Below are 57,349 nucleotides of genomic sequence, written 5' to 3' on the forward strand. Positions count from 1 at the left end.
AAAGCCCGTACTTGCGTACGAGCTCTTCTTAAAATATGGCGGTGAGGGGGGGATTCGAACCCCCGATACGTTGCCGTATACACACTTTCCAGGCGTGCTCCTTCAGCCACTCGGACACCTCACCATATTGTTTTGCTGCTCACCTTAGGTGGGCAACGGGGCGCTACTATAGGGAGTTGCGCTAAAACGGTCAAGCAGTATTTACTCTTTCTTTACCGTTCGGTCAAGCAATGAACACTACCCCGCCGACGGGCGGCAGGGCAGGCATTTTAACGCTGTGAATCAAGCCGTTCGTTGTTTTTCACCACGTCCTGCGCTTTGGCGTAGCTCTCGATCAGTAACTGGTATGCCGGGAAGATTTTGGTATAAACCTCAGCCCACTCTGCGGCATCCGGGCGATTCCAGGTACGCTGTAGCTCGGAAGCGACTGCGGCGGTATCCATTGGCACCACGCCTGCCTGAACCACGCGGGCGAGGGTGATTTCCTGCGCCATTTTGCTGTAGGTACCGGAAGCGTCAATCACGGCGAAGACCTTATAACCATCGGCAACGGCGGCAATGGACGGGAACGCCATGCAGACGCTGGTAATCGTACCGGCAATAATCAGCGTCTTACGTCCGGTTGCTTTTACTGCGTCTACAAATTCCGGGTTATCCCAGGCGTTGATCTCGCCCTTACGCGCAATATATTTCGCGTGCGGTGCGTTCTGGTGAATCTCCGGGATCAGTGGGCCGTTTGGCCCCTGCGGGACTGATGCCGTGGTGATCACCGGGATCCCTGCTAATGACGCCATTTTTGCCAACGCAGCGGCGCGGGCGCGCAGCTCCGGCATCGGCATGTCGCCGACGGTTTGAAACAGGCCGCTCTGATGGTCAATCAACAACATGGCGGTATCATTCACGTCAATCACCGGACGAGAACCGTTAAAGTTAGCTGGAGTCGACATACTATTCACCTCTGTAATATTAGATTTGGCCGAAGCGGCCGCTGTTAAAATCACGAACGGCTTCCGCGATTTGCGCTTTGGTATTCATCACAAATGGGCCGTAACCGACAATTGGTTCCTGTAGTGGCTCGCCGGCCATCAGCAGGACTTTTGCGTTGGAACTCACCTCAAGGTGGAGTGATTCCCCTTTCTGGCTGAGCACCACCAGTTGGCCTTCACGAGCGCTTCCCTCTCCGTTCACCTTAACTTCACCTTCCAGCACGACCAGTGCGGTGCTCCAGCCATCGGGCTGATGCAGCGTTATGTCCTGACCCTGATTAAGCTGCAGGTCCCAGACATTGAGCGGCGAAAAGGTATGCGCCGGTCCGACAACATCGCCGTAGCGGCCCGCAATGACCCGCATACGACCCGCGTTATCCGCCAGAGCAACGTCAGGGATCGCATCAGCGGTGATGCTCTGATATCCCGGATTCGTCATCTTGTCTTTGGCCGGAAGGTTGACCCAGAGCTGAATCATTTTCAGCTCGCCGCCGGTTCGGGTGAAATTCGCCGAGTGGAACTCTTCGTGCAGTATTCCGGCACCTGCCGTCATCCACTGCACATCACCGGGGCCAATAACGCCGCCCCGACCGGTAGAATCTCGGTGCTCTACTTCCCCTGAATAAACGACGGTGACGGTTTCAAATCCGCGATGCGGATGCTCACCAACGCCGCGTTTCTCTGTCCCAGCCGGGAAGTGGTGCGGGCCAGCATAGTCAAGCAGCAGGAAGGGGCTTAGCTGTTCGCCGTGAGTCTGATAAGAGAACATCGAACGAACCGGGAAACCGTCGCCTACCCAGTGCTGCGAGGGGGCGGTATAGATGCCAGTAATCTGTTTCATGGTGGTCTCCTGCATGTCTGTTTCTGATGTGAATAAGCATATATTCAGTTCTAATTGCCCGGTAGATAGTGAAAATGGCCTATACTGTTCTAAAAATGGAACGATGGAGGAAGGATGCAGGATCTCAACGATTTAGCCTGGTTTGTCCAGGTGGTCGATCACGGTGGCTTTGCTGCGGCAGGAAGAGCGCTCGATCAGCCTAAATCAAAATTAAGCCGCCGGATTGCTCAGCTTGAAGAACGTCTCGGGGTGCGTCTGATTCAGCGTACTACCCGGCAGTTTGCGGTGACCGAGGTCGGACAAACCTTTTATCAACACTGCAAAGCGATGTTGATAGAGGCGGAGGCGGCTGAACAGGCGGTGGAAACGCTGCGTTCAGAGCCGTGCGGCAGCGTGAGGCTGACCTGCCCGGTGACGCTTTTGCATGTGCACATCGGCCCGATGCTGGCGAGGTTTATGCAGCGTCATCCGGGGGTAACGCTATTATTGGAAGCGACGAACCGACGGGTTGATGTAGTGGGGGAAGGCGTCGATGTGGCTATTCGCGTGCGGCCAAGGCCTATAGAAGATAGCGATCTGGTGATGCGCGTATTGGCCGACCGTGGACATCGGCTGGTGGCGAGTCCAACATTAGTTGAGCGGCTGGGCGTGCCCCAGGCACCGTCTGAACTCAGCGAATGGCCGGGGTTAAGTATCGGTGCAGGAAAACATCAACATCACTGGCAACTAACCGGTCCCGAGGGCGCGCAGGCGGAGGTCTATTTCACTCCCCGGATGGTAACAACGGATATGCTGGCGCTGCGAGAAGCGGCGGTTGCCGGAGTTGGTGTGGTGCAGCTTCCTTTATTAATGGTGCGCGATCAGCTGGCGGCAGGGGAGCTGGTGGTTGTGCTTGATGAGTGGCAACCGCGCAGGGAGGTGATCCATGCGGTTTTTGCCTCTCGTCGTGGACTGCTGCCGTCGGTCAGGGCGCTGGTTGATTTCCTGAGCGAAGAGTATCAGCGGATGGAGGAGGATTAGGATTTGATAAAATCCGTAAGGAGCAGCGCTATCGGAGATAGTCTGAAGCCGCAGAAGAGTGGCTGTTCCCGGAGGCGGCGCGATGCGCCTGTCCGGGCTACCGGATGGTGGGGTGCAACATGCGAAAAAAAAGCCCGTACTTGCGTACGAGCTCTTCTTAAAATATGGCGGTGAGGGGGGGATTGACTCGCTTCGCTCGCCCTGCGGGCAGCTTCCTCGCAGGCTCGTCATCTGTCCAACTGGCTGCGCCAGTTGTCGAACCCCGGTCGGGGCTTCTCATCCCCCCGGTGGGGTGCAACATACGAAAAAAAAGCCCGTACTTGCGTACGAGCTCTTCTTAAAATATGGCGGTGAGGGGGGGATTCGAACCCCCGATACGTTGCCGTATACACACTTTCCAGGCGTGCTCCTTCAGCCACTCGGACACCTCACCATATTGTCATTCCCGTTGCTGCCGGGAACGGGCGCTAATTTAGGGAAATACGTAAGTCTCGTCAATCAACTTTTTTAAAAAACCGTGCGTTTAGCCAAACTTCAAGCAACTTGCCTTCTAAATGCGCGAGAATCGTTTTTTTTGTCACCATTTCTTTTTTAACACGATAGCCAGACGAAATTTGCTATGCTGACAAACCAATAGAAAACAATGAATAAAACACGACGCTAACGTAACCTGCCTAAGTCGTCGGCTATCAGGAGCCATCATGGAGATTATTTTTTACCACCCGACGTTTGACACTTCGTACTGGATTACGGAGTTGGAGAAGCAACTGCCCGGTTCGCGAGTGCGCGAGTGGAAACCGGGTGATAACCAATCCGCCGACTATGCGTTGGTCTGGCATCCTCCGGTAGAAATGTTGCAAGGGCGTGACTTAAAGGCGGTCTTTGCCCTTGGCGCTGGCGTCGATTCAATCCTTAGCAAGCTGCGGGAACATCCGGAAATGCTGCCGCTGTCGATTCCGTTATTCCGTCTGGAAGACACCGGCATGGGCTTGCAGATGCAAGAATATGCTGTGAGCCAGGTTCTGCACTGGTTCCGTCGTTTTGATGATTACCTGGCATTAAAGCAGGAAGCCCGCTGGCAGCCCCTGGATGAGTATCCTCGCGAGGAGTTTACTATCGGGATTATGGGCGCGGGCGTGCTAGGCGCTAAAGTGGCAGAAGGGCTGCAAGCGTGGGGCTTTCCGCTGCGCAGTTGGAGCCGTAGCCGTAAGTTCTGGCCGCAGGTGACGAGTTTTGCTGGAGCAGAAGAACTGGGCGAATTTCTGAGCAGCACTCGCGTGCTGATTAACCTGTTGCCTAACACTGCGGAAACTGTTGGCATTATTGATAAAACGCTGTTGGCGCAGCTTCCGGATAATAGCTATGTGCTGAATCTGGCGCGTGGAGTTCATGTGGTTGAAGACGATCTGCTGGCGGCGCTGGATAGCGGTAAGCTTAAAGGAGCTATGCTTGATGTGTTCAGCCGCGAACCATTACCGAAAGAGAGCCCGCTTTGGGCGCATCCACGGGTTGCGATGACGCCTCATGTTGCAGCTGTCACTCGGCCTCAGGAAGCCATTGCTTATATTGCAGGAACTATCGGCCAACTGGAACGAGGCGAAACGGTAAGCGGGCAGGTCGATCGCCAGCGAGGATACTAAGAGATAACCCCGCTGCGGCGGGGTTTTTGCTGATCATGAGCGCATATTCCTGCTATTCTTGCCACAAACAGAGAAGGAGAATGTGATGTATCCTGTTGACCTGCACATGCATACCATTGCCAGCACCCACGCTTACAGTACCCTGCACGATTATATTGCCGAAGCAAAGCGCAAGGGGATCAAACTCTTTGCCATTACCGACCATGGCCCTGATATGGCTGATGCGCCACATTACTGGCATTTCATCAACATGCGCATCTGGCCGCGGCTGGTGGATGGTATTGGCATTCTGCGCGGCATCGAAGCCAACATCAAAAACACACAGGGCGAAATAGACTGTACCGGTCCAATGCTCACCTCTCTGGACCTGATTATTGCAGGTTTCCACGAGCCGGTGTTCCCGCCTCAGGATAAAGCGACCCATACGGAGGCGATGATCGCCACCATGGCCAGCGGCGCAGTGCATATTATTAGCCATCCCGGTAATCCCAAATTCCCCGTTGATATCCCGGCCATTGCTGCTGCGGCGGCGAAATACCATGTTGCGCTGGAGATCAATAACTCATCTTTTGTCTCATCGCGCATTGGAAGTGAAGATAATTGCCGTGCCGTCGCGCAGGCCGTGCGTGATGCCGGAGGCTGGGTTGCGCTGGGGTCGGATTCCCATACCGCATTCACGCTGGGCGAATTTACCGAATGCCGTAAGATCCTTGATGCCGTTGATTTCCCGGAGGATCGCATTCTTAACGTGACACCTCGGCGTATGCTTGATTTCCTTGAATCACGAGGAATGGCGGCGATCCCTGAATTTGCTGAACTTTAATTTGAATAACTGGAAGAAATGAATGAACGAGTTTTCTATCCTCTGCCGCGTGCTGGGTTCACTGTACAACCGTCAGCCGCAGGACCCGCTGCTGGTCCCGCTGTTTACCCTTATTCGTGAAGGGAAGCTGGCGGCGAGCTGGCCGCTGGAGCAGGATGAGCTGCTGGAGCGTCTGCAAAAGAGTTGTGATATGCAGTCGCTGGCCGCTGAATATAATGCCCTGTTTGTTGGTAAAGAGTGCAGCGTTGCGCCTTACCGTAGCGCATGGGTGGAAGGGGCGACAGAAGCTGAAGTTCGTGGTTTTCTGAGTGCACATGGGATCCCAACCGGAGAAAGCGCAACGGATCATATCGGATCGCTGCTGCTGTCTGCCTCATGGCTGGAAGATCATGTCACTGAGGATGAAAGCGAGACTCTGGAAACGTTGTTTGCCGACTATATTCTGCCGTGGTGTGGGGCCTTCCTTGGTAAAGTTGAAGCGCATGCGACTACGCCATTCTGGCGTACTATGGCACCGCTGACCCGCGAAGCTCTCTCTGCAATGTGGGATGAGCTGCAGGAAGAAAATGAATAATAATTTGTGATTAAAGTCACAAATTTAATGCAACGAAAAATCACATATCTTACATAATGTGTTCTATGTCGCATTTGCCAGGTGCGTATCTGCTATGATGCGCACTATGAACATACTCTTCGCAATCGCATTAACGACTGGCATTCTCTCCGGAATTTGGGGATGGGTGGCTGTCGCGCTTGGCCTGCTGAGCTGGGCGGGTTTCCTCGGCTGCACCGCTTACTTTGCTTGTCCGCAAGGTGGGCTGAAAGGGCTGCTCATTTCCGCCTGTACGGTCATGAGCGGCGTGATATGGGCGCTGGTGATTATTTATGGCAGCGCGCTGGCGCCACAGTTGGAAATCCTGAGCTATGTTATGACAGGTATCGTGGCGTTTCTGATGTGCATACAAGCGCGTCAGCTGCTGCTCTCCTTCGTACCCGGTACGTTTATTGGTGCATGCGCGACGTTTGCGACCAACGGCGACTGGCGTTTGGCGGTACCTTCGCTGGCATTGGGCCTGGTCTTTGGCTACGCCATGAAAAATAGCGGGCTGTGGCTGGCGGCGCGAGCCGCGAAAAATAAATCACTGGCTAACGAAAACAGCTAATCGCGTATAAATCACACGTTTACCTTAAAACAGGGCTTCAGGCCCTGTTTTTTTGTGCCCGGTATTCCTTTCATTAAACCTCCCTCCCGTCTACACGTTCTTGAGCCACTGTACCGTCAGTCAGTGAATCGATTTTGTTAACAAAATTGATGTAAATTGAATAAATTTGTTTTTGTTTTGTTAATATAAATGTGTCTTTGTAAATAAAAATGACCCAATGCACTCATGGATGGCTTGTGCTTTTTGATAGCTATGCAGAAATGCAGAGGAGTTTTATCATGAAAAAATACAAATGCGCGTTAGTTGCCGCTTTGTGTGTTTTACCCACGTTATTTAGCCCGGCCATGGCGGAGCAGGTGCAGGCTGGCGTCATCCATTTCTACGGGCAGGTTGTAGAAGCACCTTGCCAACTTAATGCAACAGGCAATCGAGTTGTTATGGATTGCCCCAGGGCGAAGACGGTACGGATCTCGGCTCAGCAGCTTGAAAATGGAAATATTCATAACGAAAACATCCGCTCGGCGAAGTTAAGATACATTAACCCGCAACACACCCTTGCAATTCTCGACGTTGATTATCGGTAACAGTCTGCCCCCAGGCTTTCGTCCTGGGGGCTATCATGCCATATTATCCTCAAGTATTTATCTTTAGACGTATGCCGGCAGGAGGGGAAATGGCTGTTCAACCTGAGGTTATTCTCGGCGACATTACAACGCTTGCGGTCGATGTTATCGTCAACGCCGCAAATCCTTCATTGCTTGGCGGCGGTGGGGTAGACGGCGCGATTCATCGCGCTGCCGGCCCTGAACTGCTGGCCGCCTGTAAAATCGTGCTTCAACAGCAGGGAGAATGCCCTCCAGGTCATGCAGTCATTACCGTCGCAGGAAATCTACCTGCCAGCGCGGTCATTCACACCGTAGGGCCAGTTTGGCGCGGCGGCGACAGGCAGGAGGCAGAGTTGCTGGCAGACGCTTATAAAAATAGCCTGCTGCTGGCTTCAGCAAATAACTATCGCTCAATTGCATTTCCCGCTATCAGCACTGGCGTTTATGGATATCCTAAAGACGCTGCGGCAGAAATTGCCGTACGCACGGTAAATGCGTTTCTCACTCGCTACAACCCTCTGGAACGCGTCATTTTTGTCTGTTTCGATGCTGAAACGGCTGGCATTTATACCCGATTGCTTCAGACGCAGTAGTTCGTTATACAGATCCGTTGCAGGAATAAGATATGATAGTTTCCCGCATTCGCAGGAAATTATCATCACTGGAGATTTACGCGTGGCTGAAGGGAAAGTACTGCATAAACAACAGATTCGCCGTGCGGAAATTGTGGCTGCAGCACAGAAATGTTTGGCGGAAAAGGGACTGCATGGTGCCTCCGTCGCGGACATTGCGCGTCAGGCAGGTCTGAGCGTAGGGCAGTTGTATCGCATCTTTGCCAGCAAAGAAGAGATCGTTGAAGCGATCGTCAGTGAAATCGTCAATGCCAGGGTTGGCGAGATGGTGGCCGGAAACCATGATTTGGTCCGGATGGCCTCAGTTTTAGCTGGCGTGATCCCAGCGACCGATGACACAAAAACCGATAATTATCTGTTGATGGAAATTAACGCGGAAGCATCCAGAAATCCCCGCCTGCGTGAAATTATGCATCAAGCCGATCGTCGTCTGAAAGAAGAGGGTGGGCGACTGACCCGACACTATCATCCTGAAATGAGCGCAGAACAAATTAATGTCGCCTGTGAATTTATCGCGATCTTAACTGAAGGCGCAGCCTATCGGTGTGAACTGGCAACGACCTCGACAGTTGATAAGACGGCGATGGAGGCGCTTTACCGCAACGTATTTCATCTGTTGTTCATGAAAGAGTAGAGCTGCCGGACGCAAAATAGACGGCAGCTTTTGACTTTATCAACCCACTGAAATCTGTGGTTTAGCTGTTTTTTGTTGGAACTTTCCGGAGAAAAGGAAGCGCAGGAGCGGTATTCGCAGATGGATTTCATACAGAATCAGCGCAATCCCAACAACAAAGACCAGCCCGGTAATAAACCCTAAGGTGTTCGATTTAATCACCGGGGTTATCCATGCGCCATAGAGTAAGGTCAGTGGATGGTGGACCAAATAGATAAAGAGTGAAGCGTTGACGAAATAGGTGACTCGCGTGGACTGGAAGTTTAGCAACCGGTGGCCAAGGGAAAAGACGACGTTGACCATCCAAAGGCCAAGAACCATGGTGATGACGTATTCTGTTTCATACATCCAGCCATCGCCAGACCCATACTGCTGATTCAGGCGATAGGCGATAAAGCCCAGCAGCGCCCCAACAAAGCACCAGGGTGATGAGGTGGTAAACATCGCTTTCAGGCGAGAGTTAATAAACGTCTGGGCGCCAAGAATAAAGAAAGGCAGATAGAAAAGCGTCTGCATAACAATAAAGTTGAACAGGCCATTACTAAGAACAGGCGGGTAAACCATAAACAGGGTGCGACGAATCACCGCATAAAGTACGCCGAGCGCCAGAAAAATCATCGATAGCTGGCCCATTGTGACGGTGTCACCAAAGGATGGCGCAGCGGTAGAACGTCGACGCGTCAACCACTTAAACATCACCACGCCGAGCGTCGTCAGAACCACCAGCACTAACAAAAACCACAGGTGTGAAATTAGTTCCCAGGCCAGGGTGTTAAACTTGTCATATCCCGAGAGGGTATGCCAGTTTCCAGCCTTGCCGTTGACGTACTGCAGCATAATAAACTGCGGCAAGGTCAGCAGTGGAATGGCGGTTAGCATAGGAATGCCTACGCGCTCAACGCGCACTTTCCACCATTTCTTGAGCGGATAGCGCAGAAAAAGCATGTAGGAAAAATAACCGGAAATCACAAAGAAGACCTGCATCCGAAAAGCATGGATGAAATCGTTAAACAACGTCAACCACCATGAGGGCTCTACGCTGTTTACATGCCAGCTGTGGCTGGAGTAAATGAGCGAGATATGAAAAGGTATCCCCAACAGCATCAGCCACGCGCGGATGCTATCGAAAAAATATTCACGCTGTACCGGAGTATTATTCATACAATATCACTACATTCTCAGACAATTCGTCTTATCACTCAACGTGATAACCTTTAAATTCTCTGCAACCCTACATGAACTCTGGTTATCTGTCTCCAGGATAAGCACGCAAAGTGCAGTCGGGGCAGTGAACTGTTTATTCCCTGTGCCGCCAGGCCGAACAATGCAGGGATTATGTTGTCGGAATGCCTGAGTTTCCATTAAAATAGATCGGATCGATTTAAGCACACAAAGGGGGAAGTGCTTACTTATATGAAACATAAACCACAGATGATGAAAATGCGTTGGTTAAGCGCAGCCGTAATGTTGTCCCTGTGTACTTCATCTGCATGGGCATTCAGCATTGATGACGTTGCAAAAGAGGCTCAAACGTTAGCTGGCAAAGGCTATGAAGCGCCGAAAAGTAACCTGCCCTCTGCTTTCCGCGATATGAAGTATGCGGATTATCAGCAAATTCAGTTTAATCACGATAAAGCCTATTGGAATAATCTTAAAAGCCCGTTCAAGCTTGAGTTTTACCACCAGGGGATGTATTTCGACACGCCGGTCACCATTAATGAAGTGACTGCCACCAGCGTGCGTAAAATTAAATATAACCCGGATTATTTCAATTTTGGTAATGTTCAGCACGACAAAGACACGGTTAAAGACCTGGGCTTTGCTGGCTTTAAAGTCCTGTATCCGATCAATAGCAAAGATAAGAACGACGAAATTGTCAGCATGCTCGGAGCAAGCTACTTCCGCGTACTGGGTCAGGGCCAGGTATATGGGCTTTCTGCCCGTGGACTTGCTATCGATACTGCGCTGCCTTCTGGCGAAGAATTCCCGCGTTTTCGTGAGTTCTGGATTGAACGTCCGAAAGCTACGGATAAACGCCTGACGATTTATGCGCTGCTGGATTCTCCCCGCGCAACCGGAGCCTATCGCTTTGTGGTGATGCCGGGCCGCGACACTGTTGTTGACGTGCAATCGAAGGTCTACCTGCGCGACAAAGTAGGCAAGCTGGGTGTTGCTCCACTGACCAGCATGTTCCTGTTTGGGCCGCACCAGCCGTCTCCGACGACCAACTATCGCCCGGCGCTGCATGATTCCAACGGTCTCTCAATCCTCGCCGGAAATGGTGAATGGATCTGGCGTCCGCTGAATAATCCAAAACATCTGGCCGTCAGTAGCTATGCGATGGAAAACCCGCAAGGCTTCGGGCTGCTGCAGCGTGGCCGCCAATTCTCTCGTTTCGAGGATCTTGACGATCGCTACGACCTGCGTCCAAGCGCGTGGATCACGCCAAAAGGCGACTGGGGTAAAGGTAAAATCGAACTGGTTGAAATTCCGACCAATGACGAGACCAACGATAATATCGTCACCTACTGGACGCCGGACCAATTGCCGGAGCCAGGCAAAGAGATGAACTTCAAATACACCATCACCTTCAGTCGCGATGAAGACAAACTGCATGCGCCAGATAACGCGTATGTGATGCAGACTCGTCGTTCCACTGGTGACGTGAAGCAATCGAATCTGATTCGCCAGCCGGATGGTACCATCGCCTTTATCGTCGATTTTACCGGCACTGAGATGAAAAAACTGCCCGCTGACACCGCGATAACCGCTCAGGCAAGTATCGGCGATAACGCTGAAATCGTTGAAAATACGGTGCGCTATAATCCGGTAACTAAAGGCTGGCGTATGATCCTTCGCGTGAAAGTAAAAGATCCGAAGAAAACGACGGAAATGCGTGCTGCGCTGGTCAATGCCGATCAGACGCTGAGTGAAACCTGGAGCTATCAGCTGCCTGCTAATGAATAAGATAACGAAGTACATCGACGCATTGCCGCTGTCGGATGCAGAAAAAGCCGCGTTGCCTGACGCCAGTCTGCAGGCCGTACATGAAGCACTGGACGCTGAACATCATGTCTATAAGCGTGAAGATGACTCGCCGCTAGGGTCAGTAAAATCACGACTGGAACACAGCTGGCCGGATTCACTGGCTGGTGACCAGTTGATGAAGGATGACGAAGGGCGTACTCAGTTGAATGCGATGCCGAAGGCAAAACGTTCCTCTATGTTCCCGGACCCCTGGCGTACTAACCCGGTCGGGCGCTTCTGGGACCGGCTGCGTGGGCGTGACGTCACCCCACGCTATCTTTCTCGTCTGACGAAAGAAGAGCAGGAGAGCGAGCAGAAATGGCGTACCGTCGGCTCGATTCGTCGCTACATCCTGCTGTTGTTGACGCTGGCGCAGACCGTCGTGGCGACCTGGTACATGAAAACTATTCTGCCTTATCAGGGCTGGGCGCTGATCAACCCGGCAGATATGGTAGGGCAGAACCTGTGGGTCTCCTTTATGCAACTGCTGCCGTATGTGCTGCAGTCGGGGATTCTGATTCTGTTCGCCGTGCTTTTCTGCTGGGTTTCCGCTGGGTTCTGGACGGCGCTGATGGGCTTCCTGCAACTGCTAATTGGGCGTGATAAATACAGTATCTCTGCTTCGACGGTGGGTGATGAGGCGCTGAATCCGGAGCATCGTACTGCGCTCATTATGCCTATCTGCAACGAAGACGTTGATCGTGTTTTCGCTGGTCTGCGCGCAACCTGGGAATCGGTAAAAGCTTCCGGGAATGCTGAGCACTTTGACGTCTATATTCTCAGCGATAGCTACAACCCGGATATTTGCGTGGCTGAGCAAAAAGCGTGGATGGAGCTGATTGCTGAAGTGCAGGGGGAAGGGCAGATATTCTATCGCCGCCGCCGCCGCCGCGTGAAACGTAAAAGCGGCAACATCGATGATTTCTGCCGCCGCTGGGGTAGTCAGTATAGCTATATGGTCGTGCTGGATGCCGACTCCGTGATGAGCGGTGAATGCCTGAGCGGTCTGGTGCGCTTGATGGAAGCGAATCCGAATGCCGGTATTATCCAGTCATCGCCGCGCGCATCCGGTATGGATACGCTCTACGCTCGCTGCCAGCAGTTTGCCACCCGCGTTTATGGCCCGTTGTTCACCGCTGGCCTGCACTTCTGGCAGTTAGGTGAATCGCACTACTGGGGCCATAACGCTATCATTCGCGTAAAACCGTTTATCGAGCACTGTGCCCTGGCACCGTTGCCTGGTGAGGGTAACTTCGCAGGTTCGATTCTGTCGCACGACTTCGTTGAAGCTGCATTGATGCGTCGTGCCGGGTGGGGGGTATGGATTGCCTACGATCTTCCAGGCTCTTATGAAGAGCTGCCGCCAAACCTGCTGGACGAACTGAAGCGCGATCGTCGCTGGTGTCAGGGAAACCTGATGAACTTCCGCCTGTTCCTGGTTAAGGGGATGCACCCGGTTCACCGCGCGGTATTTCTGACTGGCGTCATGTCCTATCTGTCGGCACCGCTGTGGTTTATGTTCCTTGCGCTCTCAACCGCCTTACAGGTGGTGCATGCATTGACCGAACCGCAATACTTCCTGCAGCCGCGACAGCTGTTCCCGGTCTGGCCGCAGTGGCGTCCGGAGCTGGCTATCGCGCTTTTTGCGTCAACGATGGTGTTGTTGTTCCTGCCGAAGTTGCTGAGTATCATTCTGGTATGGTGCAAAGGCTCGAAAGAGTACGGTGGATTCCTCCGCGTCACTCTTTCGCTGCTGTTGGAAGTGCTCTTCTCAGTACTGCTGGCGCCGGTGCGTATGCTGTTCCACACCGTGTTTGTGGTCAGTGCGTTTCTTGGTTGGGAAGTGGTCTGGAACTCACCGCAGCGCGATGATGACTCGACTCCGTGGGGCGAGGCGTTTATGCGCCATGGTTCACAGATGCTGCTGGGCCTGGTCTGGGCGGTCGGTATGGCGTGGTTGGATCTGCGTTTCCTGTTCTGGCTGGCGCCGATCGTGGTTTCGCTGATTCTGTCGCCGTTCGTGTCGGCCCTCTCCAGCCGTGCCACGCTAGGTCTGCGCAGTAAGCGCTGTAAGCTATTCCTGATCCCGGAAGAGTATTCGCCACCGCAGGTGCTGAAAGATACCGATGCGTACCTGACGCTGAATCGTCAGCGTTCTCTGGACGATGGTTTTATGCATGCCGTGTTTAATCCATCATTCAACGCATTGGCAACGGCAATGGCAACTGCGCGTCACCGCCATGGTCATATTCTGGATATCGCCCGTGAACGTCATGTCGAACAGGCATTGAACGAGACGCCGGATAAACTCAATCGCGATCGTCGTCTGGTGTTGCTGAGCGATCCGGTTACAATGTCGCGTTTGCACTATCGCGTGTGGGCCGCGCCGGAGAAATACTCTTCGTGGGTGGATACCTACCAGCAATTGACGTTGAATCCGTTGGCGTTGAAAGTGAAGTAAGCCGTACGTAAAGGAAAATACCGGCAAAAATGCCGGTATTTTTTTACCTGAAAATAGAGGTTATAGATGAGAGTTTTACTGGTTATCGCCATGACGCTGGTTCTCAGCGGCTGCGGTAGCATTATCAGTCGCACGGTGCCGGGGCAGGGACATGGAAACCAGTATTATCCCGGCGTACAGTGGGATGTGCGTGATTCCTCATGGCGCTATATCACGATTCTCGATCTGCCCTTTTCGCTGGTGTTTGATACGCTACTGTTGCCGCTGGACGCCAGCCATGGTCCCTACAATTAATTAGCGTTCATCCCATTCATCGGCAGCGGCCTGGCCCTCTTCGGTGTCAAGAGAGGGTTCGAGCTGAAATTCACCTTCGTCCCACTCATGCAGCGTATTTTCTTCCAGCCACTCCTGACGAAGCTCAATCTCATCATAGTCACCATCAAAAACACTTTGTGCTGCCTGGCCGCTAAGTATTGGCAGACATTCGCCTTGCTCATCTTCATCGGCAAAAAACTCTGCTTGCCAGGCGATATCCCCATCCTGCAGCACGTATTTTTGAATATTTAATTGCTCGACGTTGGCGCTCTCTTCGTCGCTATCCGGATTATTAACAAGAAACTCTTCACGGGCCGCATCGATAGCTTCTTCGAGCGTGGCATAGAACATCGAATCCTTTGGCATGGCTAACCCCCTAAGAAGAATAGAAATGAACACGATTCAATCTATAGAAGGCAGTTGGCAAAGCGTCAAGGGAGGTAACCCCCCTCGCGTTATTAATTTACAGAATGACTGCCGGAACTTGCGTCGTCCGGGGGTGGAACACGGCGCGGACGATGCAGAGTGAGGGTAGAGTAAACCGCGTTGAACAGAACTACGCAGGCAGTGACGAAAAAAACCGCGCGAAAACCGTAATTGGCGGAAACCGATGCGCCAATCAATGGACCCGTCACGTTGCCAATATCGCGGAACGATTGGTTATAGCTGAAGATTCGTCCGGCAATTTGGCTGGTGGAGTTATATACCAGCAGCGTCTGTACGGCGGGCAGTAGCGCACCGTCGGCGGCACCCAACAGGAAACGCAGAATCCCAAGCTGCAATGGTGTCTGGACGAACGACATCGGTATCAGCAGTAGAACCGACATCACCAGGGCGACAATCAGGATTTTTTCCGGACCAATTCGGTCGCCCAGCTTTCCTAGTCTGGGGGCGCTGAGCAGTGCGGCAATACCGGGTACCGAGGCAATCATGCCGCTGATGAACGCAATATTGCTGACATTACCGGCCAGATCGCGCACATATAGCGTCAGAATTGGCGCAATTGAGCCAGTGGCAACCTGGATGATTAATGAGGTCACAAACAGGCTTAGGACCAGTTTGGGATTTTTCAGCGAAGAGAAAACATCTTTCGCACTGAGCATCTCTTTTTTGCTGACCGCGACGAAATTCTCGCGAATGAGAGACAGGGTAAACAAGAAGCAGATAAACAGAACAGCCGCAGTCATAAAAAAGACGGTACGCAATCCCCAGTGATCGGCCAGGAAACCGCCAGCCAGAGGCCCAAGCAGCGCGCCGCTAACTGCGCCCGTCGACAGCGTACCCAGCGCCCAACCGCTTTTATGTCGGGGGATTTGGGTCGCTATCAGGGCATTGGCATTGGGAATAAACCCACCCAACAGGCCCAACAGCGCGCGCAAGATCAGAAATTGCCAGATATTTTGCGCCAGCCCCATCAGCAACATGACAATAGCCATACCGAGCGCAGAACGCAGCAGCATAATTTTTCGCCCTTTACGATCAGCAAGGCCACCCCAGAACGGTGAGGCAATTGCAGAGAATAAAAAGGTGATACTGAAGACGATCCCCGACCACATATTGAGGGCGCTATGACCGGTTACGCCGAGCTGTTCAACGTAGAGAGGAAGAAAAGGCATCACCAGACTAAACGCGGCACCGGTTAAAAAGCAACCGAGCCAGGTTACGGTGAGATTGCGTTTCCAGTTAATCGGGGTATCAGCAGAGGGCATAGGATTCCACTGACCTGCGATGCAGGTCAAACAATTGAAAATATGAGCTTGCTAATTATGCGCCTGAGAAATGATCGTCGCAATGGACGACCGCTTTTAAAGCTAAAACAGGTCCAGAGTCTGCTCGCCAATCCCTACATCTGCGCTCAGATGCGGGATAGGGGCATTTGCCGGATCAATAACGAGAAGGGACGCCAGGTGGACGAGTTTTGAAGCGACGGTGCATCCACATGTATTGCTCTGGGGCCATCAGAATGCATTTCTCGACGATTTTGTTCATCCAGATAGCGGTTGTCTCAGCGTCATCCAGGGGCGGATCGCATTCCGGCGGCAGCATAATCAGCTCATAACCTTTACCGTTAGGTTTGCGACGAGGCACGAACGGGACGATGCAGGCTTTCGACATTTTTGCCAGCATCCAGGTTCCTGAAGTCGTGGCAGCCCGATCGACCGCGAAAAAGGGAGCAAACACGCTGGCTGCCGGGCCGTAATCGTGATCCGGTGCGTACCAGATCACATCACCTCTCTTCAGAGCGCGGATCATGCCTTTGAGATCCTTGCGGTCAATCATATCTTTGTTGGAACGTAATCGCCCCCACGTCTGCAGCCAGTCGATAAGCGGATTGTCGTTTGGGCGGTAGACGCCGATACCAGGCTCATTCATACCGAACATGCGTGCACCCATCTCCAGCGTCAGGAAGTGGATGCCAATAAGCAGAATACCGCGATTCTGTGCCTGTACGGCCCGAATATGTTCAACGCCAATGGAATCGGTCCAGCGCGCGATACGTCTGGCTGGCCAGAACCAGGCCATGCCGGTCTCCATCAAACCCATACCGACAGATTCAAAGTTGGCAACCACCATCCGGCGGCGTTCTTGCTCGCTCATTTCGGGAAAACAGAGTTCCAGATTGCGAGAGGCTATTTTAGCCCGGCGACGCATCAGGCGTCTGGCCAGGTGGCCCAATCCGGTACCAAGGCGGTAAATCACCGGATAAGGAAGCTGTACGACCAACCAAAGCAGGCCAACGCCAAACCAAAGTAACCAATAACGTGGATGCAGCAACGCTGCAGAAAATTTAGGTAAATGGGTCATCTCATACCTGTTCTATTAAGCAACGTGTTCCATTATCGCATTTTTTTATACATCAGCCAAAATGACAGTCTCTGAAGGCATTTATTGTTAATAGTTATAAATGTGGATGAGGGAAATGTAGCTCAAAATGTGGGGATGTAAATTGTTGGTGTTTGCTATATGATGCCCGCCGTTTATTGACCCATTGATTATGCCGAGCAGGTACACCATGCCAGTGTTACATAACCGCATTTCAAATGAGACGTTAAAAGCGCAAATGTTGGCTGAAACCGAGCCGCGCACAACGATCTCATTTTATAAGTATTTCACTATTATCGATCCGAAAGCGACCCGTGACGCGCTGTGGCTAGCGCTGACCAAATTGAACGTTTTTGGACGTATTTACCTGGCCCATGAGGGTATTAACGCACAAATCAGCGTTCCGCAGAGCCGAGTCGATGCGTTACGTGAATTTTTGTATGGCTTTGACCCGGCACTGAAAGGCCTGCGCCTCAATATCGCCCTGGACGACGATGGTAAATCCTTCTGGGTTCTGCGCCTCAAAGTTCGTGACCGCATTGTCGCTGACGGTATTGATGATCCAACGTTTGATGCTTCAGACGTGGGAGATTATCTGAAGGCCGCGGAAGTGAATGCGATGCTTGATGATCCAGACGCGGTCTTTATTGATATGCGTAACCATTACGAATTCGAAGTTGGTCATTTTGATAATGCGCTGGAAATTCCAGCAGATACTTTCCGCGATCAGTTGCCGAAAGCCGTCGAAATGATGCAGGAACATAAAGATAAAAAGATCGTTATGTACTGCACCGGCGGGATTCGCTGTGAAAAAGCCAGCGCCTGGATGAAGCATAACGGCTTCAGTAAAGTCTGGCATATTGAAGGCGGTATTATCGAGTACGCCCGCCGTGCCCGCGAGCAGGGGCTGCCGGTACGCTTTGTCGGTAAGAATTTTGTTTTTGATGAGCGTATGGGAGAGCGGATCTCAGACGATGTGATCGCTCATTGTCATCAGTGCGGTACATCCTGCGATAGCCATACAAACTGTCTGAACGATGGCTGTCACCTGCTGTTTATTCAGTGTCCGGACTGCGCGGAAAAATTTGCCGGGTGCTGTAGCGAAGCCTGTATGGAAGAGCATAAGCTGCCGGAAGAGGAGCAGCGGAAACTGCGTGCCGGACGCGAAAATGGCAATAAAATCTTCAATAAATCGCGCGATCGTCTGAACACCAGACTAGGGATCCCGGATCCTGAGTCTTCAGAAAAACCATAACCAGATGAGATCGATAATCGCCAGTAGAAGCCACAGCGCCAGATAAATCATAAAATGCTCGCGGATGTTGTTGACCAGTAATTCAAACAGGCGACGCATATAATCTCTCAGTGATTAACGGCCTCAATCGAGGCCGTTGTTTTTTGCACGGTTGCAGAACCGCAGAGTTGGCTATTATTGCTGAAAGCGAGCCAGCGAAAAGGGTGTCAGATCAAACTCAGAAGGTTCACCAAGTGCAAACTGTACTGCAAGCTCTCCCAGTACCGGAGCGAATTTAAAGCCGTGTCCGCTTAACCCGGTAATCAAGAGCGTATTGGGCTGTTCGGGAAGAGTATCAATAATGAAGTCTTCATCAGCCGTATTATCGTAGGTACAGGATGCTCCATGGAGACAGCCGCCGATACCGGGCAATACGTTGCGCAGGAAGTTGAAAGATTCGGAGCCATCAGTAGCAACAGCGCCGAATGGTGCTCGCTCTTCGGGGGCTGAAATGAGCTGTCCCCCGTTATGCTTACCGATTTTCAACTCATTGTCTTCGGCCGGGAAGCCGTAATATTGATCGCCATTGGGTAATTCGCCAGTAAACGCCGGGAAGTTATTCTTGGTACTGTAGCGGCCATCGGCCTGAAACCAGGCAAAAATCTTACGGACCGGTTGAACAGGCAGATTTGGCAGCAGGCGAGTGGCCCAGGTTCCGGCACTGACTAGCAGTTTTCTACCGCTGTATTCACCATCTACTGTTTCTACGGTTATACCGTTCGGCTGGTGATGAATGGCGGAGACCGGGCAATTGAATAGCTGGGCCGCGCCTGCTTCGCGGGCGAGGCGGATCCAGGTCTCAATAGCCAGTTCGCTGCGCAATATACCGGATGCTGGTTCAAATATCGCCTGATAATCATGTGGTACACGGATTTCCGGCCAGCGAGCCATAACGGCCTGGCCATCCATTTCTTCAATATTGAGCTGGAATTGGCGCGCGCTATAGGCAACGTTGCGCAGAAATTCGGAGTTTGCGGGCCCAAGATTTATGACCCCCGTGCGTTCAAAAACGGCTTCACCGCTGGCGGCGGCAAATTCATCCCACATTTTTTGTGCCCGTAGCACCAGAGGGACATACCTTTCGCCTTCGCCATAGGCGTGACGAATGAGGCGCGTGTTGCCGTGATGGCTGCCTTCCTGATGTGGAGGCTGATGTGAATCGATCATCAGAACGTTAAGCCCTGCCTGTCGCGCATAGTAGCCTGCGGCGGAGCCAACGGAGCCGCTACCGATAATGATGAGGTCATATTGCATGGTGAGTTCCGGGTTATTGCTTTATTAGCAGGGTAATTAACAACCCGCTGTTATACAAGTCCGAAAATAGTTCAGGCACCCACAGGTGCCTGTTCAGTGAATATTTAGACATTAGTGCGTTATTGCTAATGTCTGCGATACTCATTTTCCTGGTATTCGCCGGATTCAATCTTCGCAATACCTGCTTCCAGAATAGAAATAAACTGACGTGCGACGTCCGTCGTTAGCCATAGCGTCTGGCCAATTTCTGCGTCTCTACTGCTTTCTTGAGTGGGGTTTTGGTAGTGCAGGCGCAACATCAGCGCATCGTAACTATCCACGGTGCTGATGTCCCATCCAACGAGGGGATGGGTCTGGATGACTTCATTATTCTTTTCCATCATAACCCCTTCTTCATATGTTAAAAGACAACAGTTCTCGAGGTTTAATGCATATTATCTGAAGCAGGTTAATTATATCAGTAGTCAAGAATAAACTCGAGAAATTAAATGAAATAGAGATACATACGCCACTGATTGCTGATTTTTTGTGCGCGCGAGGCTTCATTCTTCGTTATTTTATAAGGGCGTAAGCGGGGGGAATAGGGAATGTCTGAGTATGAAAAGAATAAAAAAGCCGGGGCGACCCGGCAAAAAGTTGCACAATGAGGGAGCAAATTTAATTGACTAGTCGCGGACAAACCAATCGTCGGCGCTTTCCCAGGTTTCTTGCAGGATTTCGCTAATCCGGTCTTTATCTTCTTTTAAACCGCCGATGACCGACAAATTGTTATTGGCCGCATATCGGACCGTCACCTGACTTGACATCGAGGGGAACTGTTGATCGATACGCCGTGAGAGTTCATTGTTCAGCGCTTCTAACGCGCCACTGGGTAAGGCTGTAGATTTGGCGATAGACACTTCAATGCGCATAATTGCCCCCTGTGTAATATACTGTTTATTTATACAGTATCGTTTACACGTTTACAACAGGGAGCGTGGGATTTATTTTTTCATCGTCCAGCGCACGGTTTCTCCGGCGAGGAACGGCACCAGTGAATCGCCTGGCAGCGAGATACTCTCTACCACTGTGCTTTCTTCACGCACCAGTTCAACATAGGTTTCATTGACCGGCAGACCATAGAAACGTGGGCCATTAAGTGAACAAAAAGCTTCAAAGTGCTGTAGGGCGTTCATCTCTTCAAACACCGTCGCGTAACTTCCCAACGCGGTTGGCGCGTTGAAACAACCTGCGCAGCCGCAACTGGCCTCCTTGCGGTGACGGGCATGCGGGGCGGAGTCAGTACCAAGGAAGGCTCGCTCGAAACCGCTGGCGACCAGTTCACGCAGTGCCTGCTGGTGGATATTGCGTTTCAAAATCGGTAGACAGTAAAGGTGAGGGCGCACGCCGCCAACCAGCATATGGTTGCGGTTAAACATCAGGTGCTGAGGGGTAATGGTGGCCGCCAGCAGGTCGTTACCATCGCGTACATACTCAGCGGCGTCTTTCGTGGTGATATGTTCGAAGACAACCTTCAGGCCGGGCAGACGTTGGCGCAAAGGCTCCATGACCGTGTCAATAAAGCGTGCTTCTCTGTCGAAAATATCGATATCAGGGTGGGTGACTTCACCGTGAACCAGCAGCGGCATGCCCAGTTTTTCCATACGCTCAAGCACTGGCATGATGGCATCGGTGCTGGTAACGCCATGGCTGGAGTTGGTCGTGGCATTGGCCGGATAGAGTTTGGCGGCAGTAAACACGCCCTCGTTAAATCCGCGTTCCAGTTCTGCCGGGTCGAGTGTATCGGTCAGATAGCAGGTCATTAGCGGTGTAAAATCATGATCCTCAGGGACGGCATCAAGAATACGCTGGCGGTAGGCGATGGCGGCTTCTACTGTGGTGACAGGAGGGACCAGATTCGGCATCACGATCGCCCGGCCATAAAATTCACTGGTATAAGGCACGACGGTTTTTAACATATCATCATCGCGCAGATGAATATGCCAGTCGTCAGGGCGGCGGATTTTCAATACCTGGGATTGTGCTGTCATGGAAGGCTCCGGCTAATAAGTTCAGTCATCAGGGCTGTTTTTGCCGGGCACTAAGGATAAGCGTAAACGTTTTCCTTTGCATCAATTTCCGTAAAAAAACGGGCGCTGAAGCGCCCGAAGAATTAATTGGTGAAGGGGATAATGATCTCCCCTGGTTTCACCTCGATACCTTTAGCATACTTTTTCGCCAATGCTTCGCCAGTGCTGGCATCTTCGCGCAGCACGTAAGCGGGCTGTTGATTGAAGTAGCTACGTAGTGATTGATTGAGATAAGGGATTAGCGTTTGGACGACAGACTGCAGCTTCTCAGGGTGGACTTTCGCATCAACAACTTCCATCTCCTGCAAGAAAATGGCCCCTTTTTCTTTATTAAATACCGGTAGCGCCTTGAGCTTCAGATCAATGGTTGCTTTCTGGTTACCGAATAATGAATTCAGATCTAAATTTGCCACTCCGCTTAGCGTCACTTTGTTCGGTTCTTCACGACCAATGGCGCTGGTAAGGTTTTTCAGCTCAATGTGGGCATCCGCTACGCCAGGCAGGCCAATATCCTTGGCGAAGTGATTACGTTTCTGCAGCGCCTGGTTGATTTCCTGCTCGCTAACTGAATATTGCGTAAGCTGGTTACAGCCGCTCAGAAGGCCGCTAACAATAAGCGCGGCCGCGATAAACATCTTTTTCATTGGGTTCCTTAATGTCATGCCATAGGTTCATCCTGACACAAAGCAGCATGGCCTACCAGCACGGGAGGTGTTAGCGGAAAAGACTGAAAAAGAAGTGAGGTGGCAGCGAACGACCAAACCTTTCGCTGCCTTAGGTCTAAATGGCCATAGATGACAGTAAATTAATCTGCGTCTGTTTGGCCATATTATCGCGGTAGGCGGCGACGCGACTTGGCCAGCTCACACCTGCGACCAGCGTCAGGCTGCGCAGTAGCGGAAAAAGATGAATATCATCTTCAGACAGTTCCCCATTAACGGCGTTCGGCTGAACTATCAATTTATCCAGCGCCCGCAAATCGTCACTGATGTTCTTAACTAGCCCGGGGGAATGTGCGAGATGATCGGCAAAACTGCCAATTGACGCCTCTTTCTTATTCACAAAATAAGCGCGCGCTTCAGGTGTGGAGAATTCATCAAAGGCAGACTTTGCGAAACGGGGCATCAGCAGGCGGTTGGCATAGGAGTTGACTTTACGCAACCAGGTTTCAATCGCCGGATTACGTGGGCCGGTGAGCAGCGGTTGGCGATCCAGTTTATCGACGTAATGCACGATATCCATGCTTTCCGGCATGTAGCGACTGTCATCTTTTTGCAGAATAGGCACCATCTTCTGACCGATCATTCGGGTCGGGGTTGATTCATCATCCTCCAGAATCGTGATCAGTTCGACGGGGATATTCTTCAGACCGAAAATCATGCGGGCTTTAAGGCAGAATGGGCAGTGATCGTAGATATATAACTTCACGTTTCTCCTCCATAGTGACTGAGTGTCCTGAATTCATTATGGAAGAGAAACGAGGGGCCGGCAACTCAGGTGCGCGGCTCCAGCATTCCGGAGGTCGAACGTTTCGGGCTGAACTGCCACCACAGCGCGATAAACGTTGCAAAGCCGATGATGCCTAACATCAGCCACGGTAGCTCCGGTTGTCCGGCGGCTTTACCGGCGTCAAAAAGCCAGCCTCCGCCGGCATAACCGAAGGCACCACCAAAGGCTAATCCCAAGCGGCTAAAGCCCATGTAGCTACCTCTGGCCCTGGCATCCGCCAGCGAAGCCCCCAGCGTTTCACGCGCGGGTTCAGCAATAATGGAACCTATATAGAAGATGCAGATCAGCGTAAACAGTTGCTGTAGGTTGCTGCTTAAGCCAATCGGCATCATGGCCAGCGTCATGACCAACAGGCCGGCCATCAAGCGATGTTCAAGGCGAAAGCGTTTTTCACTCCAACGGGCAATCGGATAAAGCAGAGTCAGCGAAATAGCCGCTTCAATGGCATACATCCATTTTACCGCTGAAGGAGAACCGGCAATGTCGTTGACCATAATTGGCAGCATTAACATGACCTGAACCGCCAGCATATAGTAGCCCGTCAGTGTCAGAACATAGGTGACAAAGCGTTTGTCACGGAGTACCCGGCCGAGTCCTTCACGCACGGGCGTTTTCACCGTAGAGAGTTTCCAGGCAGGAAGATACCAGGCGTTAAACGCCGCACAGACGATGAACAACGCTGCCCCGGCGCTACAAACCAAACGAAAATCATATTGCAATAGCCAACTGCCTAACAGCGCGCCGATTACCGCTCCCGCGCTGTCCTGCATCATCAGAATAGAGAAAAAGCGGCCACGTTGATGCGGGCGCACCAGTTTGACCACCAGGGCTGCTCGCGGCGGGTCGAATAGGGTGCCGCCAAGACCGGAGAGAATGCAGGATAACCATAATACCCACGGTTCATGGGCGACGGCCATGGCAGCAAAACCGGCAGCTCGCATCAGCATGCCGGTGACGATCATGGGTTTGGCGCCGAAACGGTCGGCAACCGCGCCGCCAAAGATACCTAATCCTTGCTGCACCAGTTGGCGCAGACCGAGTGCGATCCCGACCATGAGTGCTGCCCAGCCCATTTGATCGACAAAGCGAATAGAGATCAGCGGAAATACGACAAAAAAGCCGAGCACCACCAGCATGTTATCGACTAACAGGAAATATTTACCCAGGCTCCGTGCCTGCGATACGCGGGACATTTCCCCTCCAGGGAAAAATAAGGATAAGCTCTGACATTCTGCGGGGTAGAAGGTTATTTTCCCAGCTAACTTGCGACAATATTTTTTTATCAAAATGCAAGAACGATAGAGGCTATTCATCGAAAAGCGGAGATGGTGCAGAAAATGGTATGTTGCTGTTTTCACACTGCCGCGCAGGACAGGTATAGTAAAGTGAGCAAGTGTTGCGTCAGGGGAACAGGAGAGGGGAATGTTTGGCTATCGCAGTAACGTACCGAAGGTGCGTTTGACGACGGACCGGCTGGTGGTACGCCTGGTCCATGATCGTGACGCCTGGCGTCTGGCCGATTATTACGCGGAGAATAAAGGGTTCTTAAAACCCTGGGAGCCAGTGCGCGATGACAGCCACTGTTACCCTTCCGGTTGGCAGGCGCGTTTGTCGATGATCTCGGAGTTTCATAAGCAAGGTTCGGCATTTTATTTTGCTCTGCTTGATGCGGAAGAAAAAGAAATTGTCGGCGTGGCAAATTTTTCCAATGTCGTGCGCGGGTCGTTTCACGCCTGTTATCTCGGTTATTCCATCGGTGAGAAATGGCAGGGACAGGGACTGATGTTCGAAGCATTAACTTCGGCCATTCGCTATATGCAACGCACGCAACATATCCACCGCATAATGGCAAACTATATGCCGCATAATCAACGCAGCGGCGATTTACTGGCGCGTTTGGGCTTTGAAAAAGAGGGTTACGCCAAAGATTATCTGCTGATCGATGGGCAGTGGCGCGATCATGTATTGACGGCGTTGACGACACCGGACTGGATCCCGGGTCGCTAAGGAGACATCATGAAATATCAGTTAACCGCGCATGAAGCGCGCGTCATTGGCTGCCTGTTGGAAAAACAGGTCACCACGCCGGAGCAATATCCTCTATCGGTTAATGCGGTCGTGACCGCGTGTAATCAGAAAACGAACCGTGAGCCGGTGATGTCGTTAAGTGAGAGCGATGTTCAGGACCTCCTTGATACGCTAGTGAAACGACACTACTTGCGCACGGTGAGTGGGTTCGGCAACCGGGTGACCAAATATGAACAACGTTTCTGCAACTCTGAGTTTGGCGATCTGAAATTAACTTCTGCGGAGGTGGCTATCGTCACCACGCTACTTTTGCGCGGCGCGCAGACGCCTGGTGAACTCCGGGGACGAGCACAACGGATGCATGAATTCAGCGATATGGCGGAAGTTGAAAACGTTCTCGAAAACCTGGCTAAACGCGAAGACGGTCCGTATGTCGCGCGCTTGCCGCGTGAGCCGGGAAAACGTGAAAGTCGCTATATGCATCTCTTCTGCGATGATATGGATTCACTTATCACCGCAGTGGAAGCCGTTTCACCGCAGGGTGATGATCTTCAGGCCCGTGTTGAGGTTCTGGAAGAGGAAGTGGCAGAGCTAAAAGCGCGGCTGGATTCACTGCTGGCTCATCTGGGAGATTAAGCATGTCGGCAAAACTACGCGTAGGTGTTGTTGGTTTAGGGGGGATCGCACAAAAGGCCTGGCTGCCGGTGCTGGGGGCCGCGGACGGCTGGACGCTACAGGCGGCGTGGTCCCGTGGAAAAGAGAAGGCGTTGCCTGTCTGCGAAACCTGGCGTATTCCCTATGCCGATTCACTAGAGCAACTGGCAGCACAGTGTGACGCTGTATTCGTGCACACTTCAACGGCTTCACATTATGAAATTGTGAGCCAACTGCTCAATGCTGGAGTTCATGTCTGCGTTGATAAACCGCTGGCGGATAAGCTCGGCGATGCGGAGTCACTGGTAGAACTGGCAGCCCGGCGTAACCTAACGCTGATGGTGGGTTTTAACCGTCGTTTTGCGCCACTGTATCGTGAACTAAAAGCGCAATTGGGCAATGCGGCCTCGCTGCGAATGGATAAGCACCGCAGCGACAGCGTGGGCCACGATCTGCGCTTTACACTGTTGGATGACTATTTACATGTTGTCGATACAGCATTGTGGCTGGCTGGTGATAAGGTGCGTTTGAGCAGCGGAACGCTGCAAACGACGGCGCAAGGTGAAATGCTTTACGCGGAACATCATTTCAGCTCCGCACAAATTCAGGTCACAACCAGCATGCACCGTCGCGGCGGTAGCCAGCGGGAGTGGGTGCAGGCAGTGACCGATGGTGGGCTATATGAAGTGCGGGATATGCGAGAGTGGCAAGAAGAGCGTGGGCTCGGCGTAATACAACGTCCGGTTCCCGGTTGGCAAACGACTCTCGAGCAACGTGGATTTGCCGGCTGTGCGCGCCATTTTATTGAATGTGTGCAAAATCAGACGGTTCCCGAAACTGCAGGCGAGCAGGCGCTGCTGGCCCAGCGCATCGTGGAAAAACTCTGGCGAGAGGCGATGAGTGAATAACCCGTTGTAACATCTGGCAGTAGTATTTCATTATGAACTCGGTAGACTATCGCTACTTTCCAGCGCCCGCATTTGCGGGCGTTTTACTCCAGGGTTTTGGAATTACACGTTAATGAATCTTTTAAAATCACTGGCGGCAGTCAGTTCGATGACCATGTTTTCGCGCGTGTTGGGTTTTGCGCGTGATGCGATTGTCGCTCGTATTTTTGGTGCAGGAATGGCAACCGACGCCTTCTTCGTCGCGTTCAAGTTACCAAACCTTTTACGGCGTATTTTTGCTGAGGGCGCGTTCTCTCAGGCTTTTGTGCCAATTCTTGCCGAATATAAAAGCAAGCAGGGCGAAGACGCGACTCGCGTTTTTGTATCCTATGTCTCTGGGTTACTGACGCTGATACTGGCTTTGGTGACCGCTGCCGGTATGCTTGCGGCACCGTGGGTGATTACCGTGACGGCGCCAGGGTTTGCTGATTCGCCTGATAAGTTCTTGCTGACGACGCAGCTGCTGCGCATCACTTTCCCCTATATTCTGTTGATTTCGCTGGCTTCTTTGGTTGGTGCGATTCTCAACACCTGGAACCGTTTTTCGGTACCTGCTTTTGCCCCAACTTTCCTCAACGTGAGCATGATTGGTTTTGCGTTGTTTGCTGCGCCGTACTTTAATCCGCCAATGCTGGCCATGGCGTGGGCGGTGACGGTTGGCGGTATTTTACAGCTCGCCTATCAGCTGCCGCACTTGAAAAAAATCGGCATGCTGGTGCTACCGCGAATTAATCTCAAAGATGCGGGAGCCGTACGGGTAGTTAAGCAGATGGGTCCGGCAATTCTTGGCGTATCCGTCAGCCAGATCTCTCTGATCATTAACACTATTTTTGCCTCGTTTTTGGTCTCCGGGTCCGTTTCGTGGATGTATTACGCCGATCGCCTGATGGAGTTCCCATCCGGCGTGCTGGGTGTGGCGCTAGGGACCATCCTCCTACCTTCGCTGTCCAAGAGTTTCGCCAGCGGCAACCATGATGAGTACTGCCGGTTGATGGATTGGGGATTGCGCCTGTGCTTCCTGCTTGCGCTGCCCAGCGCCGTAGCGCTAGGGATACTCGCCAAGCCGCTAACCGTTGCGTTGTTCCAGTATGGTAAATTTACCGCCTTTGATGCGGCGATGACGCAACGTGCGTTGGTGGCATATTCCGTTGGCCTGATGGGACTGATTGTTGTGAAAGTGCTGGCTCCCGGCTTCTATTCGCGTCAGGACATCAAAACGCCGGTGAAAATAGCGATAGTCACGCTTATTATGACGCAGGTAATGAACCTGGCATTTATTGGCCCGCTGAAGCACGCGGGTTTGTCATTATCGATTGGCCTGGCTGCCTGCCTTAACGCCGCATTGTTGTACTGGCAATTGCGCAAGCAGAAAATTTTCACTCCTCAGCCGGGCTGGTTCCTGTTCTTGTTGCGCTTGGTGGTTGCGGTAGTGGTGATGGCTACGGCGCTGCTCGGCATGATGTACGTGATGCCTGAGTGGTCGCTGGGGACGATGCCATTGCGTCTGCTGCGTTTGATGGCGGTTGTTGCGGTTGGCGTCATTGCCTACTTCGCGACGCTGTTACTGCTCGGTTTTCGGGTGAAAGAGTTCGCGCGCCGTACGGCCTGAGCCGACAGGATAAAGTAAAAGCCGCTCTGCAATCTATGCAGAGCGGCTTTTTTTACCTAACGGTACGCTGTGCCGAGACGACCCGGGCGCTTTCCAGTAAGCGGATCCCAAGAGCAATCGCACCGGTAATGACCGCCAACGTCACCACGCCACTCCAGCCCGCAGCTACATACAGTTTGCTGCCAAGGACGGAGCCCAGTGACATACCAATAAATACCCCGGTGAACAGCAGCGCGTTCAGGCGACCACGTGCCTGAGGTTCCAGACCATAAACCAGATTCTGGTGGGCCACGAGGCTGGATTGTAGCCCGAGGTCAAAGCCGATAGCCGAGATGGCTATCAGGATCAGCTGGCCGTGCGGCGGCAGTATCGGTAGCAGGAACATCAGAGCAAAAGAGACGGTAACCAGCGCGGCACCCAATTGCGTAACCTTTTCTGCCCCAAATTTATCGGCGAGGCCTCCGGCCAGCGGTGCGGCGAGCGCCCCGGCGGCACCTGCAATACCAAACCCGCCGGCTACCGCGCTCCCCATCTGATAATGCGCCAGCAACATGACCGCCAGCGTTGACCAGAATGCGCTGAAGGCAATAGAAAGGAAACCCTGAGCAAATGCGGCGCGACGCAGTGCCGGATAGCGTTGCCACAGATGCGCCATAGATTTCATCAACTGCGGGTAGCTTAGGGTTGAGTGAATTTCAAAGCGTGGCAGCACGCGCCACATGACCAGGCCAATCAGCGCGATACTGACAGCTGCGGCCTGATACATCACTCTCCAGCCGAACAAGGCACCGACTAATCCGCTGACGGTTCGCGAGAGCAGGATCCCGAGCAGCAGGCCGGTCATAACCGTACCCACCATTTTCCCTTGTTTGCCCGCCGGAGCCAGGATGGCCGCAGCCGGTACGATATCCTGAGCCATTGTTGCCGCCATGCCGATAAGCAGACTAACAATCAGCAGTGAAGTCAGTTGGCCAGTCAGGCTACACAACAGTAAAAGTACTGCCAGTGCGACGCTTTTCATCAGAATCAGGTTCCTGCGGTCGTGGCGGTCGCCAAGCGGCAGAAGAAAAAGAATGCCCAGCGCGTAACCCGCTTGCGTTAGGGTTGGAACCAGCCCCATTCCCTCTATGCTCAGATGCAGGTTAGCCCCCATCAGCGGTAGTAGCGGTTGAGCGTAATAGATTGAGGCGACGCTAAAGCCTGCGCCCAGGGCGAGTATAAAAATAACCCATCCGGCGGCGCGGGAAGTGAGTGGAGTTGATGTCATGATGAATTCCTCGTAGAAGCGATGGCGCTATTTTTCCCGGAATAGGGTTGGCGTGGTAGATAGGCCGGTGGTAAAACGGTTATACGTAAAGCGTATAGGCAAAAGAAAAATGAAGAAGCAGGAGCGTATAGATCGAATAGAACTGATGCGAACTTTTATTCGTATCGTTGAGGCTGGTTCTCTCTCAGCGGCAGCTGTACAGATGAATACGACTCAGGCAACGGTAAGTCGACGATTACAGTCTCTGGAAGCCCTGCTTGGCGCGAAGCTGATTCTACGTACCACCCATGCGATGAAGTTAACCGATGATGGAGAGCGCTGTTATCAGCATGCCCGACAGGTTGTAGATGCCTGGCTGGCACTGGAAGACGATCTACGCATTACAGACGATCGGCCGGTCGGCGTATTGCGGGTAAGGGCGCCTCACGCATTTGGTCAGCAGCAACTATTAGGACCATTAGTAGGGTTTCTACAGCGCTATCCGCAGCTGTCAGTGGAGTGGATGCTGAATGATAAGACAGTGGACTTTCTCAGTGACGGTATCGACTGCGCGATTCGTGTAGGCGCTGAAGTCGATCCAGCGACGGTGTCGGTACAACTGGCTGTGGTTCCACGTAGCGTTGTTGCCTCACCGTCATTACTGGCGAACTCTCCGACCTTAAAGACTCCGCAGGAGATGTCGGCACTGCCGTGGGTAGCAATCAGTACATTTTATCAGCATGAAGTGATGCTGCAATCACAGACCGACGGTCGGCAAATTACCTTTGCTATTGCCCCCTGTCTGAGTACCGATAGCGTACATGTGGCACGCAATACCGCGTTGGCTGGACTAGGGGTAGCGATAGTCTCAAGCTGGGCAGTTGCGGAAGATATCGCCGTCGGGCGGTTGGTTGAATTGTTTCCGCAGTGGCGGGCTTCTTCGCTACCTGTGCATCTGGTTTATCCGTGGGCGCGTTATTATCCGACACGACTGCGTAAGTTTCTTGATTTGATGCGAGAGGTGATGCCGCAGGTAGCGGGGATGCAGCAGCCGGAAGGGGAATAAAAAAAGACCGGCACAAAGGCCGGTCTTTTTAGGTGTGGAACTTACTCTACAGGTTGCGGGCGAGTAGGCCCAGCTGACGCCTGGTGGGTTGCACTGTGTCCGCCTGCTGCACCTTTACCATTAAAGGCGAAGTCTGGACGAACCCAGTCACTGTGGCGCGGTGCTTCCGACTCATAAGCTGGTGCAGGTGCGCGCGTCATCGGCGCGGTAGCGCTGCGATTAGCTACAACGACAACTGGGGCAACAACCGCTTCAGGCTTAGCTTCAACAACTGGTTCTGCTGCAGGTGCTGGCTGCGCAGTTACAGGAATTTCTTCTACCACAGCAACGTCTTCTACTGCGGCAGGTTCTTCTGCAACCGCCAGCTCTTCTGGTTCGACAGTTTGTTCTGTAGCTGCTTCTACGGCTTCTACGGCTTCAGCGACGACAGCTTCAGCCACGACCTCATCTGTTGACGCGATTAGCTGCGGTTGTTCATCAACCGGCGCGGCAATAACTTCCGGATGAGTTGTTTCTACAACCGGAACTTCAGGTTCGCTGATGACGACTTGCGGCTCAGCGGTAATGGCCTGCTCCGCAACGCTCTCTTCGACCACTGCCGGTGTCACAACTTCAGCGACAACAGTTTCTGCAACAACGGCAGGCAAAACAACGGGTTCTATCGCTGCAGTCGTGAACTCCTGAACCTGAGCTTCTTCTTGCTGCGGGTCCTGCGGGCGAACGACTGGATAACGGATCCACACCTTACCTGACGCCATTTCCGGCGATGCACAGGCTACAGTGAGCGGCATCGGGGATTGAGTCGGGTAACGCTCGTCACGATAGCGACGACGACGCTGACCACTTACGCGCAGATGGCGAGGGGAGCGACGTGAGCGGCGCGGCATACCGTTAGACTCACGAGCATCAGCTTCGCGCGTATCGATGCTTTCGTCGTGCTCAGCAACAGTTTCAACAACAACCGCAGGCAGATCGACTTTTGCCAGTTCCGTACGCGGCGCGACGATTTCCGGCTGTGCGGCTTCTACCGTTTCAACAACCTGCTCGGCGGCGGCAGCGGATTCAACACGAACTTTCTGTGCCAACTGGCGCGGTTTGCGACGTGGCATTGTCTGAACGCGTTCTTCCTGCTCGCTTTCCTGCACGACGGGTTCTTCAAGAGCCTGTGCTTTCGCTTCTTGCGGAGCCTGACGTTTATCATCATTACGACGACGGTTACGCTCGCGACGAGGTTGTTGCTCGTCACGGACTTTGCCTTTCTCCGCATCTTCACCGGTAGTCTGGCGAGGTTCACGTGCCTCGACGTTCTGCTGCTTCTCGCGGCGATTGCGGCGGTTTTCTTCACGAGACTCGCGAGACTCCCGCCCTTCGCCGTTATCAGCACGATTGTCCCGGTTATCACGACGATCGTTGCGATCGCGTCGGTTATTCGAACGCGGTTTACGGCGCTCTTGCTGACGTTCTGTTTTCTCTTCCGCTTTAGCTTCTACCTTAACTTCCGTTGGTTTGGCTTCTTCTGCACCGGAGAACATATTTTTCAACGCGCTAAAGAAGCGCGAGACCAGGCCAGGCTGAGCCGGTGCAGCCGCTTTAGGCGTAGTAGATGCCGCTGGAGTGCTAGCCGCTGGTGAGCTGGTTGATTCATCCTGTGCAGGGGCAGGCGGCGCATCTGGCATCACAAAAGCAGCCAGTGCAGGTTGTTCTGGAAGCTTGCGCTCTGGCGGCTCTTCATCAGAAGGCATCGCCATCTCTTCTTCGTGCAGTTTCGGCAGCAGATAGCTCAGCGTTGAGGTTTCTTCACCTTTACGCACGCGCAGTACAGAGTAGTGTGGGGTTTGCATCTCATCGTTCGGGACGATGATGACGCGTATATCGGTCTGGCGAGTTTCAATGGCGCTAACCGCAGCACGTTTTTCGTTCAGCAGGTAAGAAGCAATCGGTACTGGCACGATAGCGTGGACTTCTTTGGTGTTCTCTTTCAGCGCTTCTTCTTCAATCAGACGAAGAATGGAGAGCGACAGCGACTCGTTGTCACGTACTGTTCCGGTACCAGAACAGCGCGGGCAGACGTGATGGCTGGACTCACCAAGCGATGGGCTCAGGCGCTGACGGGACATCTCCAGCAGGCCAAAGCGAGAAATGTGGCTGATCTGAATACGCGCACGATCCTGGCGCACCGCTTCGCGCAGGCGGTTTTCAACCGCGCGCTGGTGGCGTACTGGAGTCATGTCGATGAAGTCGATAACGATCAGGCCGCCGAGGTCACGTAGACGCAGTTGGCGAGCGATTTCATCCGCTGCTTCCAGGTTAGTGTTGAACGCGGTTTCTTCGATATCGCCGCCGCGGGTAGCGCGTGCGGAGTTGATATCAATTGCGGTCAGTGCTTCGGTGCTGTCGATAACGATAGAACCGCCGGAAGGCAGGCGAACTTCACGCTGGAAAGCAGATTCAATCTGTGACTCAATCTGATAGTGACTGAACAACGGGATTTCACCGGTGTACAGTTTGATTTTGCTGCTGAAATCCGGACGGCCCAGAGCTGCGATATGCTGGCGAGCCAGCTCAAGCACTTTCGGGTTGTCGATAAGGATTTCGCCAATATCCTGACGCAGGTAATCACGGAAAGCACGCACGATAACGTTGCTTTCCTGGTGGATCAGAAATGGCGCAGGGCGGCTTTCGGCTGCTTTCTTGATAGCCTCCCAGTGCTTCAGGCGGAAACTTAAGTCCCACTGCAGAGCTTCAGCGGATTTGCCGACGCCTGCGGTGCGGACGATAAGCCCCATGCCCTCTGGCAGCTCAAGGCTAGCCAGCGCTTCTTTTAACTCGGTACGATCGTCACCCTCGATACGGCGTGAAATACCGCCAGCGCGTGGGTTGTTCGGCATCAGCACCAGATAGCTACCCGCCAGGCTAATAAAAGTGGTGAGGGCGGCACCTTTGTTGCCTCGCTCTTCTTTATCAATCTGAACGATCACTTCCTGGCCTTCACGCAGCACGTCCTTAATGTTAGGGCGGCCATGAGAGTTGTAGTTGGCAGGGAAGTATTCGCGGGCGATTTCTTTGAGGGGGAGGAAACCATGACGCTCGGCACCGTAATCAACAAACGCGGCTTCGAGGCTAGGTTCAATGCGAGTGATTTTGCCTTTGTAGATGTTCGCTTTTTTCTGTTCGTGCCCGGGGCTTTCAATATCCAGGTCGTACAGGCGCTGCCCATCAACAAGGGCGACGCGCAACTCTTCCTGCTGAGTTGCGTTGATTAACATTCTTTTCATCGTAACTTACTCATTATTCTTACATTGACGACTAAGCTACGGGCAGAGTAACGCCTTACCGGGGGAAACCGATGGCCTCGAGTCTGGTTCACGTCGCCAACCTCACGGTTGTCGCGCGCTTAAGAGGCGCAGAGTGTCGGTCGCCTGTATTTCAAACGGAAACACAGTGCAATTATCAGGGGAACTGCCTGGGATGTATCACCAGAGAAGATTCCATTTATACCCATTGTTTTTCAAGTTGCAGGCATGTTGGCTTAACCTGCTCATCTCAATCATTTGACTCAGATGAGCTCCCGGGAATCCCGGAGTTGACGCCTTCCTGCGACGTAAAATCCATAGAGCCTGTACCGGTAAGGACTGCAACCCGCAGCCCGCTAACTGTCTGAAAGATCAATACGTCTTACGCCATTGCTGCGTGGATGATCGGTCAGACAAAATTGGTCATTCCGCTAATTTCTTGTTCTAACAAGATTCAGCACGGAAAACTGCATCATTATTCCATTGCTAAGCTTGTTATAGCAAGTTGACTTTTACCTTTTATCATCCGGTTACTCACAGTTTCTTCACCAGCGTATACAGATTGTTCTAATAACAAACAAAACGACGATGAAGCATGCGATGCAATCCAGATAATGATAAATATAAGCATATAAAAATGAGTGGCGCTAATGCGTCGGGCTATTTAGAATCGCGCACCATGAAAACTGAGACCCCAAGCGTAAAAATGGTTGCCATTGCGGATGATGATGCAGGGCAACGTATCGACAATTTTTTGCGTACGCAACTCAAAGGCGTACCGAAGAGCATGATTTATCGCATCTTGCGTAAAGGCGAGGTGCGGGTGAACAAAAAACGTGTTAAGCCGGAATACAAACTGGAAGCCGGTGACGAAGTACGTATCCCGCCGGTGCGGGTGGCAGAAAGGGAAGAAGAAGCGGTATCCCCGCATCTGCAAAAAGTGGCCGCGCTGGCGGACGTCATTCTCTATGAAGACGATCACATTCTGGTGCTCAATAAGCCTTCAGGTACTGCGGTGCATGGTGGTAGCGGTCTGAGCTTTGGCGTGATCGAAGGTCTGCGTGCGCTGCGCCCGGAGGCTCGCTTCCTGGAACTGGTTCATCGTCTCGATCGGGATACGTCTGGCGTTTTGCTGGTTGCGAAAAAGCGTTCAGCGCTGCGTTCACTGCATGAGCAGCTGCGCGATAAAGGAATGCAGAAAGATTATTTGGCCCTGGTACGCGGACAGTGGCAGTCGCACACCAAAGTAGTGCAGGCTCCTCTGTTGAAAAATATCCTGCAAAGTGGCGAGCGTATTGTTCGGGTCAATCAGGAGGGCAAACCTTCAGAGACCCGCTTTAAGGTGGAAGAACGTTATACCCATGCGACGCTAGTGCGCTGTAGTCCGGTAACCGGTCGTACTCATCAGATCCGTGTGCATACACAATATGCGGGTCACCCGATAGCTTTTGACGATCGTTACGGCGACCGTGAATTCGACAAGCAACTGTCAGGAACCGGCCTTAACCGCCTGTTCCTACATGCCGCAGCTCTGAAATTTACGCATCCGGGAACTGGGGAAGTTATGCGTGTCGAAGCGCCTTTAGATAATCAGCTTAAGCGCTGCCTACAGATTTTGCGTAACGTAAAGTAATTAGTATCAGGCTCAGGGCTTGAGCTACTTATCAAGCCATGGGAAAACCTCCTACTGTTGTGCCTTATAAAAAACGTGGCCAAGTTCTGGCCACGTTTTCGTTTCCAACCCTGCGCATTTTGCGATGCCCATACTTTATGAACTTTGGCTAAGGCGTCGTTGACCTCTTTTAAGGGGCTGAGAAAATCGACGGTACGCAAATCTTCATAAGCCACTTCACCTGCCAGCGAGCGTACAGGGTTAAAAATAGTTACTGACCAGCAAAACGCTTATCGGGCTAACTGCTGAGAATTAACTGACCTTTTGCAGCTTGTCTCATGACATTTAATCAATGCATGCAATAATTATTTATTCTCTATATAAAAAATACACAACAAAGTATCTCACAATCTATTTGTATTACTGATAAAGAAGACGTCACTTCATTTTGGATTTCACTCTACAATAAGAGATATAGCGCATGAACTTTATAAAATAGGGAGTTCTCCCTATAGAAAATAGTAAGGATAGCTGCTTTTTTTGATTTTCAATGTTTGATATGGTTTTGATATATAAGGGTTAATTTATTTGTTCATGTTAGTCGGTATAGCTGTATGACATATACTCCTCAACAATGTAGATACATTTTAAATACAGTGGTGACATTGGCTGGGCTTTTTTTTGAAAAATAACTGAATCGTTTTTGCTAAATGTGATGCACTTCGTAGAAAAGAATGAATTTACTTTTCCTGATATGAAGTTGCGATTTTTTGTATCTATATAATTACGTTTTTTAAACACGTGTGCATCTATTGGTCTACAACTGAAAGAATTGACGCTGGGGATATGCTATGAATAACTCACGACGCTTGGTATATCTCTTAAGCGGCCCTATCATTTTTATTGTGGCTATCTTGCTTTTTTCACATAGCCTGACAACCCCAGGCGCACAGGCTGTCGGTACCTTGCTGTGGATGATCTTTTGGTGGGTTACCCGCCCGGTGCATGTGGCTGTAACCAGCCTCTTGCCCATTATTATTAACGCGCTCTTTAATATTGTGCCGATGGGGAGCATTACGGCCCAGTATTGGTCCGATAGCATCATCCTTATTTTTGGTTCGGGGCTGCTGTGCATCCCCTGGGCTTCGATTGGTTTAGATCGCCGGGTTGCTTTAAAAGTTCTTTCTCTTATCGGCCCATCAATGAAGTCGCAGATTACGGTCTGGTTGCTTGCCAGTATCGTAGCTTCAACCATTCTCCCGAATGTGATGGTTTGCGCATTGTTTACGCCTATTGCTATCGCCATGCTGGCAGCGTCAGGTTATGACGATATACCTTCATGTAAACCAGCGGTTCCAATCCTGTTGGCGATTGGCTGGGGGGTTGGTATTGGTGGTGTAGGGAGTCCTCTGGGAGGAGCGATGAACCTTGCGGCTATCTCAATTCTTGAAGAGCGTATTGGTCACGAGTTTATGTACGTTGACTGGCTCATTCGTATGGCACCGTTTTACATCATTATTTCGATTGTCAGCCTTGCCTGTATGCTGCTGATGCCGCTGAAAGTTAAAATGCTAAATGGAACGCGCGAGTACTTTGAAAAGAATTACCGCGAACTGGGACCAATGACGCGTGATGAGAAAATCTGCGCTTCGCTGTTCATTTTAGGCCTGATTGGCGCTTTTGCGCGTCCTCTGTATGCACCTATTTTTCCGGCACTGTCTCCCGCTCATTTATATCTGATTCTTGGTTGCCTCTGCTTTGTGATAACGACGGTCAAAAAAGGACCGATGCTGACCTGGGAGATGGCGCAAAAAGAGACCATGTGGGGAATGCTTATCCTCTTTGGTGGTGGCTTAGCGTTAGGAAAATTGGTGAATGACTCTGGTGCAAGCGTTGGAATCGCCGGCCTTATCTCAGAATTATCGCTCGATGGTGGACTGCTTACCATTATTGTATTTGTGGTTCTGGCCCGCATCATTTCTGAATCAACAAACTCAACCGCCTCAGCTGCAGTCGTACTGCCTATTGTCCTTGGATTTACCACCAAGCTTGGTTTGAATCCTATTCCCTACTGGTTTATTACCGTGATGGCCTTCAACGCAGAATTTATGCTGCCCATCAGCGTTCGGGCAATCCCAGTAGCCTATGGCCTGGATGCCAGGGCCATGTTCAAAGGAGGAAGCCTGATGGCTCTCATCCATATCATATTCGTGGTGATTGTCGGTTATACATGCTTGAAATTTTGGCCGACGTTCAGCCAACTCTCAGATTTTATGAAATAAGCCCCCCAGGCCAAATTTATGATTTTTAGGTCAGGGGAAGAAAAAAATATTCATGTCTTTTAATTACTGAAAATAGAAGGGAAGATGATGAAAAGCTTTAACTTTAAAATACCGCAAAACATTGAGTTTGGTATCGGCTGCCTAAATAAACTGCCGCAAATCTTAAAGGAAAATCATTCTGAAAATGTGCTCTTGATTTCCGACCCTGGTCTCGAAGGTCTTGGGGTAGTAAAAAAGATAGAAGATATTATTGCAGCTGCGGGAATTCATCATACTACCTGGTTGGGAGTGATTCCGAATCCGACTGTAGACGTCGTAAATGAAGCAACTGCGGTCTACAAGAAATGTGGTGCAACGAGTATCGTGGCGCTCGGCGGCGGTAGTTCGATAGATGTTGCGAAAGCAGTGGGTGTATTAGTTAATTATGGTGGAAGCATCACTGACTACGAAGGGAGCAATAAAGTACCTGGACCGATTATTCCGATGATCGCGATCCCGACCACGGCGGGAACGGGGAGTGAGGTCACGGCTTCGTCGGTCATTACGGATGAAGCCAGGAACTATAAACTCTCAGTTATCAGTTATGAGATTCTGCCAAAATATGCACTTTTGGACCCCGAGTTGATCATGACTGCACCATCACATATTGCTGCTGCATGCGGTATTGATGCGTTGATTCATGCCTTAGAAGCCTATTTATCCACCAGCGCCTCTCCGTTTTCTGATGCCATGGCAGAAAAAGCGATGGAATTAATTGGTGGTAGCCTGCGTCGGTTTATTGCGAATAGAAAAGATGAGGCAGCAGCATGTGACATGATGCTGGGAAGCAATTTTGCCGGTATCGCCTTTGCGTGGGCCAGATTGGGTAATGTGCATGCGATGAGCCATCCGGTAAGCGCTTTTTTCCATGTACCACATGGTGTCGCGAACGCAATTCTTCTACCAACGGTGATTGAATATAATGCGCTTGCCGATTGTGGACGCTATGAGGTGATTTATAATTATATCCGTGAAGGCAATGGTGTATTAAATGGATTTAAGCCGCAGATGCTTGTTGAGGAAATTAAAAAACTTAATGTCGACTGTGGAATTCCTGACTCACTGTCTGCTGTTGGTGTTAAGGCTGAAATGATCCCTGATATGGCAAAAGATGCTATGAAAAGCGGTAATATTCTGGTGAACCCACGGCAGTCGACATTAAAGGATATTATTGCACTTTACGAAAAGGCGTTATGACAGGTTTCTAAAATTTTAATGATTTTTTAAATTAAATTCGCCAGGTTGTGAGAAAAGCTGAGTCATTGTGATCTAAATTCAATGTTCAGCTTTTTCTTATGGAAATGAATTGCGAGAAAAACCATATTTTGTTAAAAACGGATGTAATAGGTCAGAGTATCGGCCCCCGGATTTATAAAAGTAATGGAGAGTGACCATGAACTACGAAAGTGTTGGTCAGTTAAATTTTTTTTCGGAAATGTCAGAACGACAAATATCTGCACGGGAATTTTTTAGTAGCGTGTTATTGGATTCTCTCGAGCGAAACTTTGGTTTCAAAAAAATCTTAATTTCATATTTCGATACCCAGGGGAAGTTTCTTTCATGGGTCAACTGGGATGGTATTCATCTTGATGGTAAAGAGCATCCATACCGTAAGTTTATCGCGAATGATGTTGTCAGGCATGTGATACATCAGGAAGCGGTGGCCGATCAACTCACTTACTTTAATGTCACACCTAGACTATATAAATCAACCGATATTATTAACACGATCGATTATGAACATTCTGGTTACGTGCGATTTCTCGAGGAAAATTTCCAGCAGCATTATGGCGTGACAATGGCATTTGGTATCAATGCCTATATTCAGGTGGCTTTTTTTAAAAATCAGCAAGAGGGCGACTTCACTGATAATGAAATAGCTACGTTAAATAAAATATATGTTTATGTAGCCAACTCATACAAAAACTTCAAGAAGCACGAACAGGCTAAAATTGTCTCAAACATTCAAAATGAGATCATCTCTTCAGGTGAGAAAGCATACTTAATCACTGATGATTTCATGCACATCATGAGTTCAAATGAAATGGCTCAGGGTTTTTTGAAAGATATTCTGGGCCCCTCGATTACCGAAGAGATTAGCAGTACCAGGCCTTGTAACTGGCTCCCATTTTTATTAGGTAATGAAGGTGAGGGAGCTACCACTCATCGTGTCCAGACTCGGGTTATAAAAGACTATATTTTTAAAATCTATACTTATGACCAAAACTATTCAAATGGAATTATTGACACCTACCATTGGATCACCATTTCTCAGAAAGAAGATCGAAAAGTTAATGACTACTCTGGCATCAAATTACCTTTGACCCAGGCGGAACAGAAAGTTGCCGGGCTGATGTATAACGGGTTAACGTATCAGGCAATTGCTGATGAACTGGTAATTAGTTACCATACTGTAAAAAAACACATACAAAATATATACATTAAATGCGGCGTTAACAGTCGCTTTCAATTATATAAGTGGTTTGAAGATAAATAGCCGGCGTAGAGGTTTGAAATAGGGAGTATTCCCTATGTAAAATAGTAAGTCCGGTCGATTTTCTAAAGCATTCATTTTAGATATCCTGAGTTTATAGGGTATTAAAAATAAAAACATTAATGCATGTAAACTATATGTTACATGCATTAATGTTTAAATGAACGCTGAGGAAATGCAGAATGAATCAATCACCACCAGGGATTATTTTCAATATTCAGCGCTTCACTATCCATGATGGCCCAGGTCTGCGCACCGAGTTATTTCTAAAAGGTTGCCCGTTACGTTGCGAATGGTGCAGCAATCCTGAAAGTTTTATGCCTTATGCGCAGGTGGGGGTCTATAAAACAAAATGCATTTCTTATAAAAAATGCGCTGCTTGTGAAGAAACCTGCCCGCAGGAGAATGTACTGCAGTTTTATCGCGGAAAACTGACTTCAATAAAACGCCACGACTGTACAAACTGCCTGGATTGTCATAATGCCTGTCCTTCCGACGCGATTAAGCTATGGGGGAAATCTATGTCGGTAGAAGAGTGCATGAAGGAGATTCGTAAAGATAAAGGCTATTATGAGCGCTCTGGTGGCGGGGTGACGGTTTCTGGTGGCGAACCTTTACTGCAAAGTGATTTTGTCGCCAAATTGTTTCAAGCCTGCAGGAGTGAAGGGATTCAGACTTGTCTTGAGTCATCGTTATATGTGCCATGGAAAAAAGTGCAGAATGTTCTGTCGTACACCGACCTTATTATTTCAGATATTAAACATATGGATCCTGAAATTCATAAAAAATATACTAAAGTATCTAATGATAAAATTCTGAAGAATTTAATAAAGTTAACAGCAGAAAGACATGACATCATTTTACGTATTCCGGTTATTCCAAATGTGAATGATGATATGGCGAATATAGAAGCCACAGCCGATTTTATTCTTAATGAACTCGGCGGGAAAATCCGGACATTACAGCTCTTAAGCTTTATGCGTCTTGGTGAAGAGAAATATACTGCACTGGGCCTTCCTTATAAAATGAAAAACGTGAAGGTTAATCGCAGGTCATTTCAAAAGCATATCCAGATGCTAGCCGAATATTTTAACCAGCGCGGCATTCATTGCGTGGTGGGGACAAAAGAAAAATAGTCAACATTTTATTTCAATCTTAAATGGGATAACTTCTATGAAAGTGAATCATACTACTGCATGTGGGACCCAGCCTTTTGATAAGACCTATAGCCTGGGCTATCAAGTTCATCATGAAGACTGGTCTCCATATCCCCGTGTCAATCGCCTGCGGCAGGCGTTTCTCGACAGGCCCTATGATATTGATGTTGAACGCTTAAGACTGGTAACTGAAGCATATCAGAAGCATGAAGATGCACCGCGTAAGCTGAAGTGTGCCAGGGCGTTTGAAAACATCCTGCTGAATACCAAATTATATATTTATGATGAAGATCTTATTCTTGGTGAAATAGCTGCTCCGGCCAAAGCATCACCGATATATCCTGAGTTCTCTGTTAACTGGATCATTAATGAGATCCTGCATTCTCCTTTTGAGGAGCGTGCCAACGATCAGTTCTATATTCGCAATGATGAGGAGCGCAAGGAAATCGTTGAGCTTTGCCGATATTGGGAAGGTAAAACCGTTGATGATTTGATCAACAGTCGGCTTGAAAAAGATCAGACTAAAGGGTCTGAAGTTGGCGAGAAGATATTCCAGACCAATCTTTATCACTATGCCGGAGCAGGGCATCTGGCGATTGATTACGCCCGTTTAATGGCTGTGGGTTATAACGGTCTGATCGACAATGCGCAAGCCGGATTGGAAAAGTTAAGCAAGCGTGATCCTGAATATGGCGACAAGCGTGACTTCTATACAGCGATGATTATCGAACTTGAAGCGGCTAAAAAATATATTGCGCGATATGCAAAATTGGCTCAAGAGTCTGCTGAAAAAGAAGAAAACCCGCAGAGAAAGAAAGAGCTCGAAACCATGGCATTAAACTGTCAGCAGATCGCTGGTGGGGTACCGCAGACATTCTGGCAAGCGCTGCAGTTGTTCAATTTCGCCACAACGCTAATCCAAATTGAAAGTAATGGGCACTCCATTTCCTATGGCCGCATGGATCAGTGGCTTTATCCGTGGTTCGCGGCGGACATGAAGAACAACACGATGACTAAAGAGTTCGCACTTGAGTTAATCGAAGTTCAGTACGTGAAGATGAATAACCCCACCAAGCTAAAAGACAAAGGCACCGTTGCGGTGCGTAACGGTCGTGGTTTTGGCGGTGAAAGCCTGACTATTGGCGGCGTCGATCGTGAGGGGAATGATGCGACTAACGATCTGACGATGCTGATGCTGGAAGGTTCAGCCCATACGCGAATGATGAACCCGTGGGTTTGTGTACGTATGCATGAAAATACGCCCTATGAATTAAAAATTAAGACCGTTGAGTGTATTCGTGCCGGCTATGGTCATCCGAAGCTGTTCAATGACGCACCTTCTATTAAGGGGATGCTGCGCAAGGGAATGACTCTTGAAGAGGCCAGAGATTACTGCGTTGTTGGCTGCGTCGAGCTGGATTTAGCGGGTAAAGAGTATGGCTGGCATGATGCGGCTTATGTGAATACGCCTAAAATGATGGAGATGGTGGTCAACGGTGGCCGCAGTCTTAGTACCGGAGAGCAGCTTGGGCCTGATACTGGTAGCCTGGATACCTACAAGAGTTTTGATGAAGTTCTGGCAAGCGTCGATCAACAGTTTGAATACTGGACCGATCAAATGTGCAGCAGTCTGAATATTATCGATAATGCGCATCGCGAGCTGAAGCCTGTTCCCTACGTCTCCGCTTTCTATGAAGACTGTATGATTTCAGGCAAGGATCTGACTGAAGGCGGCGCGAAGTACAACGGTATTGCTCCGCAGGCGGCGGGTATGGCGACCTGTGCGGACAGTCTGGCTACCATTAAACAACTGGTGTTCGACGAGAAGCGGTATAGCGGTGCTGAGATGCTGCAGGCAGTTAAGGATAACTGGGTCGGCCACGAAAAACTGTATGCATTGGTCAATAGTTCGAAGGTGCGCCACTACGGCAACGATGATGACTATGCGGATGATCTGTTCAAATTCATGTTTGAATGCTACTGCCGTCATATTAGCGGTAGAAAGACGCCGCGCGGGGGAGAATTCAGTCCAGGCGTTTATTCCGTGAATGCCAACGTCGGCATGGGTCTGAACACAAATGCTTCTATTGATGGACGTAAAAAATTTGAGCCTATCTCCGATAACATGGGACCAGTTCACACTGACGGCGGCTCTCATGACATCTGCGGGCCAACAGCGTTAGTCAACTCATTAACCAAAGTTGACCATAGTCTGGCCACCAACGGTACCCTGATGAATCTTCGATTCCCGCAAGAAGCGGTGGCTGGAGTCGAAGGGCGCGATAATCTGCTGAGTTTTATTGATGAGTATATTGCCAAGCAGGCGATGCACGTTCAGTTCAATATCATGAGCTCGGCAACCATGCGCGCCGCGCAGAAAAAGCCGGAGGATTATAAAGATATGCTGGTTCGCGTTGCGGGTTATAGTGCTTATTTTGTCGAACTCGGCAAACCGTTACAGAAAGATTTGATTCAGCGCACTGAACTTCATTTCTGATAATAACGTGCAGCATGTTGTGGGAAGACTATTAGTTTTTTGTCATCCCGGAGATACGGGTTTACATCTCCGGGACAACAAAAGAGAGGCCGACCCACATCCTGACTTCTTTGGTTTGGTGGGAAAAAAGCCAGAGATAATGCGAATGTCTTTATATCCAGGGCGGATATTATGAGTTTTAATACTGATTTTTTACTTGTCGGCCTGATGCAAATTGTCGGGTTTTTTGTTCAGGGATGTACCGGATTTGGCTGTACTGTTATCGCGGCATCAGTGACCAACGGTTTACTAGGAACGTCGGTAGGGGTACCTTACGGTACGTTGATTACCTTACCTTTTTTATATTTTCTGGCGGTCAGAACCTGGCGTGATGTTTCCTGGAAAGATTTAGGGAAAATAGTCGCCCTGTGCGTTCCGGGAATATTAGTCGGTAACTACTTATTTTATACAATTAGTCCCAATGTAGCGAAAATCTGTATTGGCGCAATGGTCACGATTATTGCAGTAATGAACATTTACAAGCATATCGTCAATCCATTGATCTTTAAAAAAGCAGAAGCTATTAATGTGCCAGATACGACAGCGAAAAAATGCTTTCGCTATGGCTGTCTTATTTTAGGTGGTGTTGTGCATGGTGCGTTCACTATCGGTGGGCCGCTGATTACCGTTTACACCATCGAAGCCGTTAAGGAAAAAGAAAAATTCCGTAATACCATGAATATGGTATGGGTGGTATTTAACACCTGGAACGCATTTAACCAGTATCGTAATGGCGCATGGACGGAACATCTTGGTGGCGCTCTGACTATCGGTTTCCCTATGGCGGCGATCGGCTTCTTTCTGGGAATGGCCTTCCTGCAGCGCATTAATAAGGAGACGTTTTTGCGTATCGTGTATTGCGTGCTGTTATTTGTCGGCGGCAACATGCTGTTTACCAGCCTGATGGCTCTTGCGTAAACTGAGGTCGTTATGGGATCGGGAGGATATTAAAACCTCCGATCCCATTTTAACGCCTGCTTATGTGAGTAAGGGGTTAAATCCTTCCCGGCGGAGCATTTGACATAAGGCGATTAACGGAAGACCGACCAGTGCATTTGGGTCGCGGCCTTCAAGACGTTCAAAAAGCGTGATGCCTAATCCTTCGCTTTTGAAACTTCCAGCGCATTGTAGTGGGTTTTCTTTGCGCACATAGCTGTCAATTTCCTGGTCGCTTAAACGGCGGAAATGAACGTCAAAGGGTTCGCATTCGGTCTGTAAATGACCATTAGTTGAATTGTACAGCGCCAGACCGGTGTAGAAGGTCACGATGGTGCCGCTGGCTTTCTTTAGCTGGCGATGGGCGTTTTCTTCACTATGCGGTTTGCCAGTGATTTCGCCATCCAGGACGCAAACCTGATCAGAACCTATAATAAGGTGGTGTGGAAAGCGTTCGGCGAGGGCTTGGGCCTTTGCTTGTGCCAGACGCATCACCAACTGGCGTGCCGATTCACCCGGCAGCGGTGTCTCATCAACGTCTGGTGCTGCGCATTCAAAAGGTACTGAAAGCTTCTCCAGCAGCATTCGCCGCCATGGAGAGGTTGACGCCAGGATCAGTTCAGACATATTTTTTCATCCACATGTAGCGCTTCGCAGAGCATCATTTTAAACTATGCGCCGCAATGTGTGCGAATAATTGGCAAAAGGCAACCCGAGGCTGCCTTTTTCTTTGACTCTATGACATTACAAAGTTAATATGCGCGCCCTATGCAAAAGGTAAAATTACCCCTGACTCTCGATCCGGTTCGCACGGCTCAAAAACGCTTAGATTACCAAGGTATCTATACCCGTGATCAAGTTGTGCGTGTCGCCGATTCTGTTGTCAGCGTGGACAGCGATGTGGAATGCAGCATATCGTTCGCTATTGATAATCAGCGCCTTGCCGTGATAAACGGCGATGCAACGGTGTCGGTAACTCTCGAGTGCCAGCGTTGCGGGAAACCGTTCCCTTATCATGTCCACACAACGTATTGTTTCAGCCCCGTCAGAAATGACGAACAGGCGGAAGCACTGCCGGAAGCGTATGAGCCGATTGAGGTTAACGAATTCGGTGAAATCGATCTGCTGGCGCTTGTTGAAGATGAAATTATCCTCTTCTTGCCTGTAGTTCCGGTGCATGATTCTGAACACTGTGAAGTGTCCGACGCGGACATGGTCTTTGGCGAACTGCCTGAAGAGGCACAAAAACCAAACCCATTTGCCGTATTAGCCAGCTTAAAGCATAAGTAATTGAGGAGTAAGGTCCATGGCCGTACAACAGAATAAACCAACCCGTTCCAAACGTGGCATGCGTCGTTCCCATGACGCTCTGACCGCAGTCACCAGCCTGTCTGTAGACAAAACTTCTGGTGAGAAACACCTGCGTCACCACATCACTGCCGACGGTTTCTACCGCGGTCGCAAGGTAATCGCTAAGTAATCACGCATTACTCCATGGATTTCGCGTTGCAAGAAGACGAAAGCAAGAGAAGCACCCGGAGCATAGCTCACTATGTGATTGGTGTGAACGAGCGCAGTCAACGCACTTGCAGTGTGAAAGACGAAGAGTAAAAGCGTGATGAAGCTTAGTGAGGATTTCCCCGGGCAACTGGGGAATAACCAAACCGAGCAGCGACGATATCTTGACACGTCTAACCCTGGCGTTAGATGTCATGGGGGGAGATTTCGGACCCTCCGTGACAGTGCCTGCAGCATTGCAGGCACTGCACTCTAATTCACAACTCACACTTCTTTTAGTCGGCGATCCCGACACTATCACGCCATTACTAGCCAAAGCTGATTTTGAACAACGTTCACGTCTGCAGGTGATTCCTGCGCAGTCAGTTATTGCCAGTGATGCGCGTCCCGCACAAGCGATCCGCGCCAGTCGCGGTAGCTCAATGCGCGTGGCGCTGGAGTTAGTGAAAGAAGGGCGGGCGCAGGCCTGCGTTAGCGCGGGCAATACCGGGGCGCTGATGGGGCTGGCGAAACTGCTGCTCAAACCCATCGAAGGGATTGAGCGTCCTGCGCTGGTAACGATGTTGCCGCATCAGCTAAAGGGCAAAACGGTGGTGCTGGATTTAGGCGCTAACGTGGATTGCGATAGTACGATGCTGGTGCAGTTTGCGGTGATGGGGGCAGTTTTAGCCGAAGAAGTCATCGGTATCAGAAATCCCCGAGTTGCATTATTGAACATTGGCGAAGAAGAGATGAAAGGTCTCAGCAGTATTCGCGATGCGGCGGCGGTTTTGAAAACCTTGCCAACCCTCAACTATATTGGCTATCTGGAAGCCAACGAATTGTTGACGGGTAAGACGGATGTTTTGGTTTGTGATGGATTCACGGGCAACGTCACATTAAAAACGATGGAAGGTGTGGTCAGAATGTTCCTTTCACTGTTGAAATCACAGGGAGAGGGGAAAAAAAGGTCGTGGTGGCTGTTTTTATTAAAGCGTTGGTTACAAAAAAGCCTGTCGAGGCGATTCAGTCACCTCAACCCCGACCAGTATAATGGCGCCTGTCTGTTAGGATTGCGCGGTTCCGTGATTAAAAGTCACGGTGCTGCCAATCAGCGCGCTTTTAGCGTAGCGATAGAGCAGGCAGTGCAGGCGGTGCAGCGGCAGATCCCTCAGCGGATTGCCGCTCGCCTGGAATCTTTATACCCTACAGGTTTCGAACTGCCTGAGGGCGGCAGAAGCGGGAGTTCCGGTTCTCAGACTGGGATAACTGGTAACGACTGACGCCCGGTAGTTTGAGTAAGCCAGGTATATTACCCAAGAGTGACTGAGCGTACATGTATACGAAGATTGTTGGTACCGGCAGTTATCTGCCTGAGCACGTGCGTACGAACGCTGAATTAGAAAACATGGTAGATACGTCTGACGAGTGGATTGTCACTCGTACAGGTATCCGTGAGCGTCGTATTGCCGCACCGAATGAAACAGTTGCTACGATGGGCTTTGCAGCCGCTAAGAATGCACTGGACATGGCGGGCGTTAAGCCGGAACAAATTGGTCTGATTATTGTTGCGACCACCTCCGGTACCCATGCATTTCCAAGTTCTGCTTGCCAGGTTCAATCGATGCTGGGCATTAAGGGTTGCCCGGCGTTTGACGTTGCTGCTGCATGTGCAGGTTTCACCTACGCGCTGAGCGTCGCCGATCAATACGTTAAAAACGGTGCGGTTGATTACGCGCTGGTCATTGGTGCTGATGTGCTGGCGCGAACCTGCGATCCGACCGATCGTGGAACCATCATCATCTTTGGTGATGGCGCTGGTGCGGTTGTGCTGGGCGCTTCTGAAGAGCCGGGTATTATCTCTACGCATCTGCATGCGGATGGTAGCTACGGTGAACTGCTGACGCTGCCGAACGCCGATCGCGTTGATCCTGACAACTCAATTTATCTGACGATGGCGGGCAACGAAGTCTTTAAAGTTGCCGTGACCGAACTGGCGCATATCGTTGATGAGACCCTGGCGGCGAATAACCTCGAGCGTTCTGCGCTGGATTGGCTGGTGCCGCATCAGGCCAACCTGCGTATTATCAGCGCCACGGCGAAAAAGCTGGGGATGTCGATGGATAACGTGGTGGTCACTCTCGACAGACATGGTAATACTTCAGCAGCCTCTGTTCCTTGCGCGCTGGATGAGGCCGTTCGTGATGGCCGTATCCAGCGTGGTCAGCTCATTCTGCTGGAAGCCTTTGGTGGTGGTTTCACCTGGGGTTCCGCGCTGGTTCGTTTTTAGTATAAGGATTTAAACATGACGCAATTTGCTTTTGTGTTCCCGGGACAGGGCTCTCAGACCGTCGGGATGCTGTCCGATATGGCAGCCGCTTACCCGGTAGTCGAAGAGACATTCCGTGAAGCCTCTGCGGCGTTGGGTTACGATCTGTGGGCGCTTGTACAGCAAGGCCCAGCGGAAGAACTGAACAAAACCTGGCAGACGCAACCGGCGCTGTTGACAGCATCCGTCGCGTTGTATCGTGTCTGGCAGCAGCAGGATGGTCAAGCACCTGCTCTGTTGGCGGGTCATAGCTTGGGTGAGTATTCTGCGCTGGTCTGTGCGGGCGTTATCGATTTTGCCGATGCAGTGCGTCTGGTTGAGATGCGTGGCAAATTCATGCAGGAAGCCGTCCCAGAAGGTACCGGCGCAATGTCAGCTATCATTGGTCTTGACGATGCATCAATTGCGAAAGCCTGTGAAGAGTCTGCTGAAGGTCAGGTGGTTTCTCCGGTAAACTTTAATTCGCCGGGACAGGTTGTTATTGCCGGTAACAAAGAAGCCGTAGAGCGCGCTGGCGCAGCGTGTAAAGCTGCGGGCGCTAAACGCGCGTTGCCGCTGCCGGTCAGCGTGCCATCCCACTGTGCATTGATGAAGCCTGCTGCCGAAAAATTGGCCGTTGAATTACAAAAAATCACCTTTAACACGCCGACTGTTCAGGTTGTGAACAATGTTGATGTGAAGTGTGAAACTACACCTGATGCTATCCGTGATGCATTGATCCGCCAGCTGTATAGCCCGGTTCAGTGGACCAAAACCGTTGAGTTTATGGCGTCACAGGGCGTAGAGCATCTGTATGAAGTGGGGCCGGGTAAAGTCCTCACCGGCCTCACTAAACGTATTGTTGACACCCTGACTGCCTCCGCGCTTAACGAGCCGGCGGCCATGTCTGCGGCGCTTGAGCAATAAAAGAGGAAAATCATGAGTTTTGAAGGAAAAATCGCGCTGGTTACCGGTGCAAGTCGCGGGATTGGCCGCGCAATTGCTGAAACGCTCGTTGCCCGTGGCGCTAAAGTCATTGGTACTGCAACCAGCGAAAGCGGTGCGCAGGCGATCAGCGATTATTTAGGTGCCAATGGCAAAGGTCTGCTGTTGAATGTGACCGATCCGGCATCTATCGAATCTGTTCTGGGAAATATTCGCGCAGAATTTGGTGAAGTTGATATCCTGGTGAACAATGCCGGGATTACTCGTGATAACCTGTTAATGCGCATGAAAGATGACGAGTGGAACGATATTATCGAAACCAACCTGTCATCTGTTTTCCGTCTGTCAAAAGCGGTAATGCGCGCTATGATGAAAAAGCGTCATGGACGTATTATCACTATCGGTTCTGTGGTTGGTACCATGGGAAATGCAGGTCAGGCCAACTACGCTGCGGCGAAAGCGGGTCTGATTGGCTTCAGTAAATCACTGGCTCGCGAAGTTGCGTCACGCGGTATTACTGTAAACGTTGTTGCTCCGGGCTTTATTGAAACGGACATGACACGTGCGCTGACCGATGAGCAGCGTGCGGGTACTCTGGCGGCAGTTCCTGCGGGGCGCCTCGGCTCTCCAAATGAAATCGCCAGTGCGGTTGCATTTTTAGCTTCTGACGAAGCGAGTTACATCACCGGTGAAACTTTGCACGTCAACGGCGGGATGTATATGGTCTGACCGAGATTTGTGCAAAACGCTCAGGAACCGCGCAGTCCGTGCGATTCACCGTAATGTTTTGTGCAAAATGATTTGCGTTATGAGGGCAAAAAGCCGCAAAATAGCGTAAAATCGTGGTAAGACCTGCCGGGATTTAGTTGCAAATTTTTCAACATTTTATACACTACGAAAACCATCGCGAAAGCGAGTTTTGATAGGAAATTTAAGAGTATGAGCACTATCGAAGAACGCGTTAAGAAAATTATCGGCGAACAGCTGGGCGTTAAGCAGGAAGAAGTTACCAACAATGCTTCCTTCGTTGAAGACCTGGGCGCTGATTCTCTTGACACCGTTGAGCTGGTAATGGCTCTGGAAGAAGAGTTTGATACTGAGATTCCGGACGAAGAAGCTGAGAAAATCACTACTGTTCAGGCTGCCATTGATTACATCAACGGTCACCAGGCGTAAGTGAACATCTCCAGGCGGTCATTCGACCGCCTGAGTTTTATCTACATTTTGTCCCACAAGAATCTATTTTCCCTCCCTGGAGGACAACCGTGTCTAAGCGTCGTGTAGTTGTGACCGGACTGGGCATGTTGTCTCCTGTCGGCAATACTGTAGAGTCTACCTGGAAAGCTCTCCTTGCCGGTCAGAGTGGCATCAGCCTGATCGACCATTTCGATACTAGCGCCTATGCAACGAAATTTGCTGGCTTAGTAAAGGATTTTAACTGTGATGATTTCATCTCGCGCAAAGAACAGCGCAAGATGGATGCATTCATTCAATATGGAATTGTCGCTGGCATTCAGGCCATGCAGGATTCTGGCCTTGAAGTGACGGAAGAGAATGCTACCCGCATCGGTGCCGCTATTGGTTCCGGTATTGGCGGGCTTGGCCTGATCGAAGAAAACCACAGTTCGCTGGTAAAAGGCGGACCGCGTAAGATCAGCCCATTCTTTGTTCCTTCCACAATCGTTAACATGGTGGCCGGGCATCTGACCATCATGTTTGGTCTGCGTGGACCGAGTATTTCCATCGCGACCGCTTGCACTTCGGGCGTACACAACATTGGTCAAGCCGCGCGCATTATCGCCTACGGTGATGCTGACGTAATGGTTGCCGGTGGTGCAGAAAAAGCCAGTACCCCACTGGGCGTTGGTGGGTTTGGTGCAGCACGTGCGCTCTCCACTCGCAATGACAGTCCTCAGGCGGCAAGTCGTCCGTGGGACAAAGAGCGTGATGGTTTTGTGCTGGGTGATGGTGCGGGAATGGTCGTGCTGGAAGAGTACGAGCATGCCAAAAAACGCGGTGCGAAAATCTACGCTGAAATCGTCGGCTTTGGTATGAGCAGCGATGCCTACCATATGACTTCGCCGCCGGAAGATGGCGCTGGAGCGGCACTGGCGATGGTTAACGCTATTCGTGATGCAGGTATCGATGCAGGCCAGATTGGCTACGTCAACGCGCACGGTACCTCAACGCCTGCTGGCGATAAAGCAGAAGCGCAGGCGGTTAAGTCTGTCTTCGGTGATGCAGCCGGCCGAGTAATGGTCAGCTCGACTAAATCAATGACCGGCCACTTGCTCGGTGCCGCGGGTGCAGTAGAGTCTATCTACTCTATCCTGGCGCTGCGCGATCAAGCTGTTCCGCCGACTATCAATCTGGATAACCCGGATGATGGTTGCGACCTCGACTTCGTCCCGCACGAAGCACGCCAGGTTAGCGGTATGGAGTATACCTTGTGTAACTCCTTCGGCTTCGGTGGTACAAATGGTTCGCTGATCTTTAAAAAGGTCTGATGCGCGCCTGGCGCAACATTAGTTATGCCGTTAATGCCCATCAAAAATTGGCCCGCTTGTCGGGCCTTTTTTATTCGGCTTTCTCCGCTTGTACCGTATCTTTCCTCCTGCGACACTGACCGACCAGCGATAAGGAGTCCTTTATGTTTTTGATAAATGGCACTGAAAGTGAAACGCTTGCGGTGAACGATCGCGGTGTGCAGTTCGGTGATGGTTGTTTTACGACAGCTCGAATAATTGGGGGCCGTGTACAATTTCTGCCTGCTCATCTGGCGCGCCTGCAAACTACCTGTGAAAGACTCTTAATTACTTTTAGCGACTGGAAAGTATTAACTGAGGAGATGCAACGTCTGGCGCAGCCGTGTCAGGAGGGGGTTCTGAAGGTGATGATCACTCGTGGCGCCGGCGGCCGTGGATACAGCACTGTGGGCTGCACAAACCCTACCCGAATACTTAGCGTGTCGCCATATCCTGCCCATTATGCCCGCTGGCGAGAAGAAGGGGTTTCTGTGTCGCTAAGTCCCATGCGGCTGGGACGTAATCCTTCTCTTGCCGGACTAAAACACCTTAATCGCCTGGAGCAGGTACTGATCCGCTCTCATCTTGAGCAGATGGACGCTGATGAAGCACTGGTTCTTGACAGTGAAGGGTGGCTTACGGAATGCTGTGCCGCGAACGTATTCTGGCGTAAAGGATTTGATGTTTTTACCCCGCGCCTCGATCTGGCGGGAGTAAACGGTATTATGCGCCAGCACATTCTCGCAACGCTGGCACCATCGCCGTTTCGCGTTGTCGAAGTGACTACGCGCCCCGATGCGCTACGCGAAGCCGACGAAGTGCTTATCTGTAACGCATTAATGCCGCTGGTGCCGGTTCGCCGTTGGGACGACACATGTTGGTCCGCGCGCGAGCTTTACCATTTTTTAGCCCCATTGTGTGAGCTGTCTGATTAGTCATGAAGAAAATGTTACGTTTCATCTTGTTGCTGGTAGTGGTGCTGGGCATTGCTGCGGGCGTCGGCATGTGGAAAGTTCGCCAATTGGCGGATAGCAAGTTACTCATTAAAGAAGACACCATCTTTACTCTTGAAACGGGCACCGGGCGCATCGCGCTGGGCCAACAGCTTTACGGCGATAAAGTCATTAACCGGCCACGGGTGTTCCAGTGGTTGCTGCGTATTGAACCTGAGCTCTCCCACTTTAAAGCTGGGACATATCGTTTCACGCCTGGCATGACGGTACGTCAGATGTTGCAACTGTTGGCCAGTGGGAAAGAAGCCCAGTTTCCGTTGCGCTTTGTCGAAGGTATGCGGGTAAGCGACTATCTGCGACAGCTTCGCGATGCGCCTTATGTGAAACATACGCTGGCGGATGACAGCTATGAGACTGTCGCGAAGGCCCTTGGTCTGGAGCATGCGGACTGGGTGGAGGGTTGGTTCTGGCCGGATACCTGGATGTATACCGCCAATACCAGCGATGTGGCGATCCTTAAGCGAGCGCATCAGAAAATGCTTTCTGCGGTTGAGAAAGCCTGGGAAGGGCGGATGGATAATCTGCCGTATAAAGATCAGAACCAACTGCTGACAATGGCCTCCATTATTGAAAAAGAGACGGCGGTGTCTGAAGAGCGCGATCGCGTGGCATCGGTCTTTATCAATCGCTTGCGTATTGGCATGCGTCTGCAAACCGATCCGACCGTGATTTATGGGATGGGTGAGAGTTATAATGGCAAGTTAACGCGTAAAGACCTGGAAACCCCAACGGCTTACAATACTTATGTCATTAACGGCATGCCGCCAGGGCCTATCGCCGCACCGGGAGAGGCTTCTCTGAATGCCGCTGCCCATCCGGCAAAAACGCCGTATCTCTATTTTGTCGCCGACGGAAAAGGGGGTCATACGTTCAATACCAATCTGACCAGCCACAACCGTTCGGTGCAGGATTATCTGAAAGTACTTAAGGAAAAAAATGCGCAGTAACTATATCGTCATCGAGGGCCTGGAAGGCGCAGGGAAGACCACCGCACGCAATCTGGTGGTAGAGACGCTAAAACAGCTGGGCGTTAGCGATATGGTGTTCACCCGCGAGCCGGGCGGCACCATTCTGGCCGAGAAGCTGCGCAGCCTGGTTCTGGATATTCAGTCAACCGGCGATGAAGTTATCAATGACAAAGCTGAAGTGCTGATGTTTTATGCGGCTCGCGTGCAGTTGGTTGAAACAGTGATTAAACCGGCGCTGGCTCGCGGTCAGTGGGTGATCGGCGATCGTCATGATCTCTCTACTCAGGCCTATCAGGGCGGTGGTCGTGGTATCGATCAAACCATGCTGGCAACCCTGCGTGATGCGGTGCTGGGCGATTTTCGTCCCAACTTGACCCTTTATCTTGATGTGACGCCAGCGGTGGGACTCAAGCGCGCTCGCGCTCGTGGCGATCTTGATCGTATCGAACAGGAATCCCTGGATTTCTTCAACCGTACCCGCGCACGCTACCTTGAGCTGGCCGCACTTGACCCCAGCATTCGCACCGTGGACGCCACGCAGCCGCTGGAAGCTGTGGAACGTGATATTCGTGCGGTAGTGAGCCAGTGGGTGGCGGAGCTGCGCGCATGAAATGGTACCCGTGGTTACGCCCGTCTTTCGAACAGCTAGTTTCCAGCTACCAGGCAGGACGGGGTCACCATGCGCTACTGGTCCAGGCATTGCCGGGCATGGGGAGCGATGCGTTGATTTATGCGCTGTGCCGCTTCCTGATGTGCCGACAACCGGAAGGGCATAAAAGCTGTGGCCATTGCCGCAGCTGTCAGCTGATGCAGGCGGGTACTCATCCTGATTATTATGCGTTGTCTCCTGAAAAGGGGAAGAGTTCGCTCGGTATTGATGCCGTGCGCGACATCAACGAAAAGCTCTACGAACACGCCCGGCTGGGCGGCGCGAAGGTGATATGGATCGGTGATGCCGCCATGCTAACTGACGCGGCGGCCAACGCGTTGCTGAAAACGCTGGAGGAACCGCCGGAGAATACCTGGTTCTTCCTCGCTTGCCAGGAACCCGCGCGTTTGCTGGCGACGTTGCGCAGTCGATGCCGTTTACATCACCTCACACCACCTCCGGAATCGTACGCGCTGGCGTGGTTAGAGCGTGAAGTGACAATGTCACAAGATGCATTGCTTGCTGCTCTGCGTCTTAGCGCGAATGCGCCAGCGGCAGCTCTGGCGCTGCTCCAGGATGCTCCCTGGACTGCGCGCCAACAGCTTTGTCAGACGCTGGCAAACGTTTTAACTCAGGGTGACTGGCTGACGCTGCTACCTGTTTTAAATCATGAACAGGCCGCAGTTCGACTGCATTGGCTGGCATCGCTGCTGGTTGATGCGCAAAAAAGACAGCAGGGGATTACGCTTGTCAGTAACCCTGACGTCTGGACGCTGGTGAATCAACTGGCCCAAACTCTGCCTGCCGCACGTTTACAAGCGATAGCACGCGACGTGAGCTTCTGCCGCGAGCAGCTATTAAACGTTGTTGGTGTTAACCGCGAACTACTGCTAACCGAGCGCCTTCTGCGCTGGGAACATTACCTGCAACCCGGGGCGGTACTTCCCGTATCCCATCTCTGAGAGAGACATCATGTTTTTAGTCGACTCCCATTGCCACCTTGATGGCCTGGATTATCAAACGCTGCATAAAAATGTGGACGATGTGCTGGCAAAAGCCGCCGCGCGCGATGTGAAGTTTTGCCTTGCGGTTGCCACGACGCTACCAGGGTATCGCAGTATGCGCGAGCTGGTGGGACAGAGTGACAGCGTTGCTTTCTCCTGTGGCGTGCATCCGTTAAATCAGGATGAAGAGTACGACGTCGAGGAGCTGCGCAAACTTGCGGCGGAAGAGGGGGTAGTGGCGATGGGCGAAACCGGGCTGGATTATTTCTACACGCCAGAAACCAAAACACGTCAACAGACGTCGTTCCGCGATCATATTCGTATCGGTCGGGAACTTAACAAGCCGGTTATTGTGCATACTCGTGATGCCCGCGCTGATACGCTGGCAATTTTACGCGAAGAAAAAGTGACGGATTGCGGTGGCGTACTACACTGTTTCACTGAAGATAGGGAGACTGCGGGTAAGCTGCTGGATATGGGGTTCTATATCTCGTTTTCCGGTATTGTAACGTTCCGTAATGCAGAACAGCTGCGCGATGCCGCGCGTTATGTGCCACTTGATCGCCTGTTGGTGGAGACCGATTCGCCGTATCTGGCGCCGGTACCGCACCGTGGTAAAGAGAACCAACCGGCGATGGTTCGTGACGTAGCTGAGTACATGGCCGTTCTGAAAGGTGTCTCGCTGGATACGCTAGCGCAACGGACCACGGAAAACTTTGCAACGCTTTTTCATATTGACCCCGCCCGGCTACAACCTGCCTGATCTTCCTTATTATTTTAAGGCTCGTAATTAATACTCAAAGCGAGTAAAGTTCACCGCCACAAATGGGGCGGTGAAGCTTTTTTGGCAACATTCAGACACGAGTTATGTAAAACAGTGTAAGTTTTTACCTGAAGGCTGATTGAAACGTGATAGCCGTCAAACAATCATTCCGCTAATTATTTTACTCTGTGTAATAAATAAAGGGCGCTTAGACGTCCTGTCCACGGCGCGGTTCTCCCCCCGGGCCAATGCGTGAAAACGTAAAAAAGCACCAAATACTCAGGAGCACTCTCAATTATGTTTAAGAATGCATTTGCTAACCTGCAGAAGGTCGGTAAATCGCTGATGCTACCGGTATCCGTACTGCCTATCGCAGGTATCCTGCTGGGCGTCGGTTCCGCAAACTTCAGCTGGCTGCCAGAAGTCGTTTCACATGTTATGGCAGAAGCGGGCGGTTCGGTCTTCGCCAATATGCCGCTGATTTTCGCTATCGGTGTTGCGTTAGGCTTCACCAATAACGATGGCGTATCTGCGCTGGCATCGGTTGTCGCTTACGGCATCATGGTGAAAACCATGGCGGTGGTAGCGCCTCTGGTTCTGCATTTACCTGCTGAAGAGATTGCGGCTAAACACCTTGCAGATA

General features: G+C 51.1%; 55 protein-coding genes, 2 tRNA genes, 1 other RNA gene and 1 pseudogene (1 of these 59 cut by a window edge). 38 read left to right on the plus strand and 21 right to left on the minus strand.

Annotated features, from left to right (window positions below):
• Nucleotides 1–36 precede the first annotated feature (36 nt).
• The 3 genes from QVF11_RS25825 to QVF11_RS25835 all read right to left on the minus strand — a co-directional run bounded on the left by QVF11_RS25825 (nt 37) and on the right by QVF11_RS25835 (nt 1,827).
• Nucleotides 37–124: transfer RNA gene (locus QVF11_RS25825), tRNA-Ser, on the minus strand.
• Between the two features lie 145 nt (nt 125–269).
• On the minus strand, nt 270–947 hold the full coding sequence (locus QVF11_RS25830; protein WP_142512399.1) for an isochorismatase family protein: 678 nt from the start codon (nt 945–947) through the stop codon (nt 270–272).
• A 19-nt stretch (nt 948–966) separates the two neighbouring features.
• Entirely contained in the window at nt 967–1,827 is an 861-nt protein-coding gene (locus QVF11_RS25835; protein WP_142512400.1) for a pirin family protein, read from the minus strand.
• A 114-nt stretch (nt 1,828–1,941) separates the two neighbouring features.
• Here QVF11_RS25835 and QVF11_RS25840 point away from each other — a divergent pair, with 114 nt between their 5' ends.
• Nucleotides 1,942–2,847, plus strand: a complete 906-nt coding sequence (locus QVF11_RS25840; protein ID WP_287860410.1) for a LysR family transcriptional regulator — start codon at nt 1,942–1,944, stop codon at nt 2,845–2,847.
• A gap of 165 nt (nt 2,848–3,012) precedes the next feature.
• Here QVF11_RS25840 and QVF11_RS28750 read toward each other — a convergent pair.
• Together QVF11_RS28750 and QVF11_RS25845 are read right to left on the minus strand one after the other, a co-directional pair.
• Nucleotides 3,013–3,148: non-coding RNA, RtT sRNA (locus QVF11_RS28750), on the minus strand.
• 44 nt (nt 3,149–3,192) lie between these two features.
• A tRNA-Ser gene (locus QVF11_RS25845) sits at nt 3,193–3,280 on the minus strand.
• A 268-nt stretch (nt 3,281–3,548) separates the two neighbouring features.
• Here QVF11_RS25845 and ghrA point away from each other — a divergent pair.
• From ghrA to QVF11_RS25880, 7 genes are all read left to right on the plus strand, one after another.
• Complete coding sequence (gene ghrA, locus QVF11_RS25850; protein ID WP_287860412.1) at nt 3,549–4,487, plus strand: glyoxylate/hydroxypyruvate reductase GhrA; 939 nt, start codon at nt 3,549–3,551, stop codon at nt 4,485–4,487.
• 85 nt (nt 4,488–4,572) lie between these two features.
• Nucleotides 4,573–5,310 carry a phosphatase gene (locus tag QVF11_RS25855; RefSeq protein ID WP_167492786.1) on the plus strand — a complete coding sequence of 246 codons (738 nt, stop codon included), beginning with the start codon at nt 4,573–4,575 and terminating at the stop codon, nt 5,308–5,310.
• A gap of 22 nt (nt 5,311–5,332) precedes the next feature.
• A complete protein-coding gene (locus tag QVF11_RS25860) occupies nt 5,333–5,884 on the plus strand; it encodes a TorD/DmsD family molecular chaperone (RefSeq protein ID WP_287860414.1) in 552 nt (183 codons plus the stop codon).
• Between the two features lie 106 nt (nt 5,885–5,990).
• Entirely contained in the window at nt 5,991–6,473 is a 483-nt protein-coding gene (locus QVF11_RS25865) for a DUF1097 domain-containing protein (RefSeq protein ID WP_112217429.1), read from the plus strand.
• Nucleotides 6,474–6,751: 278 nt separating this feature from the next.
• The gene (locus QVF11_RS25870; RefSeq protein WP_112217194.1) at nt 6,752–7,057 is read left to right on the plus strand and encodes a type 1 fimbrial protein; all 306 of its coding nucleotides are present in this window, start codon (nt 6,752–6,754) and stop codon (nt 7,055–7,057) included.
• An 89-nt stretch (nt 7,058–7,146) separates the two neighbouring features.
• Entirely contained in the window at nt 7,147–7,671 is a 525-nt protein-coding gene (gene ymdB / locus QVF11_RS25875; RefSeq protein WP_112217195.1) for an O-acetyl-ADP-ribose deacetylase, read from the plus strand.
• An 82-nt stretch (nt 7,672–7,753) separates the two neighbouring features.
• Complete coding sequence (locus tag QVF11_RS25880; protein ID WP_142512403.1) at nt 7,754–8,344, plus strand: TetR/AcrR family transcriptional regulator; 591 nt, start codon at nt 7,754–7,756, stop codon at nt 8,342–8,344.
• Nucleotides 8,345–8,383: 39 nt separating this feature from the next.
• Here QVF11_RS25880 and mdoC read toward each other — a convergent pair whose 3' ends face one another.
• On the minus strand, nt 8,384–9,544 hold the full coding sequence (gene mdoC / locus QVF11_RS25885) for a glucans biosynthesis protein MdoC (RefSeq protein ID WP_287860418.1): 1,161 nt from the start codon (nt 9,542–9,544) through the stop codon (nt 8,384–8,386).
• A 252-nt stretch (nt 9,545–9,796) separates the two neighbouring features.
• On the opposite strand from mdoC, the gene mdoG reads away from it, so the two are divergent.
• From mdoG to QVF11_RS25900, 3 genes are all read left to right on the plus strand, one after another.
• A complete protein-coding gene (mdoG, locus tag QVF11_RS25890) occupies nt 9,797–11,350 on the plus strand; it encodes a glucans biosynthesis protein MdoG (protein WP_112217198.1) in 1,554 nt (517 codons plus the stop codon).
• Nucleotides 11,343–13,871, plus strand: a complete 2,529-nt coding sequence (gene mdoH, locus QVF11_RS25895; RefSeq protein ID WP_112217199.1) for a glucans biosynthesis glucosyltransferase MdoH — start codon at nt 11,343–11,345, stop codon at nt 13,869–13,871. Before mdoG ends, mdoH begins: the two co-directional genes overlap by 8 nt.
• Before the next feature lie 66 nt (nt 13,872–13,937).
• Nucleotides 13,938–14,165: a YceK/YidQ family lipoprotein gene (locus QVF11_RS25900; RefSeq protein WP_110277090.1), complete on the plus strand. Its 228-nt coding sequence runs from the start codon at nt 13,938–13,940 to the stop codon at nt 14,163–14,165.
• Here QVF11_RS25900 and QVF11_RS25905 read toward each other — a convergent pair whose 3' ends face one another.
• The 3 genes from QVF11_RS25905 to QVF11_RS25915 all read right to left on the minus strand — a co-directional run bounded on the left by QVF11_RS25905 (nt 14,166) and on the right by QVF11_RS25915 (nt 16,991).
• Nucleotides 14,166–14,552, minus strand: a complete 387-nt coding sequence (locus QVF11_RS25905) for a MysB family protein (protein WP_110277091.1) — start codon at nt 14,550–14,552, stop codon at nt 14,166–14,168.
• A 92-nt stretch (nt 14,553–14,644) separates the two neighbouring features.
• Nucleotides 14,645–15,895: a multidrug efflux MFS transporter MdtG gene (gene mdtG, locus QVF11_RS25910; RefSeq protein WP_287860421.1), complete on the minus strand. Its 1,251-nt coding sequence runs from the start codon at nt 15,893–15,895 to the stop codon at nt 14,645–14,647.
• A 175-nt stretch (nt 15,896–16,070) separates the two neighbouring features.
• Entirely contained in the window at nt 16,071–16,991 is a 921-nt protein-coding gene (locus QVF11_RS25915; protein WP_112217201.1) for a Kdo(2)-lipid IV(A) acyltransferase, read from the minus strand.
• Nucleotides 16,992–17,199: 208 nt separating this feature from the next.
• Here QVF11_RS25915 and trhO point away from each other — a divergent pair, with 208 nt between their 5' ends.
• Entirely contained in the window at nt 17,200–18,264 is a 1,065-nt protein-coding gene (trhO, locus tag QVF11_RS25920; RefSeq protein WP_287860423.1) for an oxygen-dependent tRNA uridine(34) hydroxylase TrhO, read from the plus strand.
• Here the strand turns inward: trhO and QVF11_RS25925 are convergent.
• The 8 genes from QVF11_RS25925 to mdtH form a co-directional block, all read right to left on the minus strand.
• Nucleotides 18,250–18,363 carry a DUF2770 family protein gene (locus QVF11_RS25925; protein ID WP_112217203.1) on the minus strand — a complete coding sequence of 38 codons (114 nt, stop codon included), beginning with the start codon at nt 18,361–18,363 and terminating at the stop codon, nt 18,250–18,252. The two genes, trhO and QVF11_RS25925, sit on opposite strands and share 15 nt — an antisense overlap.
• 75 nt (nt 18,364–18,438) lie before the next feature.
• Entirely contained in the window at nt 18,439–19,557 is a 1,119-nt protein-coding gene (solA, locus tag QVF11_RS25930; RefSeq protein ID WP_287860426.1) for an N-methyl-L-tryptophan oxidase, read from the minus strand.
• A 125-nt stretch (nt 19,558–19,682) separates the two neighbouring features.
• Nucleotides 19,683–19,937, minus strand: a complete 255-nt coding sequence (gene bssS / locus QVF11_RS25935; protein ID WP_110277097.1) for a biofilm formation regulator BssS — start codon at nt 19,935–19,937, stop codon at nt 19,683–19,685.
• Nucleotides 19,938–20,222: 285 nt separating this feature from the next.
• A complete protein-coding gene (gene dinI, locus QVF11_RS25940) occupies nt 20,223–20,468 on the minus strand; it encodes a DNA damage-inducible protein I (protein ID WP_110277098.1) in 246 nt (81 codons plus the stop codon).
• 72 nt (nt 20,469–20,540) lie between these two features.
• Entirely contained in the window at nt 20,541–21,587 is a 1,047-nt protein-coding gene (pyrC, locus tag QVF11_RS25945) for a dihydroorotase (RefSeq protein WP_287860428.1), read from the minus strand.
• A 122-nt stretch (nt 21,588–21,709) separates the two neighbouring features.
• Nucleotides 21,710–22,270: a lipoprotein gene (locus QVF11_RS25950; protein ID WP_112217206.1), complete on the minus strand. Its 561-nt coding sequence runs from the start codon at nt 22,268–22,270 to the stop codon at nt 21,710–21,712.
• A gap of 136 nt (nt 22,271–22,406) precedes the next feature.
• Nucleotides 22,407–23,054, minus strand: a complete 648-nt coding sequence (gene grxB, locus QVF11_RS25955; protein ID WP_112217207.1) for a glutaredoxin 2 — start codon at nt 23,052–23,054, stop codon at nt 22,407–22,409.
• A 65-nt stretch (nt 23,055–23,119) separates the two neighbouring features.
• A complete protein-coding gene (mdtH, locus tag QVF11_RS25960) occupies nt 23,120–24,328 on the minus strand; it encodes a multidrug efflux MFS transporter MdtH (RefSeq protein WP_142512406.1) in 1,209 nt (402 codons plus the stop codon).
• A 229-nt stretch (nt 24,329–24,557) separates the two neighbouring features.
• On the opposite strand from mdtH, the gene rimJ reads away from it, so the two are divergent.
• The 4 genes from rimJ to murJ all read left to right on the plus strand — a co-directional run bounded on the left by rimJ (nt 24,558) and on the right by murJ (nt 28,373).
• On the plus strand, nt 24,558–25,142 hold the full coding sequence (gene rimJ / locus QVF11_RS25965; RefSeq protein ID WP_110277103.1) for a ribosomal protein S5-alanine N-acetyltransferase: 585 nt from the start codon (nt 24,558–24,560) through the stop codon (nt 25,140–25,142).
• A gap of 9 nt (nt 25,143–25,151) precedes the next feature.
• Nucleotides 25,152–25,799 carry a YceH family protein gene (locus QVF11_RS25970; RefSeq protein WP_112217208.1) on the plus strand — a complete coding sequence of 216 codons (648 nt, stop codon included), beginning with the start codon at nt 25,152–25,154 and terminating at the stop codon, nt 25,797–25,799.
• 2 nt (nt 25,800–25,801) lie between these two features.
• The gene (locus QVF11_RS25975) at nt 25,802–26,725 is read left to right on the plus strand and encodes a Gfo/Idh/MocA family protein (protein WP_287860433.1); all 924 of its coding nucleotides are present in this window, start codon (nt 25,802–25,804) and stop codon (nt 26,723–26,725) included.
• 112 nt (nt 26,726–26,837) lie between these two features.
• Nucleotides 26,838–28,373: a murein biosynthesis integral membrane protein MurJ gene (gene murJ / locus QVF11_RS25980; RefSeq protein WP_287860435.1), complete on the plus strand. Its 1,536-nt coding sequence runs from the start codon at nt 26,838–26,840 to the stop codon at nt 28,371–28,373.
• Between the two features lie 52 nt (nt 28,374–28,425).
• On the opposite strand, the gene QVF11_RS25985 is transcribed toward murJ, so the two are convergent.
• Entirely contained in the window at nt 28,426–29,640 is a 1,215-nt protein-coding gene (locus QVF11_RS25985) for an MFS transporter (RefSeq protein ID WP_112217211.1), read from the minus strand.
• A 109-nt stretch (nt 29,641–29,749) separates the two neighbouring features.
• Here QVF11_RS25985 and QVF11_RS25990 point away from each other — a divergent pair, with 109 nt between their 5' ends.
• A complete protein-coding gene (locus QVF11_RS25990; protein WP_142512410.1) occupies nt 29,750–30,685 on the plus strand; it encodes a LysR family transcriptional regulator in 936 nt (311 codons plus the stop codon).
• A 41-nt stretch (nt 30,686–30,726) separates the two neighbouring features.
• Here QVF11_RS25990 and rne read toward each other — a convergent pair whose 3' ends face one another.
• Nucleotides 30,727–33,960, minus strand: coding sequence for a ribonuclease E (gene rne, locus QVF11_RS25995; protein ID WP_287860437.1), 3,234 nt, complete (start codon nt 33,958–33,960; stop codon nt 30,727–30,729).
• A 697-nt stretch (nt 33,961–34,657) separates the two neighbouring features.
• Here rne and rluC point away from each other — a divergent pair.
• Entirely contained in the window at nt 34,658–35,611 is a 954-nt protein-coding gene (gene rluC, locus QVF11_RS26000; RefSeq protein ID WP_287860439.1) for a 23S rRNA pseudouridine(955/2504/2580) synthase RluC, read from the plus strand.
• A gap of 51 nt (nt 35,612–35,662) precedes the next feature.
• Here the strand turns inward: rluC and QVF11_RS26005 are convergent.
• Nucleotides 35,663–35,787 (minus strand): annotated as a pseudogene (locus QVF11_RS26005) (hydrolase); the annotation flags it as partial.
• Between the two features lie 654 nt (nt 35,788–36,441).
• Here QVF11_RS26005 and QVF11_RS26010 point away from each other — a divergent pair.
• The 6 genes from QVF11_RS26010 to QVF11_RS26035 all read left to right on the plus strand — a co-directional run bounded on the left by QVF11_RS26010 (nt 36,442) and on the right by QVF11_RS26035 (nt 45,016).
• Complete coding sequence (locus QVF11_RS26010; RefSeq protein WP_287860441.1) at nt 36,442–37,872, plus strand: SLC13 family permease; 1,431 nt, start codon at nt 36,442–36,444, stop codon at nt 37,870–37,872.
• Nucleotides 37,873–37,956: 84 nt separating this feature from the next.
• The gene (locus tag QVF11_RS26015) at nt 37,957–39,108 is read left to right on the plus strand and encodes an iron-containing alcohol dehydrogenase (protein WP_227015947.1); all 1,152 of its coding nucleotides are present in this window, start codon (nt 37,957–37,959) and stop codon (nt 39,106–39,108) included.
• 196 nt (nt 39,109–39,304) lie between these two features.
• Nucleotides 39,305–40,408 carry a response regulator transcription factor gene (locus tag QVF11_RS26020; protein ID WP_112216831.1) on the plus strand — a complete coding sequence of 368 codons (1,104 nt, stop codon included), beginning with the start codon at nt 39,305–39,307 and terminating at the stop codon, nt 40,406–40,408.
• A gap of 179 nt (nt 40,409–40,587) precedes the next feature.
• Nucleotides 40,588–41,541 carry a (2S)-3-sulfopropanediol dehydratase activating enzyme gene (hpfH, locus tag QVF11_RS26025; RefSeq protein ID WP_287860444.1) on the plus strand — a complete coding sequence of 318 codons (954 nt, stop codon included), beginning with the start codon at nt 40,588–40,590 and terminating at the stop codon, nt 41,539–41,541.
• A 37-nt stretch (nt 41,542–41,578) separates the two neighbouring features.
• Nucleotides 41,579–44,059 (plus strand): (2S)-3-sulfopropanediol dehydratase, encoded by a 2,481-nt coding sequence (gene hpfG, locus QVF11_RS26030; RefSeq protein ID WP_287860446.1) that lies wholly within the window; start codon nt 41,579–41,581, stop codon nt 44,057–44,059.
• Between the two features lie 171 nt (nt 44,060–44,230).
• Entirely contained in the window at nt 44,231–45,016 is a 786-nt protein-coding gene (locus QVF11_RS26035; protein ID WP_112216828.1) for a sulfite exporter TauE/SafE family protein, read from the plus strand.
• 60 nt (nt 45,017–45,076) lie between these two features.
• Here the strand turns inward: QVF11_RS26035 and QVF11_RS26040 are convergent, their stop codons facing one another.
• Nucleotides 45,077–45,661, minus strand: coding sequence for a Maf family protein (locus QVF11_RS26040; RefSeq protein ID WP_110277117.1), 585 nt, complete (start codon nt 45,659–45,661; stop codon nt 45,077–45,079).
• Between the two features lie 141 nt (nt 45,662–45,802).
• On the opposite strand from QVF11_RS26040, the gene yceD reads away from it, so the two are divergent.
• From yceD to ptsG, 14 genes are all read left to right on the plus strand, one after another.
• Nucleotides 45,803–46,324: a 23S rRNA accumulation protein YceD gene (yceD, locus tag QVF11_RS26045; protein WP_287860449.1), complete on the plus strand. Its 522-nt coding sequence runs from the start codon at nt 45,803–45,805 to the stop codon at nt 46,322–46,324.
• 16 nt (nt 46,325–46,340) lie between these two features.
• Nucleotides 46,341–46,514, plus strand: a complete 174-nt coding sequence (gene rpmF, locus QVF11_RS26050; protein WP_000290724.1) for a 50S ribosomal protein L32 — start codon at nt 46,341–46,343, stop codon at nt 46,512–46,514.
• 202 nt (nt 46,515–46,716) lie between these two features.
• Nucleotides 46,717–47,814 (plus strand): phosphate acyltransferase PlsX, encoded by a 1,098-nt coding sequence (gene plsX, locus QVF11_RS26055; RefSeq protein ID WP_287860455.1) that lies wholly within the window; start codon nt 46,717–46,719, stop codon nt 47,812–47,814.
• 53 nt (nt 47,815–47,867) lie between these two features.
• Complete coding sequence (locus tag QVF11_RS26060; RefSeq protein WP_112216823.1) at nt 47,868–48,821, plus strand: beta-ketoacyl-ACP synthase III; 954 nt, start codon at nt 47,868–47,870, stop codon at nt 48,819–48,821.
• A gap of 15 nt (nt 48,822–48,836) precedes the next feature.
• A complete protein-coding gene (gene fabD / locus QVF11_RS26065; protein WP_112216822.1) occupies nt 48,837–49,766 on the plus strand; it encodes an ACP S-malonyltransferase in 930 nt (309 codons plus the stop codon).
• Between the two features lie 12 nt (nt 49,767–49,778).
• Nucleotides 49,779–50,513 carry a 3-oxoacyl-ACP reductase FabG gene (gene fabG / locus QVF11_RS26070; RefSeq protein ID WP_004131399.1) on the plus strand — a complete coding sequence of 245 codons (735 nt, stop codon included), beginning with the start codon at nt 49,779–49,781 and terminating at the stop codon, nt 50,511–50,513.
• Nucleotides 50,514–50,723: 210 nt separating this feature from the next.
• Nucleotides 50,724–50,960, plus strand: coding sequence for an acyl carrier protein (gene acpP / locus QVF11_RS26075; RefSeq protein ID WP_000103754.1), 237 nt, complete (start codon nt 50,724–50,726; stop codon nt 50,958–50,960).
• An 89-nt stretch (nt 50,961–51,049) separates the two neighbouring features.
• Nucleotides 51,050–52,291 carry a beta-ketoacyl-ACP synthase II gene (gene fabF, locus QVF11_RS26080; RefSeq protein ID WP_112216821.1) on the plus strand — a complete coding sequence of 414 codons (1,242 nt, stop codon included), beginning with the start codon at nt 51,050–51,052 and terminating at the stop codon, nt 52,289–52,291.
• 143 nt (nt 52,292–52,434) lie between these two features.
• Complete coding sequence (pabC, locus tag QVF11_RS26085; protein ID WP_287860478.1) at nt 52,435–53,244, plus strand: aminodeoxychorismate lyase; 810 nt, start codon at nt 52,435–52,437, stop codon at nt 53,242–53,244.
• A 2-nt stretch (nt 53,245–53,246) separates the two neighbouring features.
• Nucleotides 53,247–54,269, plus strand: a complete 1,023-nt coding sequence (yceG, locus tag QVF11_RS26090) for a cell division protein YceG (RefSeq protein ID WP_287860481.1) — start codon at nt 53,247–53,249, stop codon at nt 54,267–54,269.
• Nucleotides 54,259–54,900, plus strand: coding sequence for a dTMP kinase (gene tmk / locus QVF11_RS26095; RefSeq protein ID WP_182237884.1), 642 nt, complete (start codon nt 54,259–54,261; stop codon nt 54,898–54,900). Before yceG ends, tmk begins: the two co-directional genes overlap by 11 nt.
• Nucleotides 54,897–55,901, plus strand: coding sequence for a DNA polymerase III subunit delta' (holB, locus tag QVF11_RS26100; protein ID WP_287860486.1), 1,005 nt, complete (start codon nt 54,897–54,899; stop codon nt 55,899–55,901). The genes tmk and holB overlap by 4 nt, the downstream gene beginning before the upstream one ends.
• A gap of 10 nt (nt 55,902–55,911) precedes the next feature.
• Nucleotides 55,912–56,706, plus strand: a complete 795-nt coding sequence (locus QVF11_RS26105) for a metal-dependent hydrolase (RefSeq protein ID WP_112216816.1) — start codon at nt 55,912–55,914, stop codon at nt 56,704–56,706.
• A 297-nt stretch (nt 56,707–57,003) separates the two neighbouring features.
• Nucleotides 57,004–57,349, plus strand: the start of a protein-coding gene (gene ptsG / locus QVF11_RS26110; protein WP_112216815.1) for a PTS glucose transporter subunit IIBC. Its footprint extends 1,088 nt past the window's final position; 346 of the gene's 1,434 nt are visible here — the first part of the coding sequence; the start codon lies at nt 57,004–57,006; its stop codon lies off the right edge, out of view.

Origin of the sequence: Klebsiella sp., assembly GCF_027492335.1 — a bacterium.
In the GTDB taxonomy this organism is placed as follows: Bacteria; Pseudomonadota; Gammaproteobacteria; order Enterobacterales; family Enterobacteriaceae; genus Klebsiella; species Klebsiella huaxiensis.

Bases quoted from the DNA above. Each gene is read 5' to 3' on its own strand.
- QVF11_RS25830 (WP_142512399.1), bottom strand. From the start codon at position 947: ATGTCGACTCCAGCTAACTTTAACGGTTCTCGTCCGGTGATTGACGTG.
- QVF11_RS25835 (WP_142512400.1), bottom strand. From the start codon at position 1,827: ATGAAACAGATTACTGGCATCTATACCGCCCCCTCGCAGCACTGGGTA.
- QVF11_RS25840 (WP_287860410.1), top strand. From the start codon at position 1,942: ATGCAGGATCTCAACGATTTAGCCTGGTTTGTCCAGGTGGTCGATCAC.
- ghrA (WP_287860412.1), top strand. From the start codon at position 3,549: ATGGAGATTATTTTTTACCACCCGACGTTTGACACTTCGTACTGGATT.
- QVF11_RS25855 (WP_167492786.1), top strand. From the start codon at position 4,573: ATGTATCCTGTTGACCTGCACATGCATACCATTGCCAGCACCCACGCT.
- QVF11_RS25860 (WP_287860414.1), top strand. From the start codon at position 5,333: ATGAACGAGTTTTCTATCCTCTGCCGCGTGCTGGGTTCACTGTACAAC.
- QVF11_RS25865 (WP_112217429.1), top strand. From the start codon at position 5,991: ATGAACATACTCTTCGCAATCGCATTAACGACTGGCATTCTCTCCGGA.
- QVF11_RS25870 (WP_112217194.1), top strand. From the start codon at position 6,752: ATGAAAAAATACAAATGCGCGTTAGTTGCCGCTTTGTGTGTTTTACCC.
- ymdB (WP_112217195.1), top strand. From the start codon at position 7,147: ATGGCTGTTCAACCTGAGGTTATTCTCGGCGACATTACAACGCTTGCG.
- mdoC (WP_287860418.1), bottom strand. From the start codon at position 9,544: ATGAATAATACTCCGGTACAGCGTGAATATTTTTTCGATAGCATCCGC.
- mdoG (WP_112217198.1), top strand. From the start codon at position 9,797: ATGAAACATAAACCACAGATGATGAAAATGCGTTGGTTAAGCGCAGCC.
- mdoH (WP_112217199.1), top strand. From the start codon at position 11,343: ATGAATAAGATAACGAAGTACATCGACGCATTGCCGCTGTCGGATGCA.
- QVF11_RS25900 (WP_110277090.1), top strand. From the start codon at position 13,938: ATGAGAGTTTTACTGGTTATCGCCATGACGCTGGTTCTCAGCGGCTGC.
- QVF11_RS25905 (WP_110277091.1), bottom strand. From the start codon at position 14,552: ATGCCAAAGGATTCGATGTTCTATGCCACGCTCGAAGAAGCTATCGAT.
- mdtG (WP_287860421.1), bottom strand. From the start codon at position 15,895: ATGCCCTCTGCTGATACCCCGATTAACTGGAAACGCAATCTCACCGTA.
- QVF11_RS25915 (WP_112217201.1), bottom strand. From the start codon at position 16,991: ATGACCCATTTACCTAAATTTTCTGCAGCGTTGCTGCATCCACGTTAT.
- trhO (WP_287860423.1), top strand. From the start codon at position 17,200: ATGCCAGTGTTACATAACCGCATTTCAAATGAGACGTTAAAAGCGCAA.
- QVF11_RS25925 (WP_112217203.1), bottom strand. From the start codon at position 18,363: ATGCGTCGCCTGTTTGAATTACTGGTCAACAACATCCGCGAGCATTTT.
- solA (WP_287860426.1), bottom strand. From the start codon at position 19,557: ATGCAATATGACCTCATCATTATCGGTAGCGGCTCCGTTGGCTCCGCC.
- bssS (WP_110277097.1), bottom strand. From the start codon at position 19,937: ATGGAAAAGAATAATGAAGTCATCCAGACCCATCCCCTCGTTGGATGG.
- dinI (WP_110277098.1), bottom strand. From the start codon at position 20,468: ATGCGCATTGAAGTGTCTATCGCCAAATCTACAGCCTTACCCAGTGGC.
- pyrC (WP_287860428.1), bottom strand. From the start codon at position 21,587: ATGACAGCACAATCCCAGGTATTGAAAATCCGCCGCCCTGACGACTGG.
- QVF11_RS25950 (WP_112217206.1), bottom strand. From the start codon at position 22,270: ATGAAAAAGATGTTTATCGCGGCCGCGCTTATTGTTAGCGGCCTTCTG.
- mdtH (WP_142512406.1), bottom strand. From the start codon at position 24,328: ATGTCCCGCGTATCGCAGGCACGGAGCCTGGGTAAATATTTCCTGTTA.
- rimJ (WP_110277103.1), top strand. From the start codon at position 24,558: ATGTTTGGCTATCGCAGTAACGTACCGAAGGTGCGTTTGACGACGGAC.
- QVF11_RS25970 (WP_112217208.1), top strand. From the start codon at position 25,152: ATGAAATATCAGTTAACCGCGCATGAAGCGCGCGTCATTGGCTGCCTG.
- QVF11_RS25975 (WP_287860433.1), top strand. From the start codon at position 25,802: ATGTCGGCAAAACTACGCGTAGGTGTTGTTGGTTTAGGGGGGATCGCA.
- murJ (WP_287860435.1), top strand. From the start codon at position 26,838: ATGAATCTTTTAAAATCACTGGCGGCAGTCAGTTCGATGACCATGTTT.
- QVF11_RS25985 (WP_112217211.1), bottom strand. From the start codon at position 29,640: ATGACATCAACTCCACTCACTTCCCGCGCCGCCGGATGGGTTATTTTT.
- QVF11_RS25990 (WP_142512410.1), top strand. From the start codon at position 29,750: ATGAAGAAGCAGGAGCGTATAGATCGAATAGAACTGATGCGAACTTTT.
- rne (WP_287860437.1), bottom strand. From the start codon at position 33,960: ATGAAAAGAATGTTAATCAACGCAACTCAGCAGGAAGAGTTGCGCGTC.
- rluC (WP_287860439.1), top strand. From the start codon at position 34,658: ATGAAAACTGAGACCCCAAGCGTAAAAATGGTTGCCATTGCGGATGAT.
- QVF11_RS26010 (WP_287860441.1), top strand. From the start codon at position 36,442: ATGAATAACTCACGACGCTTGGTATATCTCTTAAGCGGCCCTATCATT.
- QVF11_RS26015 (WP_227015947.1), top strand. From the start codon at position 37,957: ATGATGAAAAGCTTTAACTTTAAAATACCGCAAAACATTGAGTTTGGT.
- QVF11_RS26020 (WP_112216831.1), top strand. From the start codon at position 39,305: ATGAACTACGAAAGTGTTGGTCAGTTAAATTTTTTTTCGGAAATGTCA.
- hpfH (WP_287860444.1), top strand. From the start codon at position 40,588: ATGAATCAATCACCACCAGGGATTATTTTCAATATTCAGCGCTTCACT.
- hpfG (WP_287860446.1), top strand. From the start codon at position 41,579: ATGAAAGTGAATCATACTACTGCATGTGGGACCCAGCCTTTTGATAAG.
- QVF11_RS26035 (WP_112216828.1), top strand. From the start codon at position 44,231: ATGAGTTTTAATACTGATTTTTTACTTGTCGGCCTGATGCAAATTGTC.
- QVF11_RS26040 (WP_110277117.1), bottom strand. From the start codon at position 45,661: ATGTCTGAACTGATCCTGGCGTCAACCTCTCCATGGCGGCGAATGCTG.
- yceD (WP_287860449.1), top strand. From the start codon at position 45,803: ATGCAAAAGGTAAAATTACCCCTGACTCTCGATCCGGTTCGCACGGCT.
- rpmF (WP_000290724.1), top strand. From the start codon at position 46,341: ATGGCCGTACAACAGAATAAACCAACCCGTTCCAAACGTGGCATGCGT.
- QVF11_RS26060 (WP_112216823.1), top strand. From the start codon at position 47,868: ATGTATACGAAGATTGTTGGTACCGGCAGTTATCTGCCTGAGCACGTG.
- fabD (WP_112216822.1), top strand. From the start codon at position 48,837: ATGACGCAATTTGCTTTTGTGTTCCCGGGACAGGGCTCTCAGACCGTC.
- fabG (WP_004131399.1), top strand. From the start codon at position 49,779: ATGAGTTTTGAAGGAAAAATCGCGCTGGTTACCGGTGCAAGTCGCGGG.
- acpP (WP_000103754.1), top strand. From the start codon at position 50,724: ATGAGCACTATCGAAGAACGCGTTAAGAAAATTATCGGCGAACAGCTG.
- pabC (WP_287860478.1), top strand. From the start codon at position 52,435: ATGTTTTTGATAAATGGCACTGAAAGTGAAACGCTTGCGGTGAACGAT.
- yceG (WP_287860481.1), top strand. From the start codon at position 53,247: ATGAAGAAAATGTTACGTTTCATCTTGTTGCTGGTAGTGGTGCTGGGC.
- tmk (WP_182237884.1), top strand. From the start codon at position 54,259: ATGCGCAGTAACTATATCGTCATCGAGGGCCTGGAAGGCGCAGGGAAG.
- holB (WP_287860486.1), top strand. From the start codon at position 54,897: ATGAAATGGTACCCGTGGTTACGCCCGTCTTTCGAACAGCTAGTTTCC.
- QVF11_RS26105 (WP_112216816.1), top strand. From the start codon at position 55,912: ATGTTTTTAGTCGACTCCCATTGCCACCTTGATGGCCTGGATTATCAA.